Origin of the sequence: Knoellia terrae (genome assembly GCF_048606435.1) — a bacterium.
Lineage (GTDB): Bacteria > Actinomycetota > Actinomycetes > Actinomycetales > Dermatophilaceae > Knoellia > Knoellia terrae.
This window is the reverse complement of sequence record NZ_JBMBWH010000008.1, coordinates 55,786-111,338: the sequence shown is the minus strand read 5'-3', so window position 1 is coordinate 111,338 and position 55,553 is coordinate 55,786. Positions and strand designations below refer to the sequence as shown.

Annotated in this window: 55 protein-coding genes, 2 tRNA genes, 1 other RNA gene and 1 pseudogene (2 of these 59 only partly in view); 26 read left to right on the top strand and 33 right to left on the bottom strand. The window is 71.6% G+C overall.

Annotated features, from left to right (window positions below):
* A protein-coding gene (locus ACOJV9_RS12405; protein WP_420185524.1) for a TRAP transporter substrate-binding protein crosses the window boundary here: on the bottom strand, positions 1-92 show its 5' portion. The gene continues 925 nt to the left of window position 1, outside the view; only the first 92 of its 1,017 coding nucleotides appear in the window; it begins with the start codon at positions 90-92; its stop codon lies beyond the left edge, outside the window.
* Positions 93-335: 243 nt separating this feature from the next.
* On the opposite strand from ACOJV9_RS12405, the gene ACOJV9_RS12400 reads away from it, so the two are divergent.
* The 4 genes from ACOJV9_RS12400 (at position 336) to ACOJV9_RS12385 (ending at position 3,927) form a co-directional block, all read left to right on the top strand.
* The gene (locus ACOJV9_RS12400) at positions 336-1,394 is read left to right on the top strand and encodes a LacI family DNA-binding transcriptional regulator (RefSeq protein WP_420185523.1); all 1,059 of its coding nucleotides are present in this window, start codon (positions 336-338) and stop codon (positions 1,392-1,394) included.
* 55 nt (positions 1,395-1,449) lie between these two features.
* Complete coding sequence (gene larE, locus ACOJV9_RS12395; protein WP_420185522.1) at positions 1,450-2,298, top strand: ATP-dependent sacrificial sulfur transferase LarE; 849 nt, start codon at positions 1,450-1,452, stop codon at positions 2,296-2,298.
* The gene (gene larB, locus ACOJV9_RS12390; RefSeq protein WP_420185521.1) at positions 2,291-2,980 is read left to right on the top strand and encodes a nickel pincer cofactor biosynthesis protein LarB; all 690 of its coding nucleotides are present in this window, start codon (positions 2,291-2,293) and stop codon (positions 2,978-2,980) included. The genes larE and larB overlap by 8 nt, the downstream gene beginning before the upstream one ends.
* A gap of 77 nt (positions 2,981-3,057) precedes the next feature.
* Positions 3,058-3,927, top strand: a complete 870-nt coding sequence (locus ACOJV9_RS12385; protein ID WP_420185520.1) for a dimethylarginine dimethylaminohydrolase family protein — start codon at positions 3,058-3,060, stop codon at positions 3,925-3,927.
* Between the two features lie 12 nt (positions 3,928-3,939).
* Here the strand turns inward: ACOJV9_RS12385 and ACOJV9_RS12380 are convergent, their stop codons facing one another.
* Positions 3,940-4,107, bottom strand: a complete 168-nt coding sequence (locus tag ACOJV9_RS12380) for a hypothetical protein (RefSeq protein ID WP_420185519.1) — start codon at positions 4,105-4,107, stop codon at positions 3,940-3,942.
* Positions 4,108-4,147: 40 nt separating this feature from the next.
* On the opposite strand from ACOJV9_RS12380, the gene ACOJV9_RS12375 reads away from it, so the two are divergent.
* The 4 genes from ACOJV9_RS12375 to ACOJV9_RS12360 all read left to right on the top strand — a co-directional run bounded on the left by ACOJV9_RS12375 (position 4,148) and on the right by ACOJV9_RS12360 (position 8,034).
* The gene (locus ACOJV9_RS12375; RefSeq protein WP_420185518.1) at positions 4,148-4,813 is read left to right on the top strand and encodes a hypothetical protein; all 666 of its coding nucleotides are present in this window, start codon (positions 4,148-4,150) and stop codon (positions 4,811-4,813) included.
* Positions 4,814-4,980: 167 nt separating this feature from the next.
* Positions 4,981-5,304, top strand: a complete 324-nt coding sequence (locus ACOJV9_RS12370) for a hypothetical protein (RefSeq protein ID WP_420185517.1) — start codon at positions 4,981-4,983, stop codon at positions 5,302-5,304.
* Between the two features lie 138 nt (positions 5,305-5,442).
* Positions 5,443-6,768, top strand: coding sequence for an acyl-CoA dehydrogenase family protein (locus tag ACOJV9_RS12365; RefSeq protein WP_420185516.1), 1,326 nt, complete (start codon positions 5,443-5,445; stop codon positions 6,766-6,768).
* 39 nt (positions 6,769-6,807) lie between these two features.
* Positions 6,808-8,034 carry an acyl-CoA dehydrogenase family protein gene (locus ACOJV9_RS12360; RefSeq protein WP_420185515.1) on the top strand — a complete coding sequence of 409 codons (1,227 nt, stop codon included), beginning with the start codon at positions 6,808-6,810 and terminating at the stop codon, positions 8,032-8,034.
* Positions 8,035-8,040: 6 nt separating this feature from the next.
* On the opposite strand, the gene ACOJV9_RS12355 is transcribed toward ACOJV9_RS12360, so the two are convergent.
* On the bottom strand, positions 8,041-8,391 hold the full coding sequence (locus ACOJV9_RS12355) for a hypothetical protein (protein WP_420185514.1): 351 nt from the start codon (positions 8,389-8,391) through the stop codon (positions 8,041-8,043).
* Between the two features lie 167 nt (positions 8,392-8,558).
* On the opposite strand from ACOJV9_RS12355, the gene ACOJV9_RS12350 reads away from it, so the two are divergent.
* Both ACOJV9_RS12350 and ACOJV9_RS12345 read left to right on the top strand, forming a co-directional pair.
* Positions 8,559-10,283 carry a S8 family serine peptidase gene (locus tag ACOJV9_RS12350; RefSeq protein WP_420185513.1) on the top strand — a complete coding sequence of 575 codons (1,725 nt, stop codon included), beginning with the start codon at positions 8,559-8,561 and terminating at the stop codon, positions 10,281-10,283.
* Positions 10,284-10,378: 95 nt separating this feature from the next.
* Complete coding sequence (locus tag ACOJV9_RS12345) at positions 10,379-10,753, top strand: MmcQ/YjbR family DNA-binding protein (RefSeq protein ID WP_420185512.1); 375 nt, start codon at positions 10,379-10,381, stop codon at positions 10,751-10,753.
* A gap of 7 nt (positions 10,754-10,760) precedes the next feature.
* Here the strand turns inward: ACOJV9_RS12345 and ACOJV9_RS12340 are convergent, their stop codons facing one another.
* The 5 genes from ACOJV9_RS12340 to ACOJV9_RS12320 form a co-directional block, all read right to left on the bottom strand.
* Entirely contained in the window at positions 10,761-11,111 is a 351-nt protein-coding gene (locus ACOJV9_RS12340) for a fluoride efflux transporter FluC (RefSeq protein ID WP_420185511.1), read from the bottom strand.
* On the bottom strand, positions 11,108-11,500 hold the full coding sequence (locus ACOJV9_RS12335) for a fluoride efflux transporter FluC (protein ID WP_420185510.1): 393 nt from the start codon (positions 11,498-11,500) through the stop codon (positions 11,108-11,110). The genes ACOJV9_RS12340 and ACOJV9_RS12335 overlap by 4 nt, the downstream gene beginning before the upstream one ends.
* 2 nt (positions 11,501-11,502) lie before the next feature.
* On the bottom strand, positions 11,503-12,732 hold the full coding sequence (locus ACOJV9_RS12330; protein WP_420185509.1) for a pyridoxal phosphate-dependent aminotransferase: 1,230 nt from the start codon (positions 12,730-12,732) through the stop codon (positions 11,503-11,505).
* A 152-nt stretch (positions 12,733-12,884) separates the two neighbouring features.
* Positions 12,885-13,493 carry a hypothetical protein gene (locus ACOJV9_RS12325; RefSeq protein WP_420185508.1) on the bottom strand — a complete coding sequence of 203 codons (609 nt, stop codon included), beginning with the start codon at positions 13,491-13,493 and terminating at the stop codon, positions 12,885-12,887.
* Positions 13,494-13,501: 8 nt separating this feature from the next.
* Entirely contained in the window at positions 13,502-14,416 is a 915-nt protein-coding gene (locus ACOJV9_RS12320) for a universal stress protein (RefSeq protein WP_420185507.1), read from the bottom strand.
* A 68-nt stretch (positions 14,417-14,484) separates the two neighbouring features.
* On the opposite strand from ACOJV9_RS12320, the gene ACOJV9_RS12315 reads away from it, so the two are divergent.
* Positions 14,485-16,128 (top strand): AMP-binding protein, encoded by a 1,644-nt coding sequence (locus ACOJV9_RS12315; protein ID WP_420185506.1) that lies wholly within the window; start codon positions 14,485-14,487, stop codon positions 16,126-16,128.
* A 97-nt stretch (positions 16,129-16,225) separates the two neighbouring features.
* Positions 16,226-17,890: a sunset domain-containing protein gene (locus ACOJV9_RS12310; protein ID WP_420185505.1), complete on the top strand. Its 1,665-nt coding sequence runs from the start codon at positions 16,226-16,228 to the stop codon at positions 17,888-17,890.
* Between the two features lie 81 nt (positions 17,891-17,971).
* Here ACOJV9_RS12310 and ACOJV9_RS12305 read toward each other — a convergent pair whose 3' ends face one another.
* Positions 17,972-18,418 (bottom strand): hypothetical protein, encoded by a 447-nt coding sequence (locus ACOJV9_RS12305; protein ID WP_420185504.1) that lies wholly within the window; start codon positions 18,416-18,418, stop codon positions 17,972-17,974.
* A gap of 151 nt (positions 18,419-18,569) precedes the next feature.
* Here ACOJV9_RS12305 and ACOJV9_RS12300 point away from each other — a divergent pair, with 151 nt between their 5' ends.
* Both ACOJV9_RS12300 and pntB read left to right on the top strand, forming a co-directional pair.
* On the top strand, positions 18,570-20,105 hold the full coding sequence (locus ACOJV9_RS12300; protein ID WP_420185503.1) for a Re/Si-specific NAD(P)(+) transhydrogenase subunit alpha: 1,536 nt from the start codon (positions 18,570-18,572) through the stop codon (positions 20,103-20,105).
* Between the two features lie 7 nt (positions 20,106-20,112).
* Complete coding sequence (gene pntB, locus ACOJV9_RS12295; protein WP_420185502.1) at positions 20,113-21,492, top strand: Re/Si-specific NAD(P)(+) transhydrogenase subunit beta; 1,380 nt, start codon at positions 20,113-20,115, stop codon at positions 21,490-21,492.
* Positions 21,493-21,797: 305 nt separating this feature from the next.
* Here the strand turns inward: pntB and ACOJV9_RS12290 are convergent, their stop codons facing one another.
* The 5 genes from ACOJV9_RS12290 to upp all read right to left on the bottom strand — a co-directional run bounded on the left by ACOJV9_RS12290 (position 21,798) and on the right by upp (position 27,315).
* The gene (locus tag ACOJV9_RS12290) at positions 21,798-23,858 is read right to left on the bottom strand and encodes a hypothetical protein (RefSeq protein ID WP_420185501.1); all 2,061 of its coding nucleotides are present in this window, start codon (positions 23,856-23,858) and stop codon (positions 21,798-21,800) included.
* Between the two features lie 126 nt (positions 23,859-23,984).
* Positions 23,985-25,484 (bottom strand): amino acid permease, encoded by a 1,500-nt coding sequence (locus ACOJV9_RS12285; RefSeq protein WP_420185500.1) that lies wholly within the window; start codon positions 25,482-25,484, stop codon positions 23,985-23,987.
* Positions 25,481-26,350 carry a PH domain-containing protein gene (locus ACOJV9_RS12280; protein ID WP_420185499.1) on the bottom strand — a complete coding sequence of 290 codons (870 nt, stop codon included), beginning with the start codon at positions 26,348-26,350 and terminating at the stop codon, positions 25,481-25,483. The genes ACOJV9_RS12285 and ACOJV9_RS12280 overlap by 4 nt, the downstream gene beginning before the upstream one ends.
* Positions 26,351-26,352: 2 nt before the next feature.
* Positions 26,353-26,529 (bottom strand): hypothetical protein, encoded by a 177-nt coding sequence (locus ACOJV9_RS12275; RefSeq protein WP_420185586.1) that lies wholly within the window; start codon positions 26,527-26,529, stop codon positions 26,353-26,355.
* 147 nt (positions 26,530-26,676) lie between these two features.
* Positions 26,677-27,315: a uracil phosphoribosyltransferase gene (gene upp / locus ACOJV9_RS12270; RefSeq protein WP_420185498.1), complete on the bottom strand. Its 639-nt coding sequence runs from the start codon at positions 27,313-27,315 to the stop codon at positions 26,677-26,679.
* Between the two features lie 73 nt (positions 27,316-27,388).
* Here upp and tadA point away from each other — a divergent pair, with 73 nt between their 5' ends.
* Both tadA and ACOJV9_RS12260 read left to right on the top strand, forming a co-directional pair.
* Positions 27,389-27,820: a tRNA adenosine(34) deaminase TadA gene (gene tadA, locus ACOJV9_RS12265; RefSeq protein WP_420185584.1), complete on the top strand. Its 432-nt coding sequence runs from the start codon at positions 27,389-27,391 to the stop codon at positions 27,818-27,820.
* The gene (locus tag ACOJV9_RS12260) at positions 27,817-28,428 is read left to right on the top strand and encodes a DedA family protein (RefSeq protein WP_420185497.1); all 612 of its coding nucleotides are present in this window, start codon (positions 27,817-27,819) and stop codon (positions 28,426-28,428) included. Before tadA ends, ACOJV9_RS12260 begins: the two co-directional genes overlap by 4 nt.
* A 19-nt stretch (positions 28,429-28,447) precedes the next feature.
* Here the strand turns inward: ACOJV9_RS12260 and ACOJV9_RS12255 are convergent, their stop codons facing one another.
* Both ACOJV9_RS12255 and ACOJV9_RS12250 read right to left on the bottom strand, forming a co-directional pair.
* Positions 28,448-30,172 carry an alpha-amylase family protein gene (locus tag ACOJV9_RS12255; RefSeq protein ID WP_420185496.1) on the bottom strand — a complete coding sequence of 575 codons (1,725 nt, stop codon included), beginning with the start codon at positions 30,170-30,172 and terminating at the stop codon, positions 28,448-28,450.
* 14 nt (positions 30,173-30,186) lie between these two features.
* Entirely contained in the window at positions 30,187-31,164 is a 978-nt protein-coding gene (locus ACOJV9_RS12250; RefSeq protein ID WP_420185495.1) for a TIGR03885 family FMN-dependent LLM class oxidoreductase, read from the bottom strand.
* 80 nt (positions 31,165-31,244) lie between these two features.
* On the opposite strand from ACOJV9_RS12250, the pseudogene ACOJV9_RS12245 reads away from it, so the two are divergent.
* Positions 31,245-32,041, top strand: a pseudogene (locus ACOJV9_RS12245) (cation diffusion facilitator family transporter); the annotation flags it as partial.
* 379 nt (positions 32,042-32,420) lie between these two features.
* On the opposite strand, the gene ACOJV9_RS12240 reads toward ACOJV9_RS12245, so the two are convergent.
* The 7 genes from ACOJV9_RS12240 to ACOJV9_RS12210 form a co-directional block, all read right to left on the bottom strand.
* A complete protein-coding gene (locus ACOJV9_RS12240; RefSeq protein WP_420185494.1) occupies positions 32,421-33,032 on the bottom strand; it encodes a CueP family metal-binding protein in 612 nt (203 codons plus the stop codon).
* A 100-nt stretch (positions 33,033-33,132) separates the two neighbouring features.
* Positions 33,133-33,222, bottom strand: a tRNA-Ser gene (locus tag ACOJV9_RS12235).
* Positions 33,223-33,373: 151 nt separating this feature from the next.
* Complete coding sequence (locus tag ACOJV9_RS12230; protein WP_420185493.1) at positions 33,374-34,033, bottom strand: DUF305 domain-containing protein; 660 nt, start codon at positions 34,031-34,033, stop codon at positions 33,374-33,376.
* Positions 34,030-34,761, bottom strand: a complete 732-nt coding sequence (locus tag ACOJV9_RS12225) for a DUF3105 domain-containing protein (protein WP_420185492.1) — start codon at positions 34,759-34,761, stop codon at positions 34,030-34,032. Before ACOJV9_RS12225 ends, ACOJV9_RS12230 begins: the two co-directional genes overlap by 4 nt.
* A 76-nt stretch (positions 34,762-34,837) precedes the next feature.
* On the bottom strand, positions 34,838-35,944 hold the full coding sequence (locus ACOJV9_RS12220) for a mannosyltransferase family protein (RefSeq protein WP_420185491.1): 1,107 nt from the start codon (positions 35,942-35,944) through the stop codon (positions 34,838-34,840).
* 25 nt (positions 35,945-35,969) lie between these two features.
* Positions 35,970-36,530 (bottom strand): LytR C-terminal domain-containing protein, encoded by a 561-nt coding sequence (locus tag ACOJV9_RS12215; RefSeq protein ID WP_420185490.1) that lies wholly within the window; start codon positions 36,528-36,530, stop codon positions 35,970-35,972.
* A gap of 6 nt (positions 36,531-36,536) precedes the next feature.
* A complete protein-coding gene (locus ACOJV9_RS12210; RefSeq protein ID WP_420185489.1) occupies positions 36,537-36,830 on the bottom strand; it encodes a type II toxin-antitoxin system VapB family antitoxin in 294 nt (97 codons plus the stop codon).
* Positions 36,831-36,957: 127 nt separating this feature from the next.
* Between ACOJV9_RS12210 and ACOJV9_RS12205 the strand changes: the two genes are divergently transcribed.
* Positions 36,958-38,529, top strand: coding sequence for a helicase HerA-like domain-containing protein (locus ACOJV9_RS12205; RefSeq protein WP_420185583.1), 1,572 nt, complete (start codon positions 36,958-36,960; stop codon positions 38,527-38,529).
* A 21-nt stretch (positions 38,530-38,550) separates the two neighbouring features.
* Here the strand turns inward: ACOJV9_RS12205 and ACOJV9_RS12200 are convergent, their stop codons facing one another.
* Genes ACOJV9_RS12200 through ACOJV9_RS12180 form a run of 5 tightly spaced genes read right to left on the bottom strand, consistent with a single transcriptional unit; the run spans position 38,551 to position 42,960 of the window.
* A complete protein-coding gene (locus ACOJV9_RS12200; protein ID WP_420185488.1) occupies positions 38,551-38,946 on the bottom strand; it encodes a hypothetical protein in 396 nt (131 codons plus the stop codon).
* A gap of 37 nt (positions 38,947-38,983) precedes the next feature.
* Positions 38,984-39,448: a VTT domain-containing protein gene (locus ACOJV9_RS12195; RefSeq protein ID WP_420185487.1), complete on the bottom strand. Its 465-nt coding sequence runs from the start codon at positions 39,446-39,448 to the stop codon at positions 38,984-38,986.
* Entirely contained in the window at positions 39,438-40,064 is a 627-nt protein-coding gene (locus ACOJV9_RS12190) for a CDP-alcohol phosphatidyltransferase family protein (RefSeq protein WP_420185486.1), read from the bottom strand. The genes ACOJV9_RS12195 and ACOJV9_RS12190 overlap by 11 nt, the downstream gene beginning before the upstream one ends.
* 18 nt (positions 40,065-40,082) lie before the next feature.
* Entirely contained in the window at positions 40,083-41,006 is a 924-nt protein-coding gene (locus tag ACOJV9_RS12185; protein ID WP_420185485.1) for an AEC family transporter, read from the bottom strand.
* A gap of 43 nt (positions 41,007-41,049) precedes the next feature.
* Positions 41,050-42,960 carry a propionyl-CoA synthetase gene (locus tag ACOJV9_RS12180; RefSeq protein WP_420185484.1) on the bottom strand — a complete coding sequence of 637 codons (1,911 nt, stop codon included), beginning with the start codon at positions 42,958-42,960 and terminating at the stop codon, positions 41,050-41,052.
* Between the two features lie 251 nt (positions 42,961-43,211).
* Here ACOJV9_RS12180 and ACOJV9_RS12175 point away from each other — a divergent pair.
* From ACOJV9_RS12175 to ffs, 3 genes are all read left to right on the top strand, one after another.
* A tRNA-Ser gene (locus ACOJV9_RS12175) sits at positions 43,212-43,299 on the top strand.
* A gap of 165 nt (positions 43,300-43,464) precedes the next feature.
* Positions 43,465-44,418, top strand: coding sequence for a BadF/BadG/BcrA/BcrD ATPase family protein (locus ACOJV9_RS12170; protein WP_420185483.1), 954 nt, complete (start codon positions 43,465-43,467; stop codon positions 44,416-44,418).
* Positions 44,419-44,563: 145 nt separating this feature from the next.
* An RNA gene (ffs, locus tag ACOJV9_RS12165) (signal recognition particle sRNA small type) lies at positions 44,564-44,660 on the top strand.
* 39 nt (positions 44,661-44,699) lie between these two features.
* On the opposite strand, the gene ACOJV9_RS12160 is transcribed toward ffs, so the two are convergent.
* From ACOJV9_RS12160 to ACOJV9_RS12150, 3 genes are all read right to left on the bottom strand, one after another.
* A complete protein-coding gene (locus ACOJV9_RS12160) occupies positions 44,700-45,410 on the bottom strand; it encodes a DsbA family oxidoreductase (RefSeq protein ID WP_420185482.1) in 711 nt (236 codons plus the stop codon).
* Between the two features lie 82 nt (positions 45,411-45,492).
* Positions 45,493-46,902 (bottom strand): hypothetical protein, encoded by a 1,410-nt coding sequence (locus ACOJV9_RS12155; RefSeq protein WP_420185481.1) that lies wholly within the window; start codon positions 46,900-46,902, stop codon positions 45,493-45,495.
* 7 nt (positions 46,903-46,909) lie between these two features.
* Entirely contained in the window at positions 46,910-47,545 is a 636-nt protein-coding gene (locus ACOJV9_RS12150) for an ABC transporter ATP-binding protein (RefSeq protein WP_420185480.1), read from the bottom strand.
* 80 nt (positions 47,546-47,625) lie between these two features.
* Here ACOJV9_RS12150 and ACOJV9_RS12145 point away from each other — a divergent pair, with 80 nt between their 5' ends.
* The 4 genes from ACOJV9_RS12145 (at position 47,626) to ACOJV9_RS12130 (ending at position 52,192) form a co-directional block, all read left to right on the top strand.
* Positions 47,626-49,950: a DNA polymerase III subunit gamma and tau gene (locus ACOJV9_RS12145; RefSeq protein ID WP_420185479.1), complete on the top strand. Its 2,325-nt coding sequence runs from the start codon at positions 47,626-47,628 to the stop codon at positions 49,948-49,950.
* On the top strand, positions 49,947-50,630 hold the full coding sequence (locus ACOJV9_RS12140) for a lysophospholipid acyltransferase family protein (RefSeq protein ID WP_420185478.1): 684 nt from the start codon (positions 49,947-49,949) through the stop codon (positions 50,628-50,630). The genes ACOJV9_RS12145 and ACOJV9_RS12140 overlap by 4 nt, the downstream gene beginning before the upstream one ends.
* A 373-nt stretch (positions 50,631-51,003) precedes the next feature.
* The gene (gene recR, locus ACOJV9_RS12135; protein WP_420185477.1) at positions 51,004-51,603 is read left to right on the top strand and encodes a recombination mediator RecR; all 600 of its coding nucleotides are present in this window, start codon (positions 51,004-51,006) and stop codon (positions 51,601-51,603) included.
* Positions 51,596-52,192, top strand: a complete 597-nt coding sequence (locus ACOJV9_RS12130) for a DUF5063 domain-containing protein (protein WP_420185476.1) — start codon at positions 51,596-51,598, stop codon at positions 52,190-52,192. Before recR ends, ACOJV9_RS12130 begins: the two co-directional genes overlap by 8 nt.
* A 15-nt stretch (positions 52,193-52,207) precedes the next feature.
* Here ACOJV9_RS12130 and ACOJV9_RS12125 read toward each other — a convergent pair whose 3' ends face one another.
* Positions 52,208-53,326 carry an ABC transporter permease gene (locus ACOJV9_RS12125; RefSeq protein ID WP_420185475.1) on the bottom strand — a complete coding sequence of 373 codons (1,119 nt, stop codon included), beginning with the start codon at positions 53,324-53,326 and terminating at the stop codon, positions 52,208-52,210.
* Complete coding sequence (locus ACOJV9_RS12120; RefSeq protein WP_420185474.1) at positions 53,323-54,294, bottom strand: ABC transporter ATP-binding protein; 972 nt, start codon at positions 54,292-54,294, stop codon at positions 53,323-53,325. The genes ACOJV9_RS12125 and ACOJV9_RS12120 overlap by 4 nt, the downstream gene beginning before the upstream one ends.
* A gap of 110 nt (positions 54,295-54,404) precedes the next feature.
* Between ACOJV9_RS12120 and ACOJV9_RS12115 the strand changes: the two genes are divergently transcribed.
* Positions 54,405-55,553 carry the 5' portion of an aspartate kinase gene (locus tag ACOJV9_RS12115; protein ID WP_420185582.1) on the top strand. Its footprint extends 126 nt past the window's final position, so the window shows 1,149 of its 1,275 coding nt (coding positions 1-1,149); the start codon lies at positions 54,405-54,407; its stop codon lies beyond the right edge, outside the window.

The window sequence follows — 55,553 nt, the reverse complement described above, 5'->3', positions numbered from 1 at the left end:
GCAGCGTCGCCGTCGCCGGAGCCGCAGGCTGCCAGCGCAAGGGCGGCCACGGCGGCAACCGCGCCGGATCGCAGGAGGGTGGTGTTGCGCATGAGAGTTCCTTTCGTGCCCACGGTGTGTGGACGTCCTGCCGCCGGGACGACCCGCCCGGTGGTGCCGCCGTGGGGCGGAGTGCCCCAGCGCGTCGGTCCATTAGCGCAACGCCGCCTCGACGGTGACAACGGGTTGCCGGAAGTTGTCATGGCACCGGCCGTGGGTCGGCACGCCCGTGCTCGCCGTGGGCAACTGATGGCAACCCTTGCCGGGGCGCGCGGATGCAGGCTTACCGTCCAGCCATGGGGAAGCCGCCAACGATCTACGACGTGGCCGAGGCCGCCGGCGTCGCACCGTCCACCGTCTCCCGTGCCTTCTCGCGCCCGGGGAGGCTCAGGGCGGAGACGGTCGCGCGGGTGCAGGTCGCTGCCGTGGCCATCGGCTACCGTTCCGCGCCCTCACGTCGCTCGGAGATCCGGGTGCGCCCCCGGATGATCGGACTGCTCGTCCCCGACATCACCAACCCGTTCTACTTCGAGATCATCAGAGGTGCCGAGACCGCAGCCTCCGACGCCGGCTTCACCCTGGTGCTGGCCCACACCCAGGAGTCGCAGCGGCTGGAGCGCGAGGCGCTGGACCGGACCCTTCCTGTCGTCGACGGGATGCTGCTCACCAGCAGCCGCCTGCCTGACGCTGCCATCGTCACGGCGTCTGCGGAGAAGCCGCTCGTGGCCCTCAACCGCCTCGTGACCGGCGTCCCGAGTGTCGTCACCGACAACGCCGCCGGTGCACGTCGCGCGATGGAGCACCTCGCGCAGCACGGACACCGGTCCGTCGCCTACGTCGCCGGACCGGAGGCGTCCTGGGTCGACGGGGTCCGGTGGGCGGCGACCCGGGCTGCCGGAGAGGACCTCGGCATGGAGGTCCGCCCGCTGGGCGCCTACCCACCCACGATGGAGGGGGGCATCTACGCGGCCCAGACTCTCCTGGAGCAGCCCGTCACCGGTGTGGTCTGCTACAACGACCAGCTGGCCATCGGTCTGATGCGCGGCCTGGACCGCCTGCACGTCCACGTGCCGACCGACATGAGCGTCGTCGGCTTCGACAACACGCTGATCGCCGACCTCGTCACCCCGGGGCTCACCACCGTGACCGCTCCTCTGGCCACGCTGGGCGCAGCAGCAGTCCAGAGCCTGCTCGCCTCTCTCGACGGTGGAGCCGACCGGACGACCGGCCCCGTGGCCCTCCCGACCCGGCTCGTGGTGCGTGGCTCCACAGGGCAGGCGCGCCGTCGTCGTCGCGCGGCCCGACCGGCCCCCTCCACGGACGGTGCTGCCACCAGGCTGCTGTCGACGTCGTGAGTCCCGCACGTCCCGCACGGGCTGGCCACGCACCGAACGGTGAGAAGGTGAGGGCATGGAGCACCTGACGTTCGGCGCGGACCAGGGGGCGGTCGAGCAGGTCAGGAGTGCCCTCGCCTCGTTCGACCGCGTCGGGGTCGCCTACTCCGGCGGCGTCGACTCCGCCACCCTGCTCGCCCTGGCATCACTCGAGATCGGGCCGGCGCGCGTCGTCGCCCTCCTGGGTGTCTCGCCCAGCCTCGCCACGGCCGAACGGACCGCGGCCCACGAGGTGGCTGCCTTCATCGGTGTGCCCGTCGTCGAGGTGCTGACCCATGAAGGTGACAACCCGGCATACCAGCGCAATGGTCCGGACCGCTGCTTCCACTGCAAAGACGAGCTGTTCACCCGCATCGACGACACGGTGGTGGTGGCGCACCGTCTCGACGCGGTCGCCTACGGCGAGAACGCCGATGATGCGCAGCGCCCCGACCGCCCCGGCTCACGGGCGGCGACCGAGCACCACGTGCTGCGACCGCTCGCGGACGCCGGGCTCGACAAGGCGGCCGTGCGCCGCGTCGCCCGCATCCTCGAGCTGCCGTGCGCCGACAAGCCGGCCGCGCCGTGCCTCGCCTCGCGGATCCCCCACTTCGAGGAGGTCTCGCCCGAGAAGCTGGCCCAGGTCGAGGCGGCCGAGGCGGGGCTGCGCTCGCTGGGCTTCGCGGACTGCCGCGTGCGGCACCACGGGGAGGTCGCGCGGATCGAGCTGGCGTCCGCCGACATCCCCCGCGCCACCGACCCCCTCGTGCGTGGCGAGGTCGAGGCGGTCGTGAGAGCGGCCGGGTTCCGGTTCGTCACCGTGGACCTCGCCGGCATCCAGTCCGGGGCGTTCACCCTGCCCCTCGTGGCGGCGGCGCGTGACTGAGGTGCCGTGGGAGCCGGGCGAGGCCCTGCGCGACATCGCCGAGCTCGACCTCGACCGGGCCTCGCGCCGTGGCTACCCCGAGGCCGTCTACTGCGAGGGCAAGACTGCCGCGCAGGTCGGTGCCATCGCCGCGGAGGTCGGGGCCCGGGGAGTCCGGACGCTCTTCACGAGGGCCGGTGACGACCACGCCCGGGCCGTGCTGGCACACCTGCCGGACGCGGCCCACGACCTCACCGCGCGGCTGCTCGCGTGGCCGCCGGAGCCGCCCGAGCCCACCGGGGGAGGGGTCCTCGTCGTCGCTGCCGGCACCTCGGACCTCCCCGTCGCCACCGAGGCGCTGCTCGTCGCCCGACACCTCGGCCGGAGCGCAGACCTCGTCGTCGACGTCGGGGTGGCCGGGCTGCACCGCATCCTGTCCCGCCTGGACCAGCTGCGGTCGGCCCGCGCGATCGTCGTCGTCGCGGGCATGGACGGCGCCCTGCCGGGAGTGGTCGCGGGCCTCGTCTCCGCGCCCGTGATCGCGGTGCCGACATCAGTGGGTTACGGCGCCGCGTTCGAGGGTCTGGCGCCGCTGCTGACGATGCTCAACAGCTGCGCTCCCGGGGTGGCCGTGGTCAACATCGACAACGGCTACGGCGCCGGCCACATGGCTGCCCAGATCGCCGCACCCGTGCCGGACTGAGGCCCGTCAGGGGGTAGCGTGCCCCCGAGTCTCCGTTTCCGTGAGGCGCGCCCCACACCCCGCACGGGAGTCCGACGGTGTTGAACTCGACGCTGCTCATGTCGTCCGCCCACTACTTCGGCAACGACCACAAGCTCAACCCGTACTACGAGGACGGCGCCACCGTCGACACGGCCAAGGCCGAGACCGAGCACCGCGGGATCATGGACGCGTTGCGTCGCGCCGGCGCCGAGATCGTCACCGTCGACGCGCCCCCCACGAGCCAGGACGGCGTCTACACCGCCAACTGGGCGCTGGTCCGCGACGGCCGTGCGCTCATGGCGACCCTCCCGCCGTCACGCCAGTCCGAGGAGGCGTGGGCCAAGGACCGTCTCACCGAGCTCGGCTACCGGATCGAGCACCTGCCGCAGCCGTGGCGCTTCAGCGGGCAGGGCGACGCCTTGGTCTGCGGGGACCTCGTGTTCTGCGGCGCGGGCTACCGCTCCGACGAGGCGGCGCTGGAGTATGCCGCGCAGCACTTCGGTCTCGAGCGCATCCAGCTCCAGACGCTTCCCCTCCTCGACGACGCCGGGCGCCCGGTGACCAACGTCGTCAGTGGCTGGCCCGACAGCTACTGGTACGACATCGACCTCACGCTCGCCGTCCTGCGCGAGCCGGACGCGACCGGCAAGGGCCTCATCGCCTACTGTCCCGAGGCGTTCACCCCCGAGAGTCGCGAGGTCCTTGCCTGCCTCGACACCGTCGACACCATCGAGATCTCGGAGCAGGAGGCCAGCGAGGCCTTCGCCTGCAACCTCGTCTCGACGGGCACGACGGTCGTCATGAGCGACCGCGCGCCGCAGCTGAGGGCCGACGTCGAGAGCGCCGGGCTGTCGGTCATCACCCCGCACGTCGACGAGCTCGCCAAGGGTGGCGGCTACATCCGCTGCACGTCTCTCTGGATCTGAGGATCTCGGTCGTCAGGGACGCTGCGACTGGGCGCGGGCGTGCCGCGCGTGCAGGCGTTCTCGCACCTCGTCAGGCGTATAGGCCCGACGCTGCCGCTCGTTGCGTGCCGCCACGGCTCCCGTCGCCACCACCGACACGATGCCAGCCAGGCCGAGGAGCTTCCACCAGTTCGACTGCATGCGGGCAGCGTATGCCGGGCGTGCGGCATACGCTGCCCGCATGCCTTCGACGCCTGCACCCTCCGAGGGGCTCTCGCTCGACGAGGCCGTCGACCTGACCCGCACCGGGGACGTGTGGATCTTCCGCGGCCGCTCCCTCGCCGACCGGGCAATCCAGACGGCCACCAACGCGCCGGTCAACCACGTCGGCATGGCTGTCGTCCTCGAGGACCTGCCGCCGCTGATGTGGCACGCGGAGCTGGGGAAGTCGCTGCAGGACGTGTGGACGGGCGACCACCACCGTGGGGTGCAGCTGCACGACCTGCGCGAGGCGGTGACGCAGTGGCAGGAGACGTACGACCAGCGCGCCTGGCTGCGCCAGCTGACGCCCGAGGTCAGCGAGCAGCACGAGGATGCGGTGTTGCGCTGCGTCGCCCGGCTCGACGGCGTCTCGTTCCCCTCGACGGGACGGCTCGCATGGCGTTGGCTGAGCGGTCGTGACGCGCACCTCTCTCGTCGCGACCTCGACCTCAAGGCGCTGCGTCCGGAGGTCGCCTACTGCGCAGAGGTGGTCGCGCTGACCTACGAGGAGATGGGGCTGCTGCATCCCGACGCACCGATGAACTGGTACGACCCGGGCAGGTTCTGGAGCGGCGACACTCTGCCGCTCGTGCCCGGATGGGACCTCGGCAGGGAGATCGCGGTCCACCGCGCGCCGAAAGGCTGATCTTCCTATTCTGTTGCTACACAACGGAATTCGTTGTGGACAACTCTTGTCATCGAACCCGTGTTCGGGGACCCACGACCGCCACCAACCTCATCTGCCTCTGCCGGCGCCACCACCGGGTCAAGCAACGACCCGGCTGGACCGCCCGACTCGACCCCGACGGGATCGTGCACTGGACCGACCCCGGCGGCCGCACCACCGACACCTCCCCCGTCGACCACCTCGACCGCCTCCACCTCCCCCCGCCACCGACGACCGCTGCGACGTGCCTCGACGAGCCGCCACCCCCCCACGACCCAACCGTCGACCCCGGCCTCGTCCAAACCCTCCTCGAGCTCACCCTGACCCGCCTGCTCCACCTCGCCCAGGCCGACACCCGCCCCCGACCTCCCGTGCGCACCGACTGGGTGACCGAACCCCACCAGGGACGCCCGCTCCACGTCGACCTCCCAGGAGCTCCCCCACCACCGAAGGACGACCCGCCGTTCTGACGATGGGGGCCTGCCAAGACGTGGTTACCGCGAGCCAAGCAGGGGTACGCTGAGAGGAGCGGAACGCGTCATGCCGGACATCCGAGCCCCGGGACCGCGGCCGTACACAACCTGACGCCTTCCGAAGGGACTCCACGCATGGCGGGAAACCCGTCGGGGGTGGCGGACCGGGGCCAGCGCCTCGGCCTGCGACTCATCGCGCGAGTCGGCGGGCTGCCGTCCATGGCCGACCCGATCGTGCGGGGCAGGATGGAGCGACTGCTCGGCTGCAGTGCGCACTCCGGCTTCCGTGCCCAGGTGGCGGCCGGCCGGGCGTTCGCCCGGGTGCGTGGAGTCGGGCAGGCCACCCGACCCAGCCGGACGCAGCGCCGGGGGGTCTACGACCTCACCCCGTCCGAGGACCAGCAGATGCTCCAGGAGGCCGCCCGCGAGCTGGCGGACGAGGTCCTCCGGCCAGCGGGTGGACGCGCGGACGCTGACCGCACCGTCCCGTCCGAGGTGCGGCGTGCGATGGACGACATGGGTCTCACCCTCATCGGGGTGCCGGAGCAGCTCGGGGGCATCGCGGAGGAGCGGTCGGCCGTCACCGGCGTGCTCGTCCTCGAGCAGCTGGCCCGGGGTGACATGGGCATCGCCGTCGCGCACATGGCGACGGCAGCCGTCGCCACCGCTCTGGCTCTCTACGGCGACGCTGACCAGCAGGCGACCTTCCTGCCACACTTCACCGGCCACGCACCCCTCGCGGCCGGTGCCCTGGCCCTTCACGAGCCCCAGGTGCTCTTCGACCCCTTCGACCTCTCCACCACCGCTGCGACACAGGAGGACTCGCTCATCCTCAACGGCACCAAGGCGATCGTTGCCGGGGCCGACAGCGCGGACCTCTTCGTCGTCTCCGCGATGCTCGACGGCGAGGCCCGTCTCGTCCTCGTGGAGCGCACCCGAGACGGCATCACCGTCGAGGACGACCCTGCGATGGGGGTGCGGGCCGCGCGCACCGGGCGCGTCGTGCTTCGTGACGTCCACGTCCCACGGGCCAACCTGCTCGGCACCGTCGCCGACCACCGTGACGCCGTCCGACGGGCACGCGTCGCGTGGGCCGCGGCGGCGTGTGGCACCGGGCAGGCCGTGCTCGACCAGGTGATCGGCTACGTCAAGGAGCGCAAGGCCTTCGGTGAGCCCATCGGGCAGCGCCAGGCGGTCGCGTTTCTCGTCTCCGACATCGCCATCGAGCTCGAGGGTCTGCGCCTCGCGACCCTCAAGGCAGCCGCCCGGCTCGACGCCGGCCTCGACGCGGTCCAGCTCGTGGGTGAGGTCCGCGCCCTCACCGCGGCTCATGCCACCACGATCGGCTCGCACGCCGTCCAGCTCCTCGGGGGCCACGGCTTCGTCAAGGACTTCGACAACGAGCGCTGGTTCCGTGACCTCCGTGGAGCGGGTGTCCTCGAGGGCACCCTGCTCGTGTGACCGGCATACCGGCATGACGGACCGCTCGGAAGGACAGCCGTGATCGACCTCGAGGTTCCGCGCCGGTTCCGGCCGCTGATCGAGCGCGCGCGGGCGGTGGCCGAGGAGGTCTTCCGGCCGATCTCACGCACCTACGACCTCGCCGAGCACGCCTACCCACGCGAGCTCGACCTGCTGTCCGCGGTCATCGACGGGATGAGCTCGGCCGGGGCGAGCCAGGGGGCCGGGGCCACCCAGTCCGTCGCGGCGGTCGGGTCGGGGGAGGCGCACGCCGCCACGTCGGCGGTGCGCAACGGGTCGAACCTCTCCTCGGTCCTGTCCATCCTCGAGACCTGCCGCGGTGACGTCGGGCTGACCCTCTCGATCCCGCGCCAGGGCCTGGGCAACGCGGCCATCGCCGCCGTCGCCACCGAGGAGCAGAAGGCCAGGTATGCCGGTCGGTGGGCGGCGATGGCCATCACCGAGCCCGAGGCCGGCTCGGACTCGGGCGCCATCCGCACGACGGCCGTGCGGGAGGGGGACGAGTACGTCCTCAACGGCGAGAAGATCTATGTCACCTCGGGGGAGCGGGCCGAGCTGGTCGTCGTGTGGGCCACCCTTGACCGGTCGCTGGGCAAGCGGGCGATCAGGTCCTTCGTCGTCAGCCGGTCCAACCCGGGGCTGAAGCTGGTCCGCCTCGAGCAGAAGCTCGGTATCCGGGCGTCCGACACCGCGGCCTTCCTCCTGGACGACTGCCGGGTGCCCGCTCAGGACCTGCTCGGGGACTCGGAGATCCGGGTCGAGGGTGGCTTCGGTGGCGCGATGCAGACCTTCGACAACACCCGGCCGTTGGTCGCCGCGATGGCCCTCGGCCTGGCCCGGGCCTGTCTCGACACGACCACGGAGCTGCTTGCGGGTGCGGGCGTCACCGTCGACTGGGACCGGCCGGCCCACGTCCAGCACGCGGCCGCCGCACGGCTGCTGGGGATGGAGGCCGAGTACGAGTCGGCACACGCCCTCACCCTGCGGGCGGCGTGGATGGCCGACAACGGCAGGCCGAACTCGATGGAGGCCTCGATGGCCAAGGCGAAGGCCGGCCGCACCTGTGTCGACGTCTCCCTCGCCTGCGTCGAGCTGGCCGGCGCCACGGGATACGCCGAGCGGGAGCTGCTCGAGAAGTGGGCTCGCGACGCAAAGATCCTCGACATCTTCGAGGGGACGCAGCAGATCCAGCTGCTCGTCGTGGCTCGTCGCCTCCTCGGCATGAGCTCGAGCCAGCTGAAGTAGGACCGGTCAGCGACGCCGCTCACGCTGGCGCTGCACCCACGGGATGCCGATCGCCAGCGTCGCCAGGGCGAGCACGACCGCCGTGGCGAGCAGCCCGCAGAGGGCGGCAAACCCCACCTTGACGACCGCCTCCCAGATGAGGTGGTCGTAGGCGAGGTCGGGCTCGTTGCGCGTGCCGGCCCAGAAGCCGAGGACGAACGCCATCCCGGCCAGGACCATGAGGCCGAGCGAGATGCCGGCACCCTTGGCGACCCGGGCCGCGTCGACGGGGGCGCCGACCTCCTCCGCCTCGTCCACCCGGTGCGCGAACGTCTCGAAGACGTCCGGCAGCGGTCCGGTGCGACGGCGCTTGGGCATGCGGCGAAGCATAGGCGGACCCGGGGGAGGCGCCCCCTTCCGCGGCGCACGGGCGATGGTGCACGCCGCCGCGAGAAATCGGACCGAAGGGCTGTTGCCAGCGAGTTCGCAGGCCTACGTTGGGTCGATGGCGCGCAACGGAGCGCGCCCTCATGGAGGAGGAACGCATGCGACGAACTCGCATGACCGCTCTCACCGGTGCAGCAGCCCTCGTGGCTGCCGTTGCCGGCACGGCCACCGCCACGGCGGTTTCCAGCGCACCGACTGCCGCCACCACCGGCAATGGGAGCTACGTCGTCCTGGCGAAGACCGGCGCCAGCGTCACGGACATCGCCGACCAGCTCCGCAAGGCGGGGGGCAAGGTCACGTCAGTCAACGCGAGGATCGGGCTCGTCACCGTGACGGGGTCGAGCTCGCTCGTGGCCAGGGCACGGGCGCTCGAGGGCGTCCAGGGCGCCGCCCATGACCGCTCGATCGGGGCCGCACCCCAGCGGGCCAAGCCGGACCCGGTGATGAAGGAGCACGTCTTCGACAAGACGCGCGCCAACGGCACCTACACGTCCACGCCGGCGCCTCCTGCCGGGCACGACCCCCTCGACGGGCACCTCTGGGGGCTCGAGATGATCGACGCCTTCGAGGCGCACAAGGTCGAGACCGGTGACAAGGTCCGGGTCGGCATCCTCGACACCGGGCTCGACGGGTCGCACCTCGACCTCGCCGAGAACTTCGACAGCACCCTCTCCCGCAACTTCACCACCGACATGCCCGACATCGACGGACCATGTGACACCGCGGACTGCACGGACCCGGCCGACGTCGACCAGAACGGCCACGGCACCCACGTCGCCGGCACGATCGGCGCAGCCCTCGACGGCTTCGGTCTCAGCGGCATCGCGCCCGACGTGGACCTCGTCAACATCCGCGGTGGTCAGGACAGCGGCTACTTCTTCCTCGGCCCGGTCACCAACGCCCTCACCTATGCCGGCGACGTCGGCCTCGACGTCGTGAACATGTCGTTCTACGTCGACCCGTGGCTCTACAACTGCGCCGGCGGTGCCCCGGAGGACAGCCCGGAGGAGGCCGCGGAGCAGGACCTCATCATCGCGGCGATGACCAGGGCCCTTGACTACGCCAGCTCGCGCAACGTCACGCTCGTCGGCGCCCTCGGCAACAACCACGAGGACCTGAGCAACCCCCGCACCGACCTCACCAGCCCCGACTACCCCGGCGGCACGGAGCACCCCCGGACCATCGACAACGAGACCTGCTGGGACCTGCCCGTCGAGGGCCCCCACGTCATCGGGGTCTCCGCCGTCGGTCCGTCGGGCATGAAGTCGGACTACTCCAACTACGCGACCGACCTCGGTTCCGGTGAGCTCGAGGTCGCGGCTCCGGGTGGCTGGTTCCGCGACGGCATCGGCACGGACACCTACCGCACCAACGGCAACCTCATCCTCTCCACCGTCTCCCTGCAGTCGCTCGAGGAGACCGGTGAGGTCGACAAGAACGGCAACATCACGAAGCCGGGTCGTGACGCGGGTGTCATCAAGCAGTGCACCGACAGGCGGCAGCCCGACCAGAAGTCGACCTGCTCCTACTACGCCTGGTTCCAGGGCACGTCGATGGCCTCGCCGCACGCTGCGGGAGTCGCCGCCCTCGCGGTCGGCGCTCATGGCACCGGTGCCACCACGGGCACGTTCTCGCTGGCCCCGGCCACCACCCGGGCCCTGCTCATGGACACCGCCACGGACACGGCCTGCCCGGCCGGCGGTGTCCGGTCCTACGAGCCCGAGGGCCGCAGCGCCGAGTTCACCGCCGCGTGCGTCGGCACACCAGAGTTCAACTCCTTCTACGGTGACGGGATCGTCAACGCGATGGGAGTCGTCCAGTAGCGACTGGCCTCGTCCAGACCACCCCGGTATGCCGGTCGCTCACGTCGAGCGGCCGGCATACCGGTGTGTCGGAGCCGCGCTCTAGGGTCGGTCCCATGGCGTCCGTCACGCGACCGGAGGTCCCTCTCGAGTGGATCGAGCGACTCTCGACGATCCTCTCGCGCTTCCCCGAGGTCCGTGAGGACGACGCGTGGGTGGGGTTGGCGTGGCGCGTGCGGTCAGCGACCGTCGCGCACGTCTTCGGCGGCGAGGACCAGCGGTTCCGGATCACCTTCCGCGCCGAGCCGGATGAGGTGGTGGCCTTCCAGCACATGGGCGAGCCCTACTTCAGGGCCGGCTGGGGCGGCAACGTCGTCGGGCTGCTCCTCGACGACGGCACCGACTGGGAGGAGCTCGCCGAGCTGCTCACCGACTCCTACTGCATCCAGGCACCGACCAGACTCGCCGCACAGGTTCCACGTCCGGGCTGACCCGCCCTCAGCCGCTGAGGGTCCACCCCAGCCAGGCGGCGCCGAGGCCGAGCACGAGGTGGAGGACGAGCGTCGCGACGCCGTGTCGTGGACGGTCCTCGACGGTCGAGTCCCACACCTCCAGCGCCAGCGTGGACATCGTCGTGAGCGCCCCGCAGAACCCCGTGCCGAGGAGGGCCAGGGCGTCATCGCGCACGCCGCTGCCGACGAGCAGGCCGAGCACGAACGAGCCGAGAACATTGACGACGAGGGTCCCGGCGTGGCTCGTCGCACCGCGGTCTCGCAGTGCCTGCGTCACGGCGTAGCGAAGGGGCGCGCCGACCGCCGCGCCCAGGGCCACGAGCAGCACCGTGGTCACGGCTGCCGCCAGAGCCGTTGCGCCACAGTGCTGCCCATCGCGACCGCGCCGACGCACCCGATGAGCGTCACGACGACGTAGCCCGCAGCCAGGCCGCCTCGTCCAGCCTCGGCCAGCACCACCGTGTCGACGGCGAATGCCGAGTAGGTGCTGAACCCGCCGAGCGCCCCCGACATGAGCAGTGGCCGCACCCAGTGGGCCGCGTGACGCCAGTGTGCCCATCCCGCGAGGACGCCGAGGAGCAGCGACGCCACGACGTTGACCGTCAAGGTGGCCCACGGCCACCCGCCGGCCGGCTGCGGGACCGCGGTGCCGACGGCATACCGCAGCAGTGCCCCCACAACGCCGCCGACGGCCACCAGTGCGAGGTCGCTCGACCGGACGGCCATGGTCAGCGGCGGATCGTCTCGAGGTACTCCGCGATCCGGCCGATCGCCTCGGTGAGCACCTCGGGGTCCGGGAGCGTGACGAGCCGGAAGTGGTCCGGCTCGAACCAGTTGAAGCCGGTGCCGTGGGTGACGAGGATCTTCTTGGCGCGCAGCAGGTCGATGACGAACTGCTGGTCGTCCTCGATCTCGTACATCTCCGGGTCGAGCCGCGGGAAGCAGTAGAGCGCCCCGTGCGGCTCGACGCAGGTGACCCCCGGGATGTCGTTGAGCAGTCGGTTGGCGAGCTTGATCTGCTCGTAGAAGCGACCGCCCGGCACGATGAGCTCGTTGATCGACTGGTAGCCACCGAGCGCGGTCTGGATCGCGTGCTGCGCAGGCACGTTGGCGCACATGCGCATGTTGGCGAGCAGGGTGAGGCCCTCGAGGAAGTCCTCGGCCAGGTGCTTCGGTCCCGACACCATGACCCAGCCCGCGCGGTAGCCGCAGACGCGGTAGGCCTTGGACAGCCCGCTGAAGGTGAGGCAGAGGACGTCGTCCTCGGCGAAGGTGGCGACGTGGTGGTGGACCGGCGTGACCGCCTCGTCGGCGTAGAGGATCTTCTCGTAGATCTCGTCGGCCATGAGGACGAGCCGGTGGCGGCGGGCGATGTCGACCAGCCCGCGCACGACCTCCTCCGAGTACACCGCTCCCGTCGGGTTGTTGGGGTTGATGACCACGAGCGCATGGGTGTTCTCGGTGATCTTGGACTCGATGTCGTCGAGGTCGGGGTTCCACCCGTTCGCCTCGTCGCAGCGGTAGTGCACCGGCGTGCCACCGGAGAGCGTCACCGCACCGGTCCACAGCGGGTAGTCCGGTGCGGGCACGAGGATCTCGTTGCCGTCGTCGACGAAGGCCTGCAGCACCATCGAGATCAGCTCGGAGACACCGTTGCCGATCCAGACGTCGTCGACGACCGTCTCGGTGAGCCCTCGGGACTGGTAGTACTGCGCGACGGCGGTGCGGGCGGAGTAGATGCCACGGGAGTCCGAGTAGCCCTGCGACTCCGGCAGGTTGTGGACCATGTCGGCGACGATCGCCTCGGGCGCCTCGAACCCGAACGGAGCCGTGTTGCCGATGTTGAGCTTGAGGATCTTGTGACCCTCGCCCTCGAGCCGCTGGGCCTCGACGAGGATCGGTCCCCTCACGTCGTACCGGACGTGCTGCAGCTTCTTGCTCTGGACGATCTGGCGCATGACCGCATCCTGTCAGGCGGCGTATGCCGTCCGCGCGACCGTTTCGCGTCGCGTCGCGTCGCCCCCACTTTTGCTCCCCATGAGGGAAGCGTCGGGGTCCGGAGGGAACCGAACCCTCCGCATGCCCACGGTTGCCTCCGGTCGTGCTCGGTTCAGCCGGAGACGACCGTGGTGACGACGGTCGTCACCGACGGCGTGCGTGGCGTCGACGAGAACCCGAACCGGCACGGCGGGTCGATGTCGGCGAGCGCCCCGAGATCGCGACCGTCGAGGGTGGCGCGCATCGCCGTGACCCGGCGCAGGTCGGTCGCGCCGTAGAACTCCCGGCGTCCCTCGAGCGCCGTCCCCACCGTCCGCACGCCCGGCATGACGACACGAGCGACCGGAGCGACGACCCGGGCCCAGGTGGGACTCGCGCCGAGGCGTGGTGGCACGGCGCGCAGGAGCCAGCCGAGCGGCATACGCGGGCCGACGGTGACGTCCAGCGAGAGCGAGTCGGACGTCACCGACCACCGGTCACCCTGCTCCGTGACGACGACCGGTTCGATGCGGACCTCGTCGAAGGAGTAGGTCGCGGTGACGTAGTCGGCGACGACCTGCGACGGCGCGAGCAGGATCCGGTGTCCGGCACCGGTCTCGACCATGACGTCCGCGAACGGACCCAACGGGGTGGTGTGCCAGCGGCCGAGCACGACGCGGATGCCCGAGGTCGAGCCCACGCCGACGATGGAACCGCGGAACCGGTCGCGTCGGCCGCTCACGCGCCTGCTCAGCTCGTCGGCTCGGCGCGCACGAGCATCACCGGGGAGGCGGCGGTCTCCAGGACCCGCTGGCTCTGCGACCCCAGCAGCATGCCGGCGAACCCGCCGCGGCCACGGGTCCCCATGACGAGGAGCCCGGCACCGGCGGACCGCTCGGCGAGAACCTTCGCCGGTGCACCGTGCAGGACCTCGACCGTGCAGTCGACGGTGGGGTGGGCGGCACGCAGCGGCTCGACGATGCGGTCGGCGACCGCGCGGTACCTCGCCTCGACGGCGTTCCACGCCTCGGTGTCGGGCGTGGTGACGACCATGCCGTCGACGACCTCGACGTTCCAGGTGATGACCGCGGTCAGCGGCGCCCGGCGGAGCTCGGCGATCCAGAAGGCGCGCTCCGCGGCGGCCGCGCTGTGCGAGGAGCCGTCGATGCCGACGACAACCGGGCCCTCGGCGTCGGTCCGTGACCCCTGCGGGACGATGACGACAGGGCACTTGGCGTGCATGGCCGCGGCGAGCGACGGGCGCCCGAGGCCCAGGCGTTGCAGCGTGCTCGCTCGCGCGGCGCCGACGACGATGAGGCGCGCGACGGCCGACGCGTCGATGAGGGCCTGCTCGGGCCGGACGAACGGCTGGCTGCCGGTCACGGCGAGCTCGGGCCACCGTTCACGGGCGGCAGCCACCGTCTCGGCGACGAGGCTCTCGTTGCCGATGTCGCCCTCGGGCCCGAGCGAGATCGAGTTGCCCGCGACCGGGTCGATCGCGGTCAGCTCGGCGTTGAGGTCGTGCGCGTGCAGGATGTGCAGCGGGCTCCCGGAACGCTGGGCCGAGTTCCCCGCCCAGGTGAGGCACTCGGCGTCACGGTCGCTGTTCCCGATGCCGACGACGACTGCGCCCTCGGGGATGGCCTCACCCTCACGTTCGTCCATGGCCGTGACCTTACCCACGGCGCGGCGCGCGGGGTACGTTCGGCCTCTACCGACGGCAGAGGATGGTCATGGGAAACAGCTCGACCGAGACGGCACTGTCACACGCGCGTGGGCCCCAGGAGCCGCCCCTGCTCGAGCAGACGATCGGTGCCAACCTCGACGCGACCGTGGCCCGGTTCGGCGAACGCGAGGCGCTGGTCGATCGCGCCCAGGGACTGCGCTGGACGTATGCCGTCTTCGGCGAGCACGTGGACCGGCTCGCGAAGTCGCTGGTCGCCGCCGGGCTGGCCAAGGGCGACCGCGTCGGCATCTGGGCGCCGAACTGCGCAGAGTGGACGGTCGTGCAGTACGCCACCGCGAAGGCGGGGGTCATCCTCGTCAACATCAACCCGGCCTACCGATCACACGAGCTCGGCTACGTCCTCGCGCAGGCCGGCATCCGCGGGCTGTTCACCGCGGAGTCGTTCAAGAGCTCGAACTACGTCTCGATGATCGACGAGGTCCGCGGCGACTGCCCCGACCTCGAGTTCGTCTGGGTGATCGGTGGCCCGACCTGGGGCGAGCTGCTCGAGGGCGCCGACATGGTCAGCGACGAGCGGCTCCAGCTGGTCGGTGCCGAGCTCGACCCCCACGACCCGATCAACATCCAGTACACCTCCGGCACGACCGGGTTCCCCAAGGGCGCCACGCTTAGCCACCACAACATCCTCAACAACGGCTACCTCGTCGGGGAGGTCTGCCGCTACACCGAGGATGACCGCATCTGCATCCCCGTGCCCTTCTACCACTGCTTCGGGATGGTCATGGGCAACCTCGCGGCGACGACGCACGGCGCCTGCATGGTCATCCCCGCGCCCGGGTTCGACCCCGAGCTCACGCTCGCGGCGACCGCCGAGGAGAGGTGCACGAGCCTCTACGGCGTGCCGACGATGTTCATCGCGGAGTGGGCGCTGCCAAGTTTCGCCGAGTACGACCTCGGTGCGGTGCGCACCGGGATCATGGCGGGCTCGCCCTGCCCGGCCGAGCTGATGAAGAAGCTCATCGCGGCCGGCATCGACGGCATGACGATCTGCTACGGCATGACCGAGACGTCGCCGGTGTCGACGCAGACGCGCCCCGACGACACCTTCGACCGCAAGGTGGGGACCGTCGGCCAGGTGGCCCCGCACCTCGAGGTCAAGGTGGTCGACCCGGTGACCCTCGAGACGGTGCCTCGCGGTCAGGCCGGGGAGTTCTGGACCAAGGGGTACTCGGTGATGCTGGGCTACTGGGGTCAGGAGGACAAGACCGCGGAGGCGCTGGTCGACGGGTGGATGCGCACCGGCGACCTCGCCGTCATGGACGACGACGGCTACCTCCGGATCACCGGGCGGATCAAGGACATGGTGATCCGCGGCGGCGAGAACGTCTACCCGCGCGAGATCGAGGAGTTCCTCTACACGCACCCCGACGTCGTCGACGCCCAGGTCATCGGCGTCCCCGACGAGCGGTACGGCGAGGAGCTCGCCGCCTGGGTCCGGATGCGCGAGGGCGCAGAGCCGTTGACGCCGGAGGCGTTGCGGGAGTTCGCCACCGGCAGGCTCGCGCACTACAAGATCCCCCGCTACGTGCGGGTCGTCGACGACTTCCCGATGACCGTGACCGGCAAGGTGCGCAAGGTGGAGATGCGCGAGATCACCGCTCGCGAGCTGGGGCTCGACGCAGGCGCCTGAGCCTGCCCCGGCATACACCGCTTTCCGTGCGGGCAGGCCGGTAGTTTGTGGGGTCAGCGGGTGTCCACCCGACCTCCACGTCAGGAGCACATCGTTCATGAAGTACCTCATCGGCGCACTGGTCGTCCTCGCCCTGCTGTTCCTGGCGTGGTGGCTGTTCTCCCGCGGGAAGAAGCAGAAGCTCGAGCAGCAGCGCACCGAGGCCGCCAGCATCCGGGCCGCTGCCGAGGAGCGCGGCTCGGCCATCCGCGGCCAGGAGACGTTCGTCCAGCAGGCCGACGAGCGAGCGGCGCTCGCCCGGCACGAGGCGGAGGAGCGGGCCCGCCGGGCCGAGGAGAGCGCGCGCGAGGCCCAGCGGGCCGAGGAGGAGGCGCGCCGCCACCAGGACGAGCTCGAGCGGGCCCGGCTCCAGCACGAGGCCGAGCTGCGGCGCGCCGACGAGCTCGACCCGGACGTGGAGGTCGACAAGAACGACCCGCGACCGCTGCCCGAGGACCTCGACGACCACGTCCGGCCGCTCGATGAGCCGGCCGACCGGGACCGCTCGTCCGGTGTCGGCGGTGCGGCTGCCACCGGCGCCGGGGCCGCCGTGATCGGGAGCGCGTATGCCGCGAGCCGGGGAGACGTGAGCGACGAGCAGGCCCAGCGCCTCGCGTCCGGCGTGGACTACGGCCACCACGGCGACGAATGGGTGGCGGGCGACCAGCGCTCGCACGACGATGCAGCTTTTGCCGAGAACACCACGGGCGGATCGACCGGCCGTGTCGAGCACGGAGAGAGGCAGGCACACGACATGACCCACCACGACGAGGACGCCCGGGACCCGGACGACACCCGCGGCACCGCCGACACGCCCCACGACCTCGACACCACGTCGGACACCGGGCGCGACCTCGACGGCACGGACGACACGCGCGACACCACGCGGCACGACCCTGCGGCGGACAACGACGACATGGTGATCATCAACGACGTCGAGGACTACGCCTCGACCGAGCCGCTCCCCGCGGAGGAGCCCTCGCCGGTCGACCGGACCGACGACTCCCACGGCTCCGACGGCGCCGACACGTTCGACGGGTCGCGCGACGACCGGCACGACGTCGACGCCACGGCGGACCGTCGCTCCGACGAGCCCACCACCGAGGACACGTGGGACGACGACTCCCGCACGGCGGACACCTCGTCGGAGGGCACGTCGACCGGCGCCACCGCGATGGGCGCGACGGCGGCCGGTGCGGCAGCGACCGGGCGTCACTCGTCCGACTCCGACTCCGACTCCGACTCCGACCCCGACGCCGACGTCGACTCCCGCTCCGACGCGAACGACGGCACGGACCGCCTCACCGAGAGGCGCTCCGAGCGGGTCTCGGACGAGGACCTCCTCGGAGGGGGCGACTCGCGCGACCGCTCCGAGGGCGGGGACGCGAGCCACTGGCCCGACGGGACGGACCGCGTCAACACCGACGACGACGGCGACACCCGCGCCTCCGACACACGCGCTCCGGACACCGGCTCCGGTGGGAGTGAGTCGGGCCGACGGACCTCCGAGGTCGACGAGATTCGTGACGGTGGCTACGGCGTCGGCTCCGCTGCACCGTTCGGGGACCGCGCCCAGCCGCGCGACCACCCCGTGCAGGCCTACCGCGACTCGATGACCTACGTCACGCCGGGCTCCGCCGGCTACGACTCCGCCGAGCCGGACGTGTGGTTCTACGACGAGGACGCCGCCCGCAAGGCGGGCTTCAACCGGTCGGACGGCTGACGCCGACCCGGACCACCCCACAGTGACGATGCCCCGCCGGACCACGTCCGGCGGGGCTTCGTCACGTCCGGTGGACGGTTCTCACCAGTGCCCGCCGCGTCGCTCGTCGGCGACCTGGTCGGCCACGGGTCTGACGTCGGCGTCGTCGACCCGCACGTGCTGCTGCGGAGTGGCCCCGGGCAGGGTGTCGGAGCCGGGCTGTCCGTCGACCCACGGCTCGGCGGGCACGGCATACGCGTGCGTGGTCGGCGTCGGGTCGGGCTCTCCGCCGTCACGCCAGCCGGCCCCGCCCAGCCGGCTCAGCGGCACGGTCTCGTCCACGACGGTGGTGTCGTCGACCGGTTGGCTGCCGCCCACGATGGCGCCGCCCCGGCCCGGGGTGCCGGTCCCGGTGACGGCAGGCGCGGCGTAGGCCCGGAGGTGGTCCTCCGGCGCGACGTGGTCGCGGTGCCGAAGGACCCAGACGAGGGCGGCGAGCACGACGCCGAACCCGATCACACCGACCACCCACAGCATCGTGTCGTCCATGCGACGACCGTAGCCAAGGAGCGCTTGCGGGGGAGCGATGGAAGGTCTCCCATCGCGACAACCTCGTCGTCGCCGTCACACGGTCGGCACGCACCGACCGGCGCCTAGTAGGTTTCCCGTCGAATGACTGTCCCCGGACGAGGAGGTTCCCGTGCGCATCGGTGTGCCGTTGGAGTCGTTGCCTGGCGAGACCCGTGTCGCTGCGACCCCGAAGACGGTCGAGCAGCTCCTCGGACTCGGATATGCCGTGTTCGTCCAGTCCGGTGCGGGCCGCCGCGCGACGTTCGAGGACGTCGCGTACGTGAGGGCCGGGGCGGACGTCGTCGGTGACGAGGTGTGGAACACCGACGTCATCCTCAAGATCAACGCGCCCACCCCGGAGGAGGTCGACCGCCTGCGCGCCGGCCAGACGGTCGTCAGCCTGCTGTCGCCGGCGCTCCGTCCGGAGCTCGTCGCCGCCCTGGCGGAGCGCGGTGTCACAGCGCTCGCGATGGACGCGGTGCCGCGCATCTCGCGTGCCCAGTCGCTCGACGTCCTGTCGTCCATGGCCAACATCGGCGGCTACCGGGCCGTCATCGAGGCGGCCCACGAGTTCGGGTCGGTCTTCACGGGTCAGGTCACCGCCGCCGGCAAGGTCCCGCCCGCCAAGGTCCTCGTCGTCGGTGCGGGAGTCGCCGGGCTCTCTGCGATCGGGACGGCCGGCTCGCTCGGCGCCGTCGTGCGAGCCTTCGACGCGCGCAGCGAGGTGGCCGAGCAGGTCGAGTCGATGGGCGCGCAGTTCCTGCGGATCGAGGTCGAGGACACCGGCCCCAGCGCCGATGGCTATGCCAAGGAGACGGGGGAGGACTTCAACCGCAAGGCCGCCGAGCTGTACGCCGCCCAGGCCGCGGACGTCGACATCGTCATCACGACCGCCCTCATCCCCGGGCGGCCGGCTCCCCGGCTGCTCGACGAGGACATGGTGGCGTCGATGAAGCCCGGGTCGGTCATCGTCGACATGGCGGCGGCCAACGGGGGCAACGTCGCCGGGTCGGTCGCCGACCAGAAGGTCGTGACTCCGAACGGCGTGACCATCCTCGGCTACACGGACCTGCCGGGGCGCCTGCCCACCCAGGCGTCCCAGCTGTTCGGCACCAACCTCGTCAACCTGCTCAAGCTGCTGACCCCCGAGAAGGACGGCCAGCTCACGCTCGACCTCGACGACCCGGTGCAGCGAGGGATGACGGTCGTGCGCGACGGCGAGGTGCTCTGGCCGCCACCCCCGGTGCAGGTCTCGGCAGGGCAGGCAGCCGGCGCTCCCGCAGCCGCTCCCGTCACTCCCAAGGAGCCGAGGAAGCCGCGCGACCCGCGCCTGAAGTACCTCTGGATGGCGCTCGGTGCACTGGTCTTCGCGCTCGTCGCCTCGGCCTCACCCGCCGCCTTCCTCGGGCACTTCACCGTCTTCGCCCTCTCGGTGATCGTCGGTTTCTACGTCATCTCCAACGTGTCGCACGCCCTGCACACGCCGCTCATGGCCGAGACCAACGCCATCAGCGGCATCATCGTCGTCGGGGGCCTGCTGCAGATCGACTCCGACGACCTCGTCGTCAAGACGCTCGCGTTCCTCGCGATCCTCGTCGCCAGCATCAACATCTTCGGAGGCTTCGCTGTGACCGGCCGCATGCTCGAGATGTTCCGGAAGGACTGAGGCGACGATGACAGCGAACGTGGTCTCCGCGGCATACATCGTCTCTGCCGTCCTCTTCGTCCTCTCCCTCGCGGGCCTCTCGCGGCACGAGAGCGCCAAGGAGGGCAACGCCTTCGGCGTGACCGGCATGGTGATCGCCCTTGGTGCGACCGTCTGGCTCACCCTGTCGCGGTCCGAGCACGCGGTCTCGACCTTGCTGCTGATCGCGCTGGCGATGACCATCGGCGCCGTGATCGGCCTCTGGCGCGCGCGCCGGGTCGAGATGACCCAGATGCCCGAGCTCGTCGCGATGCTGCACAGCTTCGTCGGCCTGGCGGCGGTGCTCGTCGGGATCAACAGCCACCTCACCGAGGGCGACGCGTCCGACACGATCCACTCGGTCGAGGTGTTCCTCGGGGTCTTCATCGGTGCGGTGACCCTGACCGGGTCGATCGTCGCCTTCCTCAAGCTGTCGGGGCGGATCTCCTCGTCGCCGCTCATGCTGCCGGCCCGCCACTGGCTCAACCTCGCGGCGCTCGTCGTGTCGGTGCTGCTGATGGTCTGGTACGTCCAGTCCCACTCGCTCGTGCCGCTGCTCGTCATGACGGGCATCGCACTGGCGTTCGGCTGGCACCTCGTCGCGTCGATCGGCGGCGGGGACATGCCCGTCGTCGTGTCGATGCTCAACTCGTACTCCGGGTGGGCGGCGGCCGCGGCCGGCTTCATGCTGAGCAACGACCTGCTCATCGTCACGGGCGCGCTCGTCGGTGCGTCGGGTGCGATCCTCAGCTGGATCATGTGCCGGGCGATGAACCGCTCGTTCGTCTCGGTCATCGCCGGCGGGTTCGGGCAGGAGGTCGTGGTCGGCGACGACAAGGACTACGGCGAGCACCGCGAGATCACCGCCGACGGCGCTGCCGAGCTGTTGCGCGAGGCGTCGTCGGTCATCATCACGCCGGGCTACGGGATGGCGGTGGCGCAGGCGCAGTATCCGGTCGCGGAGCTCACCAAGCGCCTGCGGGACAGGGGAGTCGACGTCCGTTTCGGTATCCACCCCGTCGCAGGGCGGCTGCCGGGGCACATGAACGTCCTGCTCGCCGAGGCGAAGGTGCCCTACGACATCGTGCTCGAGATGGACGAGGTCAACGACGACTTCCCCTCCACCGACGTCGTGCTCGTCATCGGTGCGAACGACACGGTCAACCCGTCGGCCGCCGAGGACCCGACGTCGCCGATCGCCGGGATGCCGGTGCTCGAGGTGTGGAACGCGCGCGACGTCATCGTCTTCAAGCGCTCGATGGCGACGGGCTACGCGGGGGTGCAGAACCCGCTGTTCTTCCGCGACAACTCGCAGATGCTCTTCGGCGACGCCAAGCAGCGCGTCGACGACATCCTCACCGCCCTCTGACCCGCCTTCCCCCCTGCCCCGTCGCCCCGCGACCCGCCTCGGACTGACCGGCCGTCGAGAGAGACCGACACGCCGTCCTCGAGTGGGTCGCCCAGCGCGAGCCGACGTCGCCACGCGCCACCTCGCCGAGGACGACGGTTGGACCTACGTCGAGATGTTCGCAGGGGACGTCTTCGTGCTGGGCAAGCGGGTCGCCCTGCTCCGTCGACCGGCCCGTGCGCCCGGCGTCCCCGAGACCGACTTGGTGCTGGACGGGTGCCGGCGCTGCCGGCCGTCGATCGCGCGCCGGCATCGGGTCGTCGAGCTCAGTCCCGGGACGCGCTGCTCCGAAGTGAGACGTCCTGGCGCGCAGGCGCAAGGGTGTCCGCTCCTCGGCTGCCGGGGTAGAGGTCCCAGACTCCCAGGACGTCACCGATGACGTGGGTCGAGCCGCTGCTGTTGTAGATGCCGAAGGTGTCGGTGGCGGTGAGGAACGTCAGTGCGGCGTTGGCGACGACGTCTCCGGGCCGGGCGTTGAGGTTGCTCGCCAAGGGTGGGCTCTCGCCGGGCAGACGGTCCCACACGGTCAGGTAGGTGGGTGCCGTGGGCTTGACCGCCGTGAGGTTGAGCAGCAGCCCAACCGTGTCATCGTGCTTGTACCAAGGACTCCCGAGCCTGACGTCCCGACTCTGGGCCCCGCCGAAGGGCCCGGAGAGGCCGGTCCCATAGCGGGTGTCGAGCAGGCGCTCGCCGCCGGTCGGGAAGTAGCGCAGGCCCTCGATCGAGGCTTCGTCGAAATAGCCCACGACATCGGCCAGGACATGCGTCGCACCGGCAGACCCGTTCTTCACCGAGAAGACCACCGTCCCGTCGTCCAGGTGGCTCGTGGGGACGAAGGCCAGCACGGGCACGGTCGCACCGGGGGTGAAGTTGAGCGAAGAGACGGTCGGCGGAGCGGCATCACCATCCCATGCGGTCAGGTAGCCCGAGCCCTTCGGGGCCACCGCCGTCAGGTTGACGACCACGCCGGTCACATCGGGGTTGGTCTCGGGTCCGAGATCCAGCACCACGTCCACGACCTCGCCCGGAGCCAGGGCGCCTTCGGCGTCGTAGCGTGTGTCGAGGACGCGGCTGGGGTCCAGCGGCTGCAGGTGGGACCCGTCGGACGACGGTGGGTCGAAGTAGCCGAGGACGTCGACGAGCACGTGCGTGGAGCTGCTGCTGTAGACCGCCACCGTCCCGTCCGTCCACACCAGCGACGTCACGAGGTTCGCGCGGGTGACTCCTTTGCGGTAGTTGACGTTCGACGACGCGGGTCGCAGCTGGTGGAAGGTGGTCAGGTGCCCGTCGCCCGTCGGCGAGACCGCGGTCACGCTCAGCACGACGGAGAAGCCGGTACCGGCCGGGACCCCGGCCCGACCTGTGACCTTGATGCGCCGTGTCTCACCGGCGCCGAACGCCTTTCCCGAGCGACTGTCGTAGAGGCGGGTGGGGGCCACCTCCTGGTAGCGGCCGGATCTGTCGACATAACCGCTGGCATACGTGTTGAGCGACGTCCTGGCGGACGTGGTGTCGTCCGGGACCACGAAGTGTCCGTTGACCTGTTCCGTGGTGACGGGTACGACGCGGACGGAGACCGTGCACGACTGTCCTGGGCTGAGCTGACGGCCCACGCACCCGTCCGTGACGATCTCCAGCGGACCCGGGTCAACGGCGGGTGTCGGGTCGACGTCGCCGTACGCCGCTCCGAAGCGCACCGGCTGGGTGCCGCGAACGGTCATGGTGACCGAGGTCGAGGCGGCGGTGCCCAGGCTGGCCCCCCCGGGATAGGCGTGCGAGCTGCTGCGAACCGCGGCATAGCCGATCGTGCTGCGGTAGCGCAGGTTCATGGTGCGTGGGCCCTTGGTCCACGAGTCGTGGCCGGCATGGCTTCCGTCGACGTCCGCGGCGAAGGCCGTCACTGCTCCCGCGGTGTCGCGGACCAGCTCGCGCACGGTGACGGTCCCTGACGCGTAGTCGTTGTCGAGCGTCCCACCGACGACGTGGAGGTTGACGGAGCCGGCAGTGAGGGTCTCGGCGGGCCGCAGCGGGTAGGTCCCCACCGCCAGCGCCGATCCGTCCCCGGTCTTCAGGCGCGCAACCGCGACGGACGAGCCGGCCGTGACCACCAGCGTGCCAGCGGACGGCTGCGTGACGGTGATCGGTGTGGTCGGCTCCTCCCAGACCTCGGCAGGCGCGTGCGGCTCGGTGTAGTGGCCGACCCCGTCGAGGTCGCGCATGACGAACGCCGAGAAGGGTCCAGCCGCGGTCGCCGCGTCGGCTGATCCGTGCACGAGGAGGGACAGGAGGATGACGGGCAGCATGGCGGCCGTCCGAAGGTGCTTCATGGTGTGCCATTCGGGTCGGGGTCACCCGAGTGGAGACCGACCGGAAGTGTAACGACGCGCTGCCCGCGCCACCTGCTGGTTCTCCGAATTCGCCCCACGTCGCCGGGGGCCGGTGTCAGCGAGCTGTCAGGGCGTCGGGTTGCTCCGGGCCGCCGCGCGGACGTCCTCCTGGGCGCCCATGGCGAGCCGGGAGCGCTTGTAGCCGTAGAGGAAGTAGAGCGCGAACCCGAGCGCCATCCAGATCGCGAAGCGGATCCACGTCTCGAGCGGCAGGGTGAGCATGAGGTAGGCGCAGATCGCGGCGGACGCCCACGGCAGCCACGGCGAGAACGGCACCGTGAACGGCCGGTGGAAGTCCGGGCGGCGGCGGCGCAGCACCGGGATGGCGAGCGACACGAGGAAGAACGCCGTGAGCGTGCCGATGTTGATCATGTACTCGAGCTTGCCGATCGGCGTCAGGGCCGCGGTGAGGGCGACGATGAGCCCGATGCCGACCGTGATCTTGATCGGGGTGCCGGTGCGCGCGTTGGTCCTGCCCAGGCTCGCCGGCAGCAGCCAGTCGCGCGACATGGCGAAGACCACGCGCGAGCTCCCGATGAGCAGCGTCATGACGACGGTGGTGAGACCGGCCACGGCGCCCGCGGCGATGAGGGTCGCGTAGCCCGGCTTGCCGACGTCCTCGAAGACCTGGGCCAGCGACGCCTCCGGCGAGAGCTGGTCGTAGCGGACCATGCCCGTCATGACGATGGCGACGGCGCAGTAGAGGACCGTGCAGATGAGCAGCGAGCCGAGGATGCCGCGGGGGAGGTCCTTGGCGGGGTTGCGCGCCTCCTCGGCGGTGGTCGCGACGACGTCGAAGCCGATGTAGGCGAAGAAGACGAGCGACGCGCCGGCGAGGATGCCGCCGATGCCGAACGCCGACGGGGTGAGCCCGAAGAGCGTCTGGATGAGCGGCGCCTCCAGCGTGGACCCCTCGCCCTGCGTCGGGACGGCCTCGGGGATGAAGGGCGAGTAGTTGGCGGTCTTGATGAAGCCGATGCCGGCGAAGATGACGAACAGCACGATGAAGACCTTGAGCGCGACCAGCGCCAGGTTGACCCGCATCGACTCCTGGATCCCGATCGACACGAGCACCGTCAGCACGGCGACGAGCAGGAACGCCGGCAGGTCGAACGACGAGCCGTACGCGACCGACTCGGGGATGGTGATCCCCAGGCGGTCGAACAGCACCCCGAGGTAGGCGGACCACCCCTGGGCCACGACGGCCGCGCCGAGCATGAGCTCGAGCAGCAGGTCCCAGCCGATGATCCAGGCGACCAGCTCGCCGAGGGTCGCGTAGGAGAACGTGTACGCCGACCCCGAGACCGGGATCGTCGACGCGAACTCGGCGTAGCAGAGCGCTGCCAGGCCGCAGCAGATCGCGGCGATGACGAAGGAGATGAGGATGGCCGGGCCAGCGAGGGTGTTGGCCGCACGTCCCGCGACGGTGAAGATGCCCGCACCGATGACGACGCCGACACCGAACACGGTGAGGTCGAGCGCGCTCAGGCGCTTCTTGAGCTGGTACTCCGGCTCGTCACCCTCGGCGATCGACTGCTCGATCGACTTCGTCCTCCACACGCTCATGGCCGGCCCTTTCGTCTGGTGGTGCGACTCCGGATCGGACGGATGACCGGGATCTCCCCGGTGTCAGCCGTTCGTGAGGCCCGGACGAGGTCTGGGCTCTGGTACAGCGTCTCGTGAGGCGGCGCGATGTCGTGCCGGTCACGCACAGGATTGCGTATGCCGGGTGTCCGGCGATAGGGGTCGTGCCGCCATCCGTCGTCCCCGCCCGACATCGTGGTGTCCTCCCAGCCGCTGTCGAGGTCGGGTGACCAGCCGTCGTCCCCGCCCGGACCGGTGGGGCCGTGGCCGCCGAGCCCGACGCGCCCGTCGGGGCCGTCGTCGTCACCGTCCTCGACCCACTCGTCGTCGGGGTCGACCGGGGCGTCGGCACCGAACAGCACCGTGCAGATCGCGCGGTAGTGCCGCTCGGCGTCGGGGACGTACTCGATGTGCCCGAGGGCCTGGTCCTGGCCGGCCGACTCGAGCAGGAAGGTGCCGTAGCCGATGATGCGCCCGAGCAGGGAGCGGTCGAAGGTCATGTCCGTGACCTTGGTCAGCGGCATCATCGCCACCTTGCGACGGAGGAAGCCGTAGAAGAGCAGGAAGCGCTTGTCCGTGGCGACGAACCAGTCGTGGCGCCAGTTGAGGTAGCGCCACAGAAGGTAGAACCCCCCGGCCAGCGCGGCATACCAGAAGACGTTGGCGAGGAACGCGCCACCGCGGGTCTGCGGGGACTCGGCCTCGACGAAGGTCGCGAGGAACAGCAGCCCGACGAAGAGGGCGATCGGGCGGACCTGCGAGAACCAGTGCTGCCGGACCACGGTCACGACCGTCTCGCCGGGGACGAGGTAGCGCTCCAGCTCGCGGTCGAGGCGCCCGGCCGCCAAGGTCAGCTCCGGGCGATCAGGGAGTCGAAGAACCGGCCGATGTTGCCGACGCCGTTGGTGATGACGTCCCACGCGCTGCCCACGATGTTGGCCGCGTCCGTGGGCGAGGTGAAGATGGCGTAGAGCAGGAAGATGACGAGGAGCCACGTGACGATCTTCTTGATCGGGGGCATGGTCACGACGGCTCTCTCTCGGCTCAGGACCGCGCGCGGGCGCGGGGGCGTGCACGGGCTACACACTGCAGCACCCATGATGGGGGCTGTGACTGGTGTGACTGGTGAGGTCGGGCCCGGCGTGTCGGTCCGGCCATGCGGACGCCCGAGGACTCAGACGACGCCGTAGAGGCGGTCCCCCGCGTCGCCGAGCCCGGGCACGATGTAGCCCAGCTCGTTGAGCCGCTCGTCGATCGAGCCGGTGACGAGCTGCACCGGCACGCCCTCGTCCGCCAGGGAGGCCTCGAGGTGGGCGATGCCCTCGGGCGCGGCGAGCAGGCACACGGCGGTGATGTCGTCGGCGCCGCGCTCGAGCAGGAAGCGGATCGCGTCGACCATGGAGCCACCGGTGGCGAGCATCGGGTCCAGGACGTAGACCTGACGCCCCGAGAGGTCGTCGGGGAGGCGGTTGGCGTAGGTGATCGCCTCGAGCGTCTCCTCGTTGCGCTGCATCCCGAGGAAGCCGACCTCCGCGCTGGGCAGGAGGCGCACCATCCCCTCGAGCATGCCCAGCCCGGCGCGCAGGATCGGGACGATGAGCGGCTTGGGGTTGGAGAGCTTGATCCCGGTGGTCGGCGCGACGGGCGTCTCGATCTCGAACGGTTCGACCCGCACGTCACGCGTCGCCTCGTAGGCAAGCAGCGTCATGAGCTCCTCGGCCAGCCGCCGGAACGTCGGGGAGTCCGTCCGCCTGTCGCGCAGGTACGTGAGTTTGTGTGCAATCAGCGGATGGTCGGCAACGTGGACGCGCATGGGCGAAACTTACCGCGTGAGCCAGCCTCCCGGACCCGCGTCCGCACCACACCGCCAGGAGTATGCCGGTGCCATGCGTCGCGCGCTCGACCTCGCCGACCTCGCGTCCGGTGCGGGCGACGTCCCGGTGGGTGCACTGGTGCTCGGGCCCGACGGGGCGGTCCTCGGCGAGGGCTGGAACCTGCGTGAGGTGGAGGGTGACCCGACGGCGCACGCCGAGGTCGTGGCGCTGCGGGCCGCAGCCCGCGCGGCCGGGTCGTGGCGCCTGGACGACTGCACCCTCGTCGTCACGCTCGAGCCGTGCCCCATGTGCGCGGGCGCGGCGATGCTCGCCCGGATCTCCCGCATCGTCCTCGGCGCCTGGGACCCCAAGCTCGGCGCCACGGGCTCGGTCTGGGACGTCGTGCGGGACCGTCGCGCCACCCACCGGATCGAGGTCGTGGGCGGCGTGCTCGCGGAGGAGTCGTCGCGGTTGCTGCTCGACTTCTTCGAGGCACGCCGGTGACCGAGGCCCTCTCCTCGCTGCTCGACCAGCCGCCGTGGCTCATCCTCACCGTCGCCGGGCTGGTCGTCTTCGGCGAGTGCGCCTTCCTCGTCGGCATGGTCCTGCCCGGCGAGACGGTCGCGGTGCTCGCGGGTGCAGCGGCGGCGCTGGGCCGGACCTCTCTCGTGAGCGTCCTTGTCGTCGTCCTGGTGGCCGCGCTGCTGGGCGACAGCGTCGGCTACGTCGTGGGCCGGCGGGTGGGGCCGCGCCTGCACCGCCGGGTCACGCACCCCGCTCGGCGCCAGCGCCTCGAGGACGCCGAGGCCCGGCTGCGCGCGCGCGGCGGATGGGCGGTGGTCCTCGGCCGGTGGACCCCCTTCGTGCGCTCGGTGATGCCGTCCATCGCCGGCATGTCGGGCATGCCGTACCCGAAGTTCCTGGCCTGGGACCTGCTGGGTGCCGGGTCGTGGTCGATGCTCAGCGTGCTGGCCGGCTACGGGGCAGGGATGTCCTATGAGCGGGTGGTGTCGTGGTTCGGGACGGTGGGAGCGGTGCTCCTCGGTGGCGCGTTCGTCGTCGGTGTGGCCGTGTGGAGCTGGCGGCGCACCGCCGGCCTCGACCGCATGTGAGCCGCGGCGGCGCCCGGCCTCAGGGGATGCGCAGGTCGCCGGCCGGGTGGATGCGGAGCCAGCGGTAGCCGTAGCCCTCCAGCACGACCTCGAGGCTGCCGTCGGTCGTCTGCACCTCCCCGCCCGCGAGGAGGTCGGCGAGCGTGACGTCGCCCTGCTCGACCCACGACGAGAGGTCCAGGGTGACGGTCTGCGGGGCGGCCCCGAGGTTGTGGACGGCGATCACGGCCGCCTCGCCCGTCGAGCACTGGTGGGCGAGCACCTGCTGGTGCGGCTGTGGCAGGACGGTGAGCTCGCCCCACCCCAGCTCCGGGCACGAGCGGTAGGTCTGGGCCAGGTGCCGCATGAAGCCCCACAGCGAGTCGGGGTCCATCCGCTGCGAGACGACGTTGACGTGCTCGGGCCCGAAGCCGTCCGGGGTCGGGCGGCGGACGAGCCTGCGAACCGGGGCCGTCGAGAAGCCCCCGGTCGGGCCGTCGGTCCACTGCATCGGCGTGCGGACCGCGTGCCGCCCCTCTCCGGCCAGGTCCTCGCCCATGCCGATCTCCTCCCCGTAGAACAGGGTGGGCGTCCCGGGCAGCGAGAAGAGCAGGCTGTAGGCCATCCGGACGCGTCGCGGGTCCCCGCTCAGCATCGGTGGTAGGCGGCGCTTGAGGCCGCGGTCGTAGATCTGCATCTCGGGCTCCGGGCCGAACGCCGCGAAGACCTCCTGCCGCTCGGTGTCGGTGAGCTTGTCGAGGGTCAGCTCGTCGTGGTTGCGGACGAAGGTCGCCCACTGGCAGCTCGGGTGGATCGGCGGCCGCTCGAGCAAGGCCTTGGCGAGAGGCCGCGCGTCCTCGCGGGCCAGTGACAGGTAGAGCTTCTGCATCCCGATGAAGTCGAACATCATGTGCAGCTCGTCCCCCGCATCGCCCCCGAAGTACTCGCGCTGCTGCTTGTGGGGGAGGTTGACCTCGCCGAGCATGATGGCGGAGCCGTTGCGCCGGTTGATGAAGGCCCGCAGGTCCTTGAGGTGCTGGTGCGGGCTCACCACGGCCTCGACCTCGGTGCCGCCGTCGCCGCGCTTCTCGGAGCCGGCCCTGCCCGCCGCGACGGCGGTCTCGACGTCCTCGACGAAGAACGGCACCGCGTCCACGCGGAACCCGTCGATGCCGAGCTCGAGCCAGAACCCGGCGATGCGGGCGATCTCGTCGCGCACGGCCGGGTTGGCGACGTTGAGGTCGGGCTGGTGCGAGTAGAAGTGGTGGAGGTACCACTCGCCCGTCTTCTCGTCGAGCGACCAGATGGCCTCCTCCTTGTCGGGGAAGACGACCTGGGCGCTCGTGTCCGGGGGCGAGTCGGAGCGCCAGACGTACCAGTCGCGCTTCGGGTTGTCCGTGCTGCGGCGGGACTCCCTGAACCACGGGTGCTGGTCGGAGGTGTGGTTGACGAGAAGGTCGGTGATGACGCGCAGGCCGCGGTCGTGGGCGGTGCGGATGACCTCGACGAGGTCGCCGGCGGTGCCGACGCGGGGGTCGACGCCGTAGAAGTCGCTGACGTCGTAGCCGTCGTCCTTCTGCGGGCTCGGGTAGAAGGGCATGAGCCAGATGCAGGTGACGCCGAGCTCGGTGAGGTAGTCCAGGCGCTCGGCGAGCCCGTGAAGGTCCCCGATCCCGTCGCCGTCGGAGTCGTAGAAGGTCTCGATGTCGAGGCAGTAGATGACGGCGGTCTTCCACCACTGGTCGCTCGTGTCGGTGATGCGCATGCTCGGTCAGCTCCTCAGGCTCGTGACGCGTCGCTGGAGGTCAGCTGCGGCAGGACCTGCTCGCCGAACGCGTCGAGATAGGCCTCCTGCTCCTGGCCGACGTGGTGCAGGTACAGGTCGTCGAAGCCGAGGGACGCCAGGTGGGCGAGGCGCTCACGGTGCTCGCTGAGGTCAGCGGAGACCTGGACCGCGCCGCGCACGGCCTCGCGGGTCACCTGCTCGCCGATGGCGTCGAACGCCTCGGCCGTCTCGGTGTCCCAGGCCACGGGTGCGCCGATGACGTTGCTGCGCCACTGGTCGAACGCGATGTCCTCGGCCTCCTGCTCGCGCTCGGCCCAGCTGAGGTGGACCTGGAGCGAGAGCTCGCCCCGGCCGCCCGCCTCGCGGTAGGCCTCGACCACGCGGCGGAGCTGCTCCTCGGGCTGGACGATCGTGATGAGCCCGTCCGCCCACGCGGCGACCCGAGCCGCGCTCTCGACCGACACGACCGGGGCGATGAGCTTCGGCTGCTGCTGGGGAAGGTCCCAGATGCGGGCCCGGTCCACCGTGACGAGACCGTCGTGGCTGACCTCCTCGCCCGAGAGCAGGCGGCGGATGACCTCGACGCACTCGTCGAGCCGCTGGTCGCGCAGCTCCTTGCGCGGCCAGCCGTCGCCGGTGATGTGCTCGTTGCTGGCCTCGCCGCTGCCGAGGGCGACCCAGAACCGCCCCTCGAACATCTGGGAGAGGGTCGCAATCTTCTGCGCCGCCACCGCCGGGTGGTAGCGCTGGCCCGGGGCGCTGACGCACCCCATCGTGAGGCTCGTCGTGGCGAGCGCCGCGCCGAGCCAGGCCCAGGTGTAGCCGCTGTGGCCCTGGCGGGCGCTCCAGGGCGAGTAGTGGTCGGAGCACATGGCCATGTCGAAGCCGGCACGCTCGGCGTGCTGGACGTCCCTCAGCAGGTCGGAGGGACTGATCTGCTCGTGGGAGGCATGGAAGCCGTAGCGGGTCATGCCTCCCACCAGATCACATCAGCGGCGCGTGGAGCCACGCAACGTCAGGGGAGCAGGGGGCAGTCGCTAGCGTGGCGGCCATGGGAAGCGGGCACGGCCACGGGCATCCCGGGGCCACGCACCGGTGGCGCCTCCAGGCCGCCTTCGGGCTCGTGGCCGTCTTCTTCGTCGTCGAGCTCGTCGCAGCGCTGACCTCCGGTTCGCTCGCCCTCCTCTCCGACGCAGGGCACATGGCCGCCGACGTGGTCGCGCTCGTCGCCACTCGCGTGGCTGGACGTGCGGACCGCACCGGCCGCCGGACCTACGGCTCGTTCCGTGCGGAGGTCTTCGCGTCGGGACTGGCCGTGCTCCTCATGGTCGGCGTGGCGGCATCATCGCGGTGGAGGCGGTGCGACGCATCGGTGAGCCGGCGCAGCCGGCGACCGGCCCCATGCTCGTCGTCGGCACCGTCGGGCTCGTCATCAACATCGCGGCGCTCCTGCTGCTGCGTGGCGGGGCGGGTGAGTCGGTCAACGTCAAGGGCGCCTACCTCGAGGTGGCCGCCGACACCCTCGGGTCGGTCGGCGTCATCGCCGCCGGCCTGCTCGTCGCGGCGACCGGCGACGCGTGGTGGGACACCGGCATCGCGCTTGCGATCGCGGCCTTCGTCGCCGTGCGCGCCCTGGTGCTGGGCCGTGAGGTGCTCGCCGTGCTCGGCCAGCACGCGCCCGCGGGGATGCGCCCCGGTGACGTCACCGCCGCGCTGCAGGCGGTGCCGACGGTGACCGACGTGCACGACCTCCACGTGTGGACGCTGACGTCGGGCATGAACGTCGCCACCGCCCACCTCATGACGCGTGATGATGCCGACCCGCATGCCGTCCTCGACGCCGCCCGGCGGGTGATGCGCGAGGAGTTCGGGGTCGAGCACGCGACGCTGCAGGTCGAGCCGGAGTCACACACCGGCTGCCACGACACGACCTGGTAAACCCCTTGCACAGGTCGCACTTCCGTCTTAGCGTCGGAGTACACGGAAGGGAGGTGGTCCAGGAATTGAATTCTCATTGGACGCGTGAGGTGACTGCGCGCTAGCGCACCTCGACTGCTCGAGGTCGCGCCACCGGCGCAATCCCCAGCAGCTCACCGCAGCCCGCGGGCCGTGCAGGTCGTCCCCTGCACTCGTCGCCGACAGTTCGGTCGACAGGCCTGCGGGCTGTTCCATGCCCATCCGTGTGCCGTCCGAGCCTGACGGCTCCGTCACCGTCGCTACGCGAGGGTCAGGCCAGCTGCATCGTCGTCACGCAGGTCGGGTCGTCGGCGCCGGTGGAGACCGTGGACGTTGCCGTCCTGCCCTCAGAGGTCACGGTGAGCGTCGCCGTGATGTCGCGGGGCAGCCAGAACCCGGTGAAGCCGTTGTCGAACATGGTGCGGGTCTCGTCGGCCAGCACCTTCCCGGTGCCGTCCTCGACGAGGGTGACCTGCACCTGCTTGCCGCCCAGCTCGCCCTTGCACGTCGTCAAGGAGTGGTGGAAGCACTCGTGCGTCCGGTTCACGTACGGCGCGACCGAGAGGTAGAAGCGCTCACGGGGGATGGGCAGGGTGACGGTCGCGTCGTCCCCGGAGAGAAGCAGGCCGTCGGGGCGCACCGACGCGCGCAGCGTCGCCGGGCGGGACTCGACCGACATCCGGTCGAGGCTGTCGATGACGGCCACCGCGTCCTTGCCGCTGAGGTCGTGCTTCGCGAGCAGCGCCGCTCCGCCCGGGGACGTCGCCGAGGACCCCTGGACGCTCGGGGACCCGACAGGGTCTGGCGTCGAGGGGGTGGAGGCGCACCCGGACAGGAGGCCGAGGGTCAGTCCGAGGGCGAGCAGCGGTCGTGTGGCTCTCATGGGTCCACCCTCCGTCATCGGTCTGCGAGCAGCACGGGACCAACGTCCCCGCTCCGGACGGGCGAAGAGCCCCGAGCAGGCTCGGGGCTCTTCGTCTGGCTGGCGGTGGCGGTGGGATTTGAACCCACGGAGGGCTTGCACCCTCACACGCTTTCGAGGCGTGCTCCTTAGGCCGCTCGGACACACCACCGCGGAGCACAATACGCAACGTCTCGGCCGGAGTGAAATCGAGCGTGCTCCTGGTCGGGGGTCACCCGGCATGCGGAGGGAAGGTTGGGGGTCCGGAGGGAACCGAACCCTCCGGACCCCCAACCTTCCGTCATGGGGAGCGAAAGCTGGGGTCAGGCGCGGGCGTCGAGCATCGACTGCATCGCCCCGATCTCGGACGACTGGGCGGCCTTCATCGAGCGGGCCAGGAGGACGACCTCCTCGCGGTCGGACCGCTCCAGCACCGCGTCGGCCATCTCGACGCCACCGCGGTGGTGGTCGATCATCAGCTCGAGCCAGATCCGCTCCGCCTCGACACCGGACGCGGCAGTGAGCCGCCGGATGTCGTCGGCCGAGGCCATACCGGGCATGGGCACCGACTCGCCCGACGCCGACGTCGACGCCGCGTCGTGGTGGTCCGAACCCATCCAGGCCATCGGGGGCTGCGACCCGGTCGGCTTCAGCCCCCAGAGCTGGAGCCACGCGAACATCTGCCCGGCCTGCTGCTGCTGGCTCGTCGCGATGTCCTTGGCCATGGTGCGCACGGCGGGGTCCGAGGTGCGGTCGACGACGATCAGCGACATCTGCACGGCCTGCCCGTGGTGCGTCTGCATGTCGCGTGCGAAGCCCGCCTCGGCCGAGCTGTCCAGCGGGAAGCCGCCACGACCGAAGAGCGCCCAGCCGAGGACGAGCCCGACGAGCAGCGAGGCCACGCCCAGGAGGACCGCCAAGCCGACGACCTCCCCCCGCGAGCGGGAGGAGGTCGTCGGCTGGAGCGGGGTGCTGTCGGTCACGATGCCGACGGGGAGGGCGATGGGCTCACGGCCGGCGAGGGCGAGGTGGTGGCCGACGGTGACGCCGCGGGACCCGGCGAGGCCGGCGGCGGCATGTCCGAGCCGTCGGTGCCGTTGGTGCAGAGCGCTCCCGGCTCGGGGGTCCCCGGGCCCTGGCGGTACTCCTTGATGAACTCCTCCAGGCGGGGGTCGTTCGCGCCCGTCAGCTGCAGCTGGTGGCCCCACGCGGAGACGACGACGGGAGCCGGCAGGCCCTCGTACGGCGACAGCAGCGCGTAGGTGTCGGGCGTGGCGTCCTTGAGCGTCTCGACGTCGGCCGCGGGCAGGTCGGGCCGGTACGTGATCCAGACCGCGCCGTGCTCGAGGGAGTGCACCGCGTTCTCGCTGCGCACCGGCTTGTCGTAGACGCCACAGTTGAGCCACACCGGGTGGTGCTCGCCACCGACGGGCGGGTTCTCCTTGTAGGTCACCGCCTCCTCGGTGTGCGCGCCGGCCTCGTAGGTGAAGTCCTTGACCGCGGACAGGCTGGGGGTGTTCGCCTTGTCGTTGATCACGGCGAAGGCGACGGCGCCGACGACGATCGCGATGGTGACGGCAGCCGCCCCCCAGATCGCGAACAGGCGTCGCCGGTCCTTCTGCTGCTGCTCCTTGCGCATCTGCGCAACGCGGTCGGAGGCGGTGCGCTCGCTGGCGCGCGCCTTCTTGCTGCCACTCCCGGACGGGGCCACGAAAAACTCCTGAAGATCGATCGGTGTCGGGAGATTGTGACCCATGCACCTGTATGCCGGCTGACCCTGTCCGCGATCAGGCCACCCACTGGCGGTGGGCGACCGCCCACGTGGCACCCACGAGGAGCACGAAGGACAGCCCCAGCCCGACGGCATACAGGCGTCGGTATGCCGTGGAGTCACGCATCGTCGCGAGCGCCAGGTAGGCGGGGAACCAGGTGAGCGCGTAGCGGGGAGCGGACACCCACAGGGTCGAGCACACGACGACGCCGATGGTGAGCACCATGAAGGTCAGCTCGGGCCAGCGCCGTTGTCTCGCAAGGAGGGCCGTCACCGCCACGCCCAGCGCGACGGCGACGATGTCGGCCGCGCGGCTTGCCGCCAGCCAGGCGTCCGGGCTGTCGAGCAGCGCACGCCACGCCGCGGCCACGCCCTCCCACGGCCACGCGACCTCCCGGTCCCAGCCCCGCGCCTCGGCCTCTCGCCACGCGTCCCACGACCCGGTGCGCGAGTGCAGGTACGCGACGTAGCTCCCCACGCCGAGGGCGGGCAGGCCCAGTGCGAGCACGTCGGGCCGGGGGCGTGGGCGGCCGTCGTGGTGCCACTGCACGGCATACATGACGACGAGGCCGGTGGCGAGGAACAGGCCGTTGACGCGGACCCCGGCGGCGAGGGCGGCGACGAGCCCGGCCCACCACCAGTGGCGCCGGCCGGCGAGCACCCATGCCCCCAGGGCGAGCGCGAGGAACAGCGCCTCGGTGTAGACGGCGACGAGGAAGAACCCCGCGGGTGCCAGGAGGAGCAGGGCGACGGCACGCCCGGCCGCGACCGGGCCGCCTCGGGGGTCGTCGGCGACGAGCCTCCACAGCAGCCAGGCGGCGACGGTTCCGGCGACCACGCTGATGAGCAGCCCTGCAGCCGTGACGTTCCCTCCCGTCAGCGGTGCGAGCGCCGCCATCAGCAGCGGGTACCCGGGGAAGAAGGCCTGGTCGCAGCACTCGAGTCCGGGCGGCAGGTAGCCCACCGACGCGATCCGCACGAAGTGGTAGCTGTCCCAGGCCGAGAAGCGGTCCAGCCACCAGGTACCCGTCGCCCACTCATGGCCGACGGCTCCCTGACCCGTGGCGGCGGCCATGAGGACCACGGTGACTCCGAGGAGCAGCCGGGAGAGGGCCCACGCCACCGCCGCCCTTGGGGCCGAGGTCACGTCAGCCCGCAGGGGTGGGCGTCGCGCCGGAGCTCGTGGGGGCCGGGCACATCGGGGGGCCGCTGGCCGAGGGCGCCGGCGCGAGGGTCGTGAACTTCGCCCCGACGACGAGGTCGACGACGGCGCCCTTGCGCTTGTCGGCCAGCTGGGTCGTCCCCTTGCCGCCGAGCGGGAGGAGCAGCTTCGCCCGACTGGCGCCCTCGGGCCCGAACCGGACCTCGGCCGGCCCCGCGACCGTGCGGTCGAGCGGGTCGTTGCTCACCTCGCCGATGAGGTAGCCGCGGCCGCGGAGCTCGTTGGCGGTCCTGGCCGCCAGGCCGCTGCGGGTCGTGGCGTTGTAGACGTTGACGGTGGTCGTCGCCGGCGTCGGCACCTTGGGGTCGTAGGGACGGCAGCCGGCCTCGTCGGTCGCGGCAGGCGCCGCGTCGGAGGAGGCGCGGTAGTAGGAGAAGGCGTACCAGAACGCGAAGAAGAGCATGAGGAGCACGATGAAGATGGTCGTGGCCGTCTTGCGACGCTGCCGACGGTGTCGCAGCTCGTAGCCGAGGTCGCGCTCACTCATCGGCGGTCACTCGATGACGAGGACGCGGGCGTGCAGCGTCGGACGTTGGTGGAGGGCGGCCCGCAGCGCGCGGTGCAGGCCGTCCTCGAGGTAGAGGGTCCCCTCGTGCTCGACCACGTGGGCGAAGAGGTCGCCGTAGAACGTCGAGTCCTCCGACAGGAGCATGCCCAGGTCGAGGGTGCGCTTGGTCGTCACGAGGTCGTCGAGGCGCACGAGGCGCGGGGGCACGTTCGACCACTGGCGCGTGCTGTACCCGTGGTCCGGGTACGGACGCGTGTCGCCGACGGCCTTGAAGATCACGCCCGCCACTGTAGGACCGTGGGACGCTCGGGCCCATTCCGCCTCACGGGTCGTGAGGACACTGTGACCCTGGGTCTGTGAGGACGGCCCGCGGGGGAGGGGAGACCCGCGGGCCGATCATCGTTACATTGACGACGTGACCCCGCCCGACGCAGCCGCCGCCCCTGACCACCTCGACGAGATCCGCGCCGGGTACGCGTTCGAGGGCCCCGCCCTCGACTTCGGCGCCGCCGTCATCGACGGCGCCGCCCACCCCGACGTGCCCGTCCGGATCCCGCTGGCCGTGCTCAACCGTCACGGCCTCGTGGCCGGCGCCACGGGCACGGGCAAGACCAAGACGCTCCAGGTCATGGCCGAGCAGCTGTCCGGCCAGGGTGTCCCGGTCTTCCTCGCCGACATCAAGGGCGACCTCTCCGGGATGGCCAGCCCCGGTGAGCCCAGCGACCGGACCACCTCGCGGGCCACGGACGTCGGACAGGACTGGCAGCCCACGGCCTACCCCGTCGAGTTCCTCTCACTGGGCGGTCAGGGCAAGGGCGTCGCCATCCGCGCGACGATCACCGACTTCGGCCCGACCCTCCTCTCGAAGGTGCTGGGGCTCAACGACACCCAGGAGTCCAGCCTCGGTCTCGTCTTCCACTACGCCGACAAGAACGGCCTCGCGCTCCTCGACCTCAAGGACCTGCGTGCCGTGATCCAGCACCTCGTCAGCGACGAGGGCAAGCCCGAGCTCAAGGCCCTCGGCGGCCTCTCGTCGGCGACGGCCGGGGTCATCCTGCGCGAGCTCATCGCCTTCGAGGACCAGGGCGCCGACGCCTTCTTCGGCGAGCCGGCCTTCGAGACCTCCGACCTCATGCGCACGACGAGCGACGGCAAGGGGCTGGTCACCTGTCTCGAGCTGCCCGGCGTGCAGGACCGCCCCGCGCTGTTCTCGACCTTCCTCATGTGGATGCTCGCCGACCTCTTCCAGGACCTCCCAGAGGTCGGCGACATCGACAAGCCCAAGCTCGTCTTCTTCTTCGACGAGGCGCACCTGCTCTTCGCCGACGCGAGCAAGGCCTTCCAGGAGGCCATCGAGCAGACCGTCCGCCTCATCCGCTCCAAGGGGGTCGGCGTCTTCTTCGTGACGCAGTCGCCCAAGGACGTGCCGTCCGGCGTGCTCGGCCAGCTCGGCAACCGGGTGCAGCACGCGCTGCGCGCCTTCACGCCGGACGACGCCAAGGCGCTCAAGGCGGCGGTCAAGACCTACCCCCACAGCCAGTACGACCTCGAGGAGCTGCTCACCTCGCTCGGCACCGGGGAGGCGGTCGTCACCGTCCTGTCCGAGAGGGGAGCGCCCACGCCCGTCGCGTGGACGCGCATGCGGGCCCCGCAGTCGCTCATGGCGCCCTCGCCGGACGCACTGCTCGACCAGACGATCGCCGCCTCCCCGATCGGGCAGAAGTATGCCGCCGTGGCCGACCGTGAGTCGGCCTACGAGAAGCTCGCCGCCCGCGTGCAGGCCACCACTCCACCTGCTGCGGAGCCGCCAGTGTCTCCCGCCCCGACGCCGGCGAAGAAGACCGCCGCGGCCAAGGAGGACCCGGGTCTGGTGGAGCAGGTCGTGAAGTCCAGCGCGTTCCGCTCGGCGCTGCGCTCGGCGGGCACGGCCATCGGGCGCGAGATCACCCGGTCGATCTTCGGCACGCGCAAGCGCTGAACCTCGGCGGAGCCATCAGCGTCAGATCGCCAGCAACGCTCTCGCGTAGGCGCATTCGACGTCCACATCGGTGAGCGTATGCCGGGTTCCGTCACTGGCGGCATACGTCAGCTCCCAGCCCCCGTCGACCCTGCGCAGCGACTCGAGCCGGTCGCCGAGCAGCTCCCTGAGCTGGTCCTCGCGGGGCAGCCAGACCGCCTGGTCGAGGCTGACGGAGTCGAGGGCCCACTCGGTCGTGCCGTTGAAGCCGAGGACGGTCTGGTCCGAGAAGTGCTGAGGCTCGATGGTGAGGTTGCTGACCCAGAAGACCTCCTCCGAGAGCAGCTCGGCCTCGATGACGAAGCGGTCCCCGGCCTTCGGCTCCCACAGCACGCCCGACTGGTGGAGGAGGGCGCGGGCGATCTCGAGGCTGATCATCGCCTCATCATTCCCCGTGGTGGTGCGCCGTGGCGGCTCACCACCACGACAGGACCGTCGTCGTGCCGCCGATGACAGCGAAGAACCGCACGGCCCGGCCGAGCAGCCCGGTGACGAGGAAGACGGGAAGCGGCACGCGCAGGGCTCCGGCGAGGACGCAGAGCACGGCATACGGGGGCACGCCCGTCGACGCCGAGACGAAGAGCAGCCCCGCGCAGAACCACGGTCGCCCCTCGGTGCGCAGCCGCCAGCGGGCCATCGAGGCCTTCGCCCGTGGGCGCTCCATGCGACGGGAGACGAAGCCGAACCGGTCGAGCTCGCGACCGCCGTAGTACCAGAGCGCCTTCCCCAGCATCTGGCCCACCGTGGCACCGGCGACGAGGAGCCACGTCGGCGCCTGCCCCTGGGCGGCGGCGAGCACGAGAATCGCCTCGATGTTGATGAGCGGGACGAGGGCCGAGGCCACCGCCAGGCCGAGCACCGCCAGCGACTCACCCCACATGGGCCGCGGACGGGACGGGGAGCCCGATCCGCAGCAGCCGCACCACCGACCAGCACTTGAGGACGAGCAGCGCCGCCGCGATGGCCAGGCCGAGCCACACCCATCCGGTGGCGAGGAGGAGCACGGCGAAGAGAGCGCTGTTGACGGCCTTGGCCGGCTTGGACCAGTTCCATCGCCAGATGGCGCGGTCGACGACGTAGAAGTAGTTGGGGCTGCGGATCGGCCAGGCGAGGAAGGCGATCGACAGGAAGGTGTCGACGACCATGAACTCGGCGAGGTAGACGAAGATCGCCGGCGAGAGCTCCGGCTGCAGCCAGGCCAGCCCGAGGTAGAAGGCGCCGGCGTTGAAGCGGTCCGAGAAGATGTCGAGCACGGCACCGATGCGGGTCTCGCACCCGCGCAGGCGCGCCCACGTGCCGTCGGCGATGTCGCCGACCCAGTAGATGCCGAGGGCCACGACGAGCAGGGTCAGGCTGCCGTCGTATGCCGCCCACGCCGCGACGGCGGCCGAGGCGACCGTGCGCACGGCCGTGATGACCGTCGCCCCGGTCCACAGCCGCTCCCGCAGGACCCCGACGTCGGCCACTGTCTCCTCCTCGAGCGCAGTTCTCGGCACGCGCTCAGGATAGGGGCCTCAGCCGAGCAGGGCGGCGATGAGCAGGATCACCGGCACGGCGCCCACGGTCGTGATGAGGATGGTGTCCCGCGCGAGCACCGTCCCACGGTCGTAGCGGGTCGCGTGCACGAAGATGTTCTGCGCCGTGGGGAGCGCGGACGTGACGACGACGGCGAGCAGCGCCGGACCCTCGACGCCGAGCGCGAGGTGCGCCACGGCATACGCCACGAGCGGCTGGACCACGAGCTTGAGCGCGGACGTCGTCGCGAGCTCTCCCGCGGACCCCGCGGCGCCCAGGCCCGGGCCCAGCCGCAGGGCGATCCCGTAGGCGATGAGCATGGACGGGACGGCGAGGTTGCCGAGCAGCTCGAGGGGGTTGCCGACGAAGGCCGGGAGGGTCCAGCCGGTGACGGACAGCAGCACGCCCGCGAGCGAGCCGAGGGTCAGCGGGTTGGTGAACGGCTGCCGCATGAGCTGGAGGGGGGACGGGGCCCGCCCGCGGGCGTCGGTGTCGAGCAGCGCGAGGGCCACCGGCTGGAGCACGAGGAGCTGGAGCAGCAGGGTAGGCGCGACGAGGGCCGCGTCGCCGAGCACGTAGCTCGCGACCGGGATGCCGAGGTTGCCCGCGTTCACGTAGGCGGACGACAGCGCGCCGATCGTTGCGTCGCCGAGGCGTCGGCGCCAGATCCAGCGGGCGCAGACGGCATAGACGACGACCGGCACGAGGACACCGGCCGAGGTGGCGACGAGGTTCTTGGAGAGCACGTCCTGCACGTCGGCCCGGCTGAGCGTCATGACCATGAGGGCCGGCGACCCGACGAAGAACGCGACCTGCGAGAGGACCCGCTGGGCGGTGAGGTCGACGATGCGCAGGTGGGCGAGGAGGGCCCCGACGGCGATGACGACACCGATCGTCGCGAACCCCGTGAAGACCCCCTGCACCCGGTCAGCCTAGGACCGGCCGAGGGGGCCGGGTCGCGCCGTCTCAGCCCCCGGGTCGCAGCACCGACGTGAGCCGGTCGAGCACCGAGGCGTCCTCGATCGTCGCCGGGACGTTCGGCACCTTGCCGTCCGCGATCTCGCGCATCGTCCGACGCAGGATCTTGCCGGAGCGCGTCTTCGGCAGGCCCGCCACGATGTCGACGTCGCGCAGCGCGGCGACCGCGCCCACCTCGTCGCGCACCCGTTTGACCAGCTCCGCGCGGATGCGGTCACCGGCCTCCCCGTCGGAGTCGACGCCACCCTTGAGGACGACCAGGCCGCGGGGCAGCTGCCCCTTGAGCTCGTCCGCGACACCGATCACGGCGCACTCCGCGACGTCGGGGTGCCCGGCGAGCGCGGCCTCCATCGACCCCGTCGACAGGCGGTGCCCGGCGACGTTGAGGACGTCGTCGGTCCGGCCCATGACGTAGAGGTAGCCGTCCTCGTCGACGAAGCCGCCGTCCCCCGTGAGGTAGTAGCCGGGGAACGCCGACAGGTACCCGGCGACGTAGCGCTCGTCGTCGCCCCAGAGCGTCGGCAGGGTCCCCGGCGGCATCGGGAGCCGCAGGCAGATCGCGCCCTCCTGGCCGGCGGGCAGGGGCGAACCGGTCTCGTCGAGGATCTCGACGGCATACCCCGGCACCGGCACCGACGGCGAGCCGGGCTTGATCGGCATCGGCTCGAGCCCACGCAGGTTCGCCGCGATGGGCCATCCGGTCTCGGTCTGCCACCAGTTGTCGACGACGGGCACGCCGAGCGTCGAGGTCGCCCACTCGTAGGTGTCGGGGTCGAGGCGCTCCCCGGCGAGGAAGACCGTCTCGAGCGAGGAGACGTCGTGCTCGCGCAACAGCTCCCCCCTAGGGTCGTCCCGCTTGATGGCGCGGTATGCCGTGGGCGCCGTGAACATGGCCCGCACCCCGTGCTCGGCGACGACCCGCCAGAACGCACCGGCGTCCGGCGTGCCGACCGGTTTGCCCTCGTAGAGGATCGTCGTCGCACCGGTGAGCAGGGGTGCGTAGACGATGTAGGAGTGGCCGACGACCCAGCCGACGTCGCTGGCCGTGAACCACACGTCGCCCGGGTCGATCCCGTAGATGTGGTCCATCGACCAGCGCAGCGCGACCGCGTGGCCGCCGTTGTCGCGGACGATCCCCTTCGGACGGCCGGTCGTGCCCGAGGTGTAGAGGATGTAGAGGGGGTCGGTGGCGCCGACCTCGACGCAGTCGGCCGGCTCGGCGTCGGCGACGAGCGCGTCCCAGTCGAGCTCCTCCCAGTCGGTGTCGCGCTCGCCGACGGCGGCCCGTGCCTGCTCGCGCTGGAACACGATGACCGACTCCGGCTTGTGCGTGCTCCGGTCGAGGGCGGCGTCGAGCATCGGCTTGTACTCGACGACCCGGCTGGGCTCGATCCCACAGCTCGCCGCGACGACGACCTTGGGCGCGGCGTCCTCGATCCGGGCGGCGAGCTCGGCCGGCGCGAACCCGCCGAAGACCACGGAGTGGATGGCACCGAGGCGGGCGCAGGCGAGCATCGCCACGACGGCCTCGGGGACCATCGGCATGTAGACGACGACGCGGTCGCCCTTCTCGACCCCCAGGCTCGCCAGCGCACCGGCGAACGTCGCGACCCGAGCCAGCAGGTCGGCATACGTGAGGGTCTGCGTCGTCCCGGTCACGGGACTGTCGTGGATGAGCGCCGGCTGCTCGCCGCGCCCGTCGCGCACGTGCCGGTCGAGGGCGTTGAAGCAGGTGTTGAGCGTCGCTCCGGTGAACCAGCGGTAGAGCGGCGGGTTCGAGTCGTCGAGGATCGCGGTCGGGGGAGTGATCCACTCGATCCGCTCGGCGGCCCGTCGCCAGAACGCGTCCGGGTCCTCGATCGACTCCGTGTATGCCGCGGCGTAGGCGTCGTTGCTCATGGCACCCATCGTGTCGGTGCCGCGGGGGGCGCGACCAGTGGTTCGACGAGCGGCGAGCCGAGCGGCTCGGCAGGTGCGCCGAGTGGGGCGGCCCGGGCCATCTCCGTGCGGGGTGTCGGGGATCCGGTGTCACCGCTGCGTGCATGACCCCGGATACCCGACACCCAGGAGGTCACGTGCCACGGAGAGGCTCCTCGCGCGTGCTGTGAGCCGATTTCGTCGGCGTTCGACGCTCGGGTAACCTCCGCGGTGGAGGATTCGCATAGTGGCCTAGTGCGCGCGCTTGGAAAGCGCGTTGGGTTAACACCCTCAGGGGTTCGAATCCCCTATCCTCCGCCAGCCAGAGGGCCCCGACGACGTCCGTCGGGGCCCTTTCGCATGCCCGTCGGTCCGGAGGACTCGGGGCAGTTCGGGCTGAGCCGTGCCGCACAGGTCGTACGTTGGGTGCATGGGAGCCTCCCCCCACCCGTCCGCCGTGTCGCGGCGCGGCGCAGGGCCACGACGGTGGCGCCGACTCGAGTGAGCGCCGTCGTCGGTGTGGACGTGGGTGGGTCCGGGCTGCGCCTCCAGTGGACGTATGCCGGCCGGCCCGGCGCCGTCGTCTCCGCACCCGGCGCTCGGATCGGGTCCCGGGAGATCGACGTGACCTCGCTCGCCGCGGACGCTGCCCGACTCCTGCGCGAGGGCGACGTCACCGACGTGGCCGCGGTCTGCTGGTCGCAGCGGGGGCTGCTGTTCCTGTCGGACCCGCGCGAGGTCGTGCGGGTGGTGTCGTCGTCCTTGGGCGCCGGCCGGACGGCGGTCGTGAGCGACGCCGTGGCCTCGCTGGTCGGAGCGGTCGGCGGTGTGCGGCCGGGAGCGGTCGTGGCCGCCGGGACCGGCGCGGTGGCGTTCGCGTCCGACTTCGGGTCGGCCGACACCTCGGTGTGGCGCCTCGTCGACGGCTGGGGGCACGTGCTCGGCGACCGGGGATCGGCCGCCTGGGTGGGACTTCTGGGTCTCAAGGCAGGCCTCCGCCACCACGACGGGCTGCCGGGTGGGTCCGAACGGCTGCTCTCCGCCGGGGTGTCCGCGTTCGGCGCCACCTCGCACTGGCCGCGGCGGGTCATGACCGGTGGCGACGCGCCGGAGCTGCTGGCGTCGTTCGCGCCGGCGGTGGTCGCGGTGGCAGAGCTGGGGGACGAGGTCGCTGCACGGATCTGCCGCGAGGCGGGGGAGGCGCTGGCCGAGTCCCTGCTCTCGGCCGCCGCCGGCATCCCCTCGCCGACGCTCGTCGCCACGGGTGGGCTCCTGGGGGCCGCGCCGGTGCGCTCGGCCCTCGAGGCCGGGCTTGCCGCCGCCGGCGCGTCGCTGACCCCCTCGAGTGGCGGCGCCCTCGACGGCGCCCTGCACCTCGCGGGTCTCCTGGCTCAGACGGGAACGATCCCGCGCCACCCGGCATACGTGCACCTCGCCTGACGGGGGCGTGGGGGGTCGCGCCGCCGCGTGCGTCCGGGTCCGCGCCGCGCTGTGCGCTGCTGCGCTGTGCCACAGCAGTGCACACCGGCGGTCGAGCAGGTGCCGGACCGGATTGGCGTCCCTGCGAGGCCGGGTTAGACTTGAACCCGGCACCCCGTGTGGTGGTACCTCACCGAACTCCCCCAGGGCAGGAATGCAGCAAGGGCAGGTGAGCTCTTCCAGGTACGCGGGGTGTCTTCATGTCCGCGCCCGGACCTGCCGAGGTCGTTCCGAGGCGGCGCTCAGGCGCCGCAGGCGCAGCCGCCCTCGCACCCGCCGCAGCCGCCTCCGCGGGCCTCGGGCGCGGTGCCCCGGTCCTCCCAGGTGAGCTCGAGGGCCCGGACGAGGCCGTCGACGGGCTGGGCGCCGGTGACGGCGAACTTCTGGTCGAGCACGAACGTCGGCACGGCCGTGATGCCGATCTGGTTGGCCGTGGCCTCGTCGGCGCGCACGTCGTAGCCGTAGGCGTCGGAGCCGAGCGTCTCGCGCACGTCCTTCTCGCCGAGCCCGCCCTCGACGGCGAGCCGCACGAGCGTGTCGGTGTCACCGAGCGCCGCGCCCTCGGAGTACCAGCCGCGCATGAGGCGGTCGGTGACGGGCGTCTCGAGACCGCGGGCCCGGGCGAGGTGGATCACCCGATGGGCGTCGAAGGAGTTGCCGCCGACGACCTTGTCCCACTGGAAGTCGAGCCCGACGGCGGCCGCGTCGGCGGCCATGGCCTCGTGCTGGGCCACCATCTCCTCGCGCGAGCGGCCGTACTTCTCGGCGATGCGGTCCACGTTCGAGCCCTCGAGCACGGCCGGAGCGGACCGGTCCAGCTGGTAGCTGTGCCAGGTCACCTCCACCTCCCGCTCCGGGTCGCCGGCGAGGAACTCGTCCACGGCGAGCTCGAGGCGGCGGCGCCCCACGTGGCAGAAGGGGCAGACCAGGTCGGACCAGACGTCGATGCGCACACCACGACGATACGTCGGCGTCGCAGGACCGCCGAACACGGTGCGGCCCCGCACCGGTCACTGAAGCCGGGTCGTCAGCCGCTCAGACGTCGCGGTGGGACATCGACTCGGCGTCGACCCGTCGCAGTCCGGCGTAGAGCATGCTCGCCCCCGCCACCCAGGCCGCGATGACGAGCAGCCCCGAGGTGGGCCACCGGGTGGCGCCCCAGACCATGCCGCCGACGAGCACGGTGCAGAGCACGAGGGGTGTCGAGTACCAGATCGCCACCGTCTGTGGTGTCGGCACGGCGCTGAACGTCGTCGGTGGACGACCTCGGTATGCCGCGAGGAGACTTCCGCCGGCGACGACCACCGTCGTCATGACGCACCACGGCAGGACGTCGCCGACGGTGGCGCCGAGCGCCGACCCGGTGAGCGAACCGGCGCCGGTCGTGGCGAGCAGGTGGGTCAGCCCGGGCACGACGAGGTGGGTCGCGGCGGCGCGGACCGGCGGGGCGCCGAAGAGTGCGGGTGTGCCGACGGTGTCCGCCTCCAGCCGCAGGCCCTCGGCCAGGGCGCCGAACCCGGCGTAGGCGATGCCGGCGGCGACGAACCCGACGAGCGGGGGGACGGCGCTGGAGCCGAGGGTGGCGCCGAGGGTTCCCCCGCCGAGCACCGAGAGGAGCAGCCCGACGAGGGCGGCCGCCGGAGCGCGCCGCAGACCGAGGACGTCGCGGGCCACGAGGGTCGCCACCGGTCCCCGACGCCTCAGCCTCAGGCTGCGGCCTCGGGTGACGGGTCGTGCCGCCTCGAGCCGGACGGCGCGCAGGTCCCCGGCGTGGACCCCGCCCACGATGCGGTTCGAGCGCGAGGCCTGGGTGCGCAGCTCCCCCAGCCCCATCCGCCTCACCTCGTGGGCCACGGTGCCGACGGGGGACGGGGACTCGTGCCCCGGCATACGAGGCAGGGGAGGGGACAGTCGCGACTGGCCGAGCAGCCATGACGCACCTGCGACCAGGCCGACGACCAGTCCGGCGACGACGGCGACCGGCACGAACCACCAGGCCGCCGCCCGGGCGCCGACGAACGCCGCGCCGACGAGCAGCCCGGACAGGCCGCCGGCGAAGAGGGCGGCGAACAGTGAGTATCCGAACCACGGACGCAGGGCCGCCCACCGGTCGAGCGAGGAGGCGACGACGTGGTCCACCCACGGCACGGGCGCGACCACCGGTCCGCGGACCCGCCCGGCCTCTCGCCCCAGCAGCGCGAGGACCGCGGTGACGGCGAGGGTGACGAGCGCCGCACAAGGGGAGCGCAGGGCGGAGCCCATGGCCTCACGGTCCCCGGCCAGGACGAGGGCGCGCAGCACGGGGAAGCCGTAGAGGCCCGCGAGGATCACGGCGACGTAGGCGGCATACGCCACCTCCTTGCGCGCCGGGTTGCCGGAGGGACCGTGCAGCACGTGGCGGATGTCGGCGAGGCGCTCGCGGTCACCGACGGCGCTCGTTGTCATGGCCCCCTCAGTCCATCGCCCCGACGAGGTCGACGACCCGGTCGGCCACGCGGTCGGTGACGAGCGGGTCGTGGCAGGCGAGCACGACCGTCGTGCCGGCGTCGCGCCGGGCGGCGACGATCTCCGCGACGAGCGTCCGCTTCTCGGTGTCGAGGCGCTGCTCGGGCTCGTCGAGCATGAGAACCTCGGACGGGCGGAAGAGCGTCAACGCCAGCCGGAACAGCTGCGACTGACCGGAGGACAGCTCGTGCGGGAACCGCGCGCCGAGCTCACCGATGCCGAGCCCGGTGAGCGCGGCGGCGACGCGGTCGTCGCAGGTGTCGGCGTCACCGGCCCACGTGGCGTCGAGGAGCACGAGGTGGTCGCGCAGGGTCAGGTCGCGGTACGTCGCCGGTGCACCGACCAGCGCGGCGACGGCTCTGCGCACGGAAGGGTCACGCTCGTCGGCGGTCGCGTCGCCGATGGTCGCGGTGCCCGTCGTCGGCGGCAGGGCGCCCATGAGAATCCTCAGAAGGGTGGTCTTGCCGGAGCCGTTGGGGCCGCGGAGGACCAGGCAGGTGCCGCTCTCCGCGGTCACGGACACGGGAGCCAGGAGGGTCGCCGGGCCCACCACCTTCGACACGTCGGTCCCGCGCACGTCCATGGCGCGAAGGCTAGCGACCGCGTCCACAGCCGGGTGCGGGCGGCATCTCGGGTGTCCTTCGGGGCGACTAGGTTGGGCGCGTGAGCACCGCCCTCTACCGCCGCTACCGCCCCGAGACGTTCGCCGACGTCATCGGGCAGGAGCACGTCACCGAGCCGCTCATGCAGGCCCTGCGGACCGGGCGGGTCAACCACGCGTACCTCTTCAGCGGACCCCGTGGCTGTGGCAAGACGACGAGCGCCCGCATCCTCGCCCGGTGCCTCAACTGCGAGCAGGGCCCGACCGCGACGCCGTGCGGCACCTGCGACTCGTGCGTGGCCCTGGCCCGCGGCGGCGCCGGCACGGTGGACGTCATCGAGATCGACGCGGCCAGCCACGGTGGCGTCGACGACGCCCGTGACCTGCGCGAACGCGCGTCCTACGGGCCGGCGCAGAGCCGCTACAAGATCTACATCATCGACGAGGCGCACATGGTGACGCCTCAGGGCTTCAACGCGCTGCTGAAGATCGTCGAGGAGCCGCCGGAGCACGTGAAGTTCGTCTTCGCGACGACCGAGCCCGAGAAGGTCATCGGCACGATCCGCTCGCGCACCCACCACTACCCCTTCCGCCTCGTGCCGCCCGGGCAGCTCACCGACTACATGGAGCGTCTCTGCGTCGCCGAGGAGGTGTCGGTCGCCCCGGGCGTGCTGTCCTTCGTCGTGCGCGCCGGTGGTGGCTCGGTGCGCGACTCGCTCTCCGTGCTCGACCAGCTCATCGCGGGCTCGGGTGACGAGGGCCTGACCTACGAGTCCGCCGCGTCGCTGCTCGGGTTCACCGACGGTGAGCTGCTCGACGCGACGATCGACGCCTTCGGGGCCGGCGACGGCATCGGGGCGTTCTCGTCGATCGAGCGGGTCATCGAGACCGGGCTCGACCCGCGGCGCTTCATCGAGGACCTGCTCGAGCGGCTGCGCGATCTCATCGTCGTCGCCGCCGTGCCCGACGGCGCCTCCGCCGTGCTACGGGCGCTGCCGCCCGACCAGCTCGAGCGCATGCGCCAGCAGGCGGCGGCGTTCGGCACCGGCGCGCTCTCGCGGGCGGCCGACATCGTCAACGCCGGGCTGTCCGAGATGACCGGGGCGACCGCGCCGCGGCTCCAGCTCGAGCTCATCGCCGCGCGCCTGCTGCTGCCCGGCGCCGCCGGGGAGAGCGGGTATGCCGCCCGCCTCGACCGTCTCGAACGTCGCCTCGACGTCGGCGGGGTTCCCTCCGCGGCGGCTTCCCCCGCTCCTTCGGCCCCGTCCCGCCCACCGGTCCACCAGGCGCCGCCGTCGCCGGTCGCCCCGCCCGCACCCGTCCAGGCGGCGCCTCCCGTGGTGGCGCAGCCGGCCGTGACGGCACCGCCGGCACCCGTGGTCCCGGTCGTCGCGGAGCAGCCGGCGGCCCCGCAGCCGGTCGGGCAGTCGTCGGCTCCGTCGACGCCGGCGCAGCGACCGGACCGTGCTCCGGACCCGTCCGACCCGTCCGATCCGCCGCTCGACGAGCCGCCGGAGACGGACGAGCCCTACGACCACGGGCCTGGCGTCCGCGAGCCGGCACGCCCGTCCTTGTCGCAGCAGCCCCCTGCCGAGGACCGGCCGGTGCAGCAGCCGTCAGCGGCCCCTGCTCCCGCCCGCCCGGGCGGGCTCGACACCGCCGCCATCCGCCGCTCCTGGCCGGACGTCCTCGCCAAGGTCTTCGAGCTGCGTCGCACGACGTGGACCTTCGTCTCCGAGCACGCGCAGGTCCTTGACTACGACGGCGAGCGGCTCCTCCTCGGCATCGCCACGACGGGACTGGCCAACACCTTCCGCCGCGGCCCGCACGCCACCTACGTCCAGCAGGCCCTCATCGACGTCCTCGGCATCGACGCCCGGGTCGAGGGCGTCCCGGCCGACGGTTCCTCGCTTGGAGGTGACGCCGGGGTCCAGACCATCGACCCCAACCGCCCTGCTCGTGCCCCGGAGCCCGCCGCCGCACCGACGCGCCCGCAACCGGCCGCACGTGCCGGCGGGCAGTCCGGCCCGGCACAGGACGACTCGCACCGCGGAGGCGAGCCGGGCCGGGGTGGCGAGGCGCCGGCATACGGGCATGGACAGCAGGCGAGCACGCAGGCCGACTGGGGCAGCAGCGGGACGGGTGGGCCGGCCGCACCGGCGTGGGCGACCAGCGACGGCCCGCCTGCCGCCGCCCCCGAACCGGCCAGCCCCTTCGCCCGGGCCAAGGTCGCGGTGGCCGCCGAGCCCGACCCGGATGAGACGCCGGTCGCCGACGACTCCGCGATCAGCGAGGATGACGAGGACATCGAGGGCTTGGGCGAGATCGGTGTCCCCGTCGTCGAACGTGTCCTCGGCGGGAAGGTCATCTCCGAAGAGGACGCATGAGCACCTACTACTGGGTCGGGCGCACCCTCATGATGTCGCTGGCCCACGGGGTGTGGCGGCCGACGATCCTCGGGAAGGGCAACGTCCCCAAGGAGGGTGGCGTGCTCCTCGCGAGCAACCACCTCTCGTTCATCGACAGCTTCGCCATCCCCGTGGCGGCTCCGCGCAAGGTCTCCTTCCTCGCCAAGCAGGAGTACTTCACGGGCACTGGCATTCGCGGCCGCTTCGTCCGCGGCTTCATGGAGGCGGGGGACGCTATCCCGCTCGACCGTGACGACTCCCGCGGGGCCCAGGCCTCGCTCGACCTCGCCCTCGAGGTGCTGCGCGCCGGCAAGGCCTTCGGCGTCTACCCCGAGGGGACCCGCTCGCGAGACGGCCGGCTCTACCGCGGCCGCACCGGGGTCGCGTTCCTCGCGCTGACGGCCGGGGTGCCCGTCGTGCCCGTGGGCCTCATCGGCACCGACAAGGTGCAGCCGGTCGGCCAGCGAGGGCTGCGGCTCGCCGACGTGACCGTCGCCTTCGGCACTCCGATCCTCCCGTCCGCATATGCCGGCCTGCCCGCCGGACGTGCCCGTCGCCAGCTCACCGACGACGTCATGGACGCCATCGCCGCGCTCACCGGTCAGGAGCGCGCCGACACCTACAACGAGCGCCCGGTGAGCGCCGACCCCGACGACTGACCCCGGCGGCCCCCGACCCGAGGACGAGTGCTCAGGACTCGCCTTCCGTCATCCGCTTCACTGAGGTCATGAGACCTGAGGAGCGGCTTCACCGCGAGACCACGTCGCTGGTCGGTGTGGGGAACGTGGGCGTGGGCATGGGAGCCCTGGTGTTCGCAGGCGTGCTGATCTCCGCCGGTGCACGGCCGGATGCCGGCCTCGGGGGGAGTGGTTGCGCTTCCGGGGGTGCTGCTGGGTCTGGCAGCCCTGGCGGTCCCCGCTCCTGCTGCCGTCGGTGGTGCTTCTCGTGCTGGGCTTCGCCGGACTCGCTGCCGCGCGGGATCCGCACCCGCGCGTGGAGCCTGCCGACGGCTCGGTGGCCTAGGCTCGGGGTGTGTACGAAGGCGCAGTGCAGGACCTCATCGACGAACTCGGCAGGCTCCCGGGGGTCGGTCCCAAGAGCGCCCAGCGCATCGCCTTCCACCTGCTGCAGTCCGACGCCGTTGACGTGCAGCGCCTCTCCGACGCACTGACCCAGGTCAAGGCCAAGGTCCGCTTCTGCGCGATCTGCTTCAACATCGCCGAGTCGGAGCTGTGCCGGATCTGCGCCGACACCCGCCGGGACCTCAGCAGCATCTGCGTCGTCGAGGAGCCCAAGGACGTCGTGGCGATCGAGCGCACCCGGGAGTTCCGGGGCCGCTACCACGTGCTCGGCGGCGCGATCAGCCCCATCGACGGCATCGGCCCTGACGACCTGACCTTCCGCGAGCTGATGACGAGACTCGCGAGCAGCGAGGTCACCGAGGTCATCATCGCGACCGACCCCAACCTCGAGGGTGAGGCGACGGCGAGCTACCTCGCGCGCTTCCTCAAGGGCATGGACCTCCGCGTCACCCGCCTCGCGTCCGGCCTGCCGGTCGGAGGCGACCTGGAGTACGCCGACGAGGTCACGCTCGGTCGTGCCTTCGAGGGCAGGAGGTTGCTCGATGCCTGACGAGACCGCACCTCCGGACCAAACGGCCATCGACCGGCTCGCCGACCTGCGCGCCCTCGCCGCGGACTCCGCCGAGGAGGCCCGCACCTACCTCGTCACCGTCACGGACATCGCCTCCGGCACCAACCCGTCGGCCTCGCTGCCCCTCGGCCTGCTCGCGCTCTCGCAGGTCCTCGTCATGGGAGCGCGCCTCGGTGCGATCGAGGACATCGTTCCGGAGGACCGCTTCGAGGTGGACCCCGGACCGGACGTCGAGCTCGACCCGTTGCGCGAGAACCTCACCAACCTGCTGGAGGGCCTGGACGTCTATGCCGACGTCGTCGACCCCGTGACCGACCCGCAGCTGACGACCGGCTCGCTCGCCAACGACCTCACGGTGGTCGCCTCGGCACTGACGCACGGGCTGCGCCACCACGAGGAGGGCCGGATCCTCGAGGCACTCTGGTGGTGGCAGTTCAGCTACCTCTCCGACTGGGGCGAGCGCGCAGCCAGTGCGCTGCGGGTCGTGCAGGCGCTGCTCGCCCACATCCGCCTCGACGCCGACGCCGACATCGTCGCCGAGGCCGAGTTCGACGCCCTCCACCCCTGACTCAGCTCGAAGGGGTCAGGCGATGCGGGTGCCGCTCGGCAGGCGGCGCACCGGTGTCCGGACCCGACGCTCCGCCACGAGGACCGAACCCACACCGAGCGCCACGAGGAAGCCCAGACCCCACGGCCACACCACGTTGTCGTCGCGCCGCGCGCGGTCGGCCGCGTCCCGCGACCGCTGGGCCCGTTCGAACTCCGCCTCGCTGCCGGCGACGGTCTCGCTGCACTCGTCGATGACCCGACCCGGGTCCTCGGCCCCGTCGCGAGCGTCTCGGCTCCCGTCGCTGATCCACCGCATCGGGGTGAACCCTCCGGCGAACGTCCCGGTCTCGCTGATCCGCGACGGCGCGGCGTCGGCGACGACGACGAACGGGTTGAGGGCCAGCAGCGGCCAGATCCGCTCCGTGTGGGCGACCGTCTGCGCTCGGGTGAAGGTTGTGCAGTCCGCCTCGGTCGGCTGCGGTGGCTGTCCTTCGGGGGGAGGGGCGATCTCCGCGCTCCAGTAGCTGTCCGGGATGCCGCGCACCGTCACCCGCACCTCCTCGGTCATGATCACCGCGCCGAGGAGGAAGGCGATGACCGTGCCGAAGACGAGGGCTGCCAGGCTGAGGTAGGTGAGCACCGCCGACGCGACCGGGCGCGCGGTGAGCGTCGAGAACATCAGCCCCACGGCCGCGACGACGGCCAGCACGATGACGAGCACGAGCAGCGAGAGCAGGATCCGGCCGAAGCCGATGCCCCCCGCGACCCAGGCCCAGGCGAGGAACGGCAGTGCCGTCGCGAGGAAGCACATCGAGACCAGCCACGAGGCGAGCAGCTTGCCGAGGACGATCTCCCACGACGTGACCAGGGTCGTCTGCATCATGGCCAGCACACCGTGCTCCCGGTCGCCGTTGACGGTGGTCGCGGTGAGGCTCGGCACGACGAGCATGCCGAGCATGAGGACGAAGAACGTCGTCACGTCGTAGAGCGAGGGCCCCGACGCGACGTCGCTGTCGCGCACGGCCCACCAGGCGGCGAGGGTCACCAGGCCGATGACGGCCACCCACGCTCCGAGCACGATCGGCCAGCGAGAGGTCCGGATCCGCTGCACCAGCTCGAGGCGGGCGACGGTCCACAGGCGGGACCAGCTCATCGTCGCTCCTCCGTCGCTGCCAGGTAGGCGGCTTCCATGGTCCCGTGCAGCGGTGCGTATGCCGTGACCCGGGCGCCGCTGCCGGCGAGACGCGCGAGAAGGGCGGCTGCCTCCTCGTCGCTCCCGAGGTCGACGTCGACGGCGGTCCCCGCCGTCCGCCACGCGACCCGTGCCGCGTCGAGCTCGCCCACCAGCCGGGTGCGGTCCAGAGCCGAGATCCGCCAGGTCCGGAGCAGGGCCGGCGCCCCCTCGACGGCCTGGGTCTCGATGGTCCGGCCGCCGGCGACGATGACGGCCCGGTCGGCCATCTCCTGCAGCTCGGTGAGGATGTGGCTCGAGACGAGCACGGTCGTCCCGTCGGCCGCGAGCGAGCGCAGCAGGTCTCGCAGCTCGATGCGGCTGCGAGGGTCGAGCCCCGACGCAGGCTCGTCGAGGATGAGGGTCGTCGGCCGGTGCAGCAGGGCCCGAGCCATGCCGAGCCGCTGCTTCTGGCCGCGTGAGAGCACCCGGGCCCGCCGGTCGGCGAGGTCGCCGAGGTGCACCTGCGCCAGCACCTGTTCGGTCCGTGCCCTCGCTTCGGCGGCCGGCAGGTCGTAGGCCGCCCCGATCGTGTGCAGCACCTCGCGCACGGTGAGCGCGTCCCACGTGCCGAACCCGTCGGGCATCCAGCCGATCCTGCGGCGGACACCGCGGGGGTCGGTCACCGGGTCGATCCCGTCGATGGTGATCGACCCTCGGTCCGGGACGAGCAGCGTCGCGAGCATGAGCATGAGCGTGGTCTTGCCCGCTCCGTTGGGCCCGATGAGCGCCGTGACCTCGCCCGGCCGCGCGGTGAGAGAGATGTCGTCGACGGCGACGACGTCACCGAACGCGCGCCGCACCCCCGTCACGACGATGCCCGCCGCGGGAGCGGGCGCCCCTTCGGGTGGACCCTGGTCGGGCCACACGGCCGCGTCGTCGGAGCTCATGACGCGAATGTAGGGCCCCGACCGGCATACGGGCGTGAGATCGGGTGCTCAGGTGGCTCGATAGACTCGGCGCAGTCCACCTGCTCGTGACCCACCGCATGGGAGTCCTCGTGCCGATCGTCGTCCAGAAGTACGGCGGCTCCTCACTCGCCGACGCCGAGAGCATCAAGCGGGTGGCGCGCCGGATCGCCGAGACCCGCAAGGGCGGCAACGACGTCGTCGTGGCGGTGTCGGCGATGGGGGACACCACCGACGAGCTGCTCGACCTCGCCCAGGGCGTCAGCCCGCTTCCTCCGCCACGCGAGCTCGACATGCTGCTCACGGCCGGTGAGCGGATCAGCATGGCCCTCGTCGCCATGGCCATCCACGACCTTGGGCTGACCGCGCGCTCCTTCACCGGCAGCCAGGCCGGCGTCATCACCGACGGCGTCCACGGGCGGGCCAAGATCATCGACGTCACACCGGGCCGGATCACCGGAGCCCTCGAGGACGGCCACGTCGTCATCGTCGCGGGCTTCCAGGGCGTGAGCCAGACGACCAAGGAGATCACCACCCTCGGTCGCGGCGGCACCGACACCACGGCCGTCGCCCTCGCGGCGGCCCTCGGCGCGGGGGTCTGCGAGATCTACACCGACGTGGACGGCGTGTTCACCGCCGACCCGCGGATCGTGCCGGCCGCCCGCAAGCTGTCCCGCATCTCCGCCGAGGAGATGCTCGAGCTCGCCGCCAGCGGCTCCAAGGTGCTGCACCTGCGCAGCGTCGAGTACGCCCGGCGCTACGACATCCCGATCCATGTCCGCTCCTCCTTCACCCCGAAGGAGGGCACGATCGTCTCGGACCAGCCCGGTCCCGAAGGAGAAGCCGTGGAAGCCCCGATCATCGCCGGAGTCGCTCACGACCTCAGCGAGGCCAAGATCACCGTGGTCGGCGTGCCCGACCAGACCGGCAAGGCCGCGCAGATCTTCCACGCCGTCGCCGTCGCCGAGATCAACATCGACATGATCGTGCAGAACGTCTCCGCGACCGAGACCGGGCTGACCGACATCTCGTTCACGCTGCCCAAGACCGACGGGCAGCGCGGGATGCAGGCGCTTCAGGCGATCCAGACACAGGTCGGCTTCACCGGGCTCCAGTACGACGACCAGATCGGCAAGCTGTCCCTCGTCGGTGCCGGCATGCGCTCCAACCCGGGGGTGTCCGCCACCTTCTTCCGCGCGCTCGCGGATGCCGACGTCAACATCGAGATGATCTCGACCTCC

Coding starts and splice junctions, on each gene's coding strand:
- ACOJV9_RS12400 (WP_420185523.1), top strand. CDS start 336: ATGGGGAAGCCGCCAACGATCTACGACGTGGCCGAGGCCGCCGGCGTC.
- larE (WP_420185522.1), top strand. CDS start 1,450: ATGGAGCACCTGACGTTCGGCGCGGACCAGGGGGCGGTCGAGCAGGTC.
- ACOJV9_RS12380 (WP_420185519.1), bottom strand. CDS start 4,107: ATGCAGTCGAACTGGTGGAAGCTCCTCGGCCTGGCTGGCATCGTGTCG.
- ACOJV9_RS12375 (WP_420185518.1), top strand. CDS start 4,148: ATGCCTTCGACGCCTGCACCCTCCGAGGGGCTCTCGCTCGACGAGGCC.
- ACOJV9_RS12365 (WP_420185516.1), top strand. CDS start 5,443: ATGGCGGGAAACCCGTCGGGGGTGGCGGACCGGGGCCAGCGCCTCGGC.
- ACOJV9_RS12355 (WP_420185514.1), bottom strand. CDS start 8,391: ATGCCCAAGCGCCGTCGCACCGGACCGCTGCCGGACGTCTTCGAGACG.
- ACOJV9_RS12350 (WP_420185513.1), top strand. CDS start 8,559: ATGCGACGAACTCGCATGACCGCTCTCACCGGTGCAGCAGCCCTCGTG.
- ACOJV9_RS12345 (WP_420185512.1), top strand. CDS start 10,379: ATGGCGTCCGTCACGCGACCGGAGGTCCCTCTCGAGTGGATCGAGCGA.
- ACOJV9_RS12335 (WP_420185510.1), bottom strand. CDS start 11,500: ATGGCCGTCCGGTCGAGCGACCTCGCACTGGTGGCCGTCGGCGGCGTT.
- ACOJV9_RS12330 (WP_420185509.1), bottom strand. CDS start 12,732: ATGCGCCAGATCGTCCAGAGCAAGAAGCTGCAGCACGTCCGGTACGAC.
- ACOJV9_RS12320 (WP_420185507.1), bottom strand. CDS start 14,416: ATGGACGAACGTGAGGGTGAGGCCATCCCCGAGGGCGCAGTCGTCGTC.
- ACOJV9_RS12315 (WP_420185506.1), top strand. CDS start 14,485: ATGGGAAACAGCTCGACCGAGACGGCACTGTCACACGCGCGTGGGCCC.
- ACOJV9_RS12310 (WP_420185505.1), top strand. CDS start 16,226: ATGAAGTACCTCATCGGCGCACTGGTCGTCCTCGCCCTGCTGTTCCTG.
- ACOJV9_RS12305 (WP_420185504.1), bottom strand. CDS start 18,418: ATGGACGACACGATGCTGTGGGTGGTCGGTGTGATCGGGTTCGGCGTC.
- pntB (WP_420185502.1), top strand. CDS start 20,113: ATGACAGCGAACGTGGTCTCCGCGGCATACATCGTCTCTGCCGTCCTC.
- ACOJV9_RS12290 (WP_420185501.1), bottom strand. CDS start 23,858: ATGAAGCACCTTCGGACGGCCGCCATGCTGCCCGTCATCCTCCTGTCC.
- ACOJV9_RS12285 (WP_420185500.1), bottom strand. CDS start 25,484: ATGAGCGTGTGGAGGACGAAGTCGATCGAGCAGTCGATCGCCGAGGGT.
- upp (WP_420185498.1), bottom strand. CDS start 27,315: ATGCGCGTCCACGTTGCCGACCATCCGCTGATTGCACACAAACTCACG.
- tadA (WP_420185584.1), top strand. CDS start 27,389: ATGCGTCGCGCGCTCGACCTCGCCGACCTCGCGTCCGGTGCGGGCGAC.
- ACOJV9_RS12255 (WP_420185496.1), bottom strand. CDS start 30,172: ATGCGCATCACCGACACGAGCGACCAGTGGTGGAAGACCGCCGTCATC.
- ACOJV9_RS12250 (WP_420185495.1), bottom strand. CDS start 31,164: ATGACCCGCTACGGCTTCCATGCCTCCCACGAGCAGATCAGTCCCTCC.
- ACOJV9_RS12240 (WP_420185494.1), bottom strand. CDS start 33,032: ATGAGAGCCACACGACCGCTGCTCGCCCTCGGACTGACCCTCGGCCTC.
- ACOJV9_RS12215 (WP_420185490.1), bottom strand. CDS start 36,530: ATGAGTGAGCGCGACCTCGGCTACGAGCTGCGACACCGTCGGCAGCGT.
- ACOJV9_RS12200 (WP_420185488.1), bottom strand. CDS start 38,946: ATGATCAGCCTCGAGATCGCCCGCGCCCTCCTCCACCAGTCGGGCGTG.
- ACOJV9_RS12195 (WP_420185487.1), bottom strand. CDS start 39,448: ATGTGGGGTGAGTCGCTGGCGGTGCTCGGCCTGGCGGTGGCCTCGGCC.
- ACOJV9_RS12180 (WP_420185484.1), bottom strand. CDS start 42,960: ATGAGCAACGACGCCTACGCCGCGGCATACACGGAGTCGATCGAGGAC.
- ACOJV9_RS12155 (WP_420185481.1), bottom strand. CDS start 46,902: ATGACAACGAGCGCCGTCGGTGACCGCGAGCGCCTCGCCGACATCCGC.
- ACOJV9_RS12150 (WP_420185480.1), bottom strand. CDS start 47,545: ATGGACGTGCGCGGGACCGACGTGTCGAAGGTGGTGGGCCCGGCGACC.
- ACOJV9_RS12140 (WP_420185478.1), top strand. CDS start 49,947: ATGAGCACCTACTACTGGGTCGGGCGCACCCTCATGATGTCGCTGGCC.
- ACOJV9_RS12130 (WP_420185476.1), top strand. CDS start 51,596: ATGCCTGACGAGACCGCACCTCCGGACCAAACGGCCATCGACCGGCTC.
- ACOJV9_RS12125 (WP_420185475.1), bottom strand. CDS start 53,326: ATGAGCTGGTCCCGCCTGTGGACCGTCGCCCGCCTCGAGCTGGTGCAG.
- ACOJV9_RS12120 (WP_420185474.1), bottom strand. CDS start 54,294: ATGAGCTCCGACGACGCGGCCGTGTGGCCCGACCAGGGTCCACCCGAA.